Origin of the sequence: Actinophytocola oryzae (assembly GCF_004364325.1) — a bacterium.
GTDB classification, from domain to species: Bacteria; Actinomycetota; Actinomycetes; order Mycobacteriales; family Pseudonocardiaceae; genus Actinophytocola; species Actinophytocola oryzae.
The window spans coordinates 517,060-572,554 of record NZ_SOCP01000003.1 but is presented as its reverse complement, the minus strand read 5'-3'; the positions used below and the strand labels follow the sequence as shown (position 1 = coordinate 572,554).

At 70.7% G+C, this 55,495-nt stretch carries 57 protein-coding genes (2 of these 57 running past the window's edge); 36 read left to right on the top strand and 21 right to left on the bottom strand.

From position 1 onward, the window contains the following. The 9 genes from CLV71_RS10010 to CLV71_RS09970 form a co-directional block, all read right to left on the bottom strand. Window positions 1-853 carry the 5' portion of a beta-N-acetylhexosaminidase gene (locus tag CLV71_RS10010; RefSeq protein WP_133902356.1) on the bottom strand. It extends 590 nt beyond the left edge of the window, so the window shows 853 of its 1,443 coding nt (coding positions 1-853); its start codon is at window positions 851-853; its stop codon lies off the left edge, out of view. Next, the gene (locus tag CLV71_RS10005) at window positions 850-1,683 is read right to left on the bottom strand and encodes a carbohydrate ABC transporter permease (RefSeq protein WP_133902355.1); all 834 of its coding nucleotides are present in this window, start codon (window positions 1,681-1,683) and stop codon (window positions 850-852) included. Before CLV71_RS10005 ends, CLV71_RS10010 begins: the two co-directional genes overlap by 4 nt. Beyond that, window positions 1,680-2,579 (bottom strand): carbohydrate ABC transporter permease, encoded by a 900-nt coding sequence (locus tag CLV71_RS10000; protein ID WP_133902354.1) that lies wholly within the window; start codon window positions 2,577-2,579, stop codon window positions 1,680-1,682. Before CLV71_RS10000 ends, CLV71_RS10005 begins: the two co-directional genes overlap by 4 nt. A 1-nt stretch (window position 2,580) precedes the next feature. Then, window positions 2,581-3,891: an extracellular solute-binding protein gene (locus tag CLV71_RS09995; protein WP_133902353.1), complete on the bottom strand. Its 1,311-nt coding sequence runs from the start codon at window positions 3,889-3,891 to the stop codon at window positions 2,581-2,583. Window positions 3,892-4,007: 116 nt separating this feature from the next. After that, window positions 4,008-4,406, bottom strand: a complete 399-nt coding sequence (locus CLV71_RS09990) for a DUF1707 SHOCT-like domain-containing protein (RefSeq protein WP_133902352.1) — start codon at window positions 4,404-4,406, stop codon at window positions 4,008-4,010. 13 nt (window positions 4,407-4,419) lie between these two features. Beyond that, on the bottom strand, window positions 4,420-5,889 hold the full coding sequence (locus CLV71_RS09985) for a GntP family permease (RefSeq protein WP_133902351.1): 1,470 nt from the start codon (window positions 5,887-5,889) through the stop codon (window positions 4,420-4,422). Between the two features lie 10 nt (window positions 5,890-5,899). Next, window positions 5,900-6,517 (bottom strand): bifunctional 4-hydroxy-2-oxoglutarate aldolase/2-dehydro-3-deoxy-phosphogluconate aldolase, encoded by a 618-nt coding sequence (locus CLV71_RS09980; RefSeq protein ID WP_133902350.1) that lies wholly within the window; start codon window positions 6,515-6,517, stop codon window positions 5,900-5,902. A gap of 5 nt (window positions 6,518-6,522) precedes the next feature. After that, on the bottom strand, window positions 6,523-8,106 hold the full coding sequence (locus CLV71_RS09975; RefSeq protein WP_133902349.1) for an N-acyl-D-amino-acid deacylase family protein: 1,584 nt from the start codon (window positions 8,104-8,106) through the stop codon (window positions 6,523-6,525). Further along, window positions 8,106-9,404 carry an amino acid deaminase gene (locus CLV71_RS09970; protein WP_133902348.1) on the bottom strand — a complete coding sequence of 433 codons (1,299 nt, stop codon included), beginning with the start codon at window positions 9,402-9,404 and terminating at the stop codon, window positions 8,106-8,108. Before CLV71_RS09970 ends, CLV71_RS09975 begins: the two co-directional genes overlap by 1 nt. 138 nt (window positions 9,405-9,542) lie before the next feature. Between CLV71_RS09970 and CLV71_RS09965 the strand changes: the two genes are divergently transcribed. From CLV71_RS09965 to CLV71_RS50620, 12 genes are all read left to right on the top strand, one after another. Beyond that, window positions 9,543-10,472, top strand: coding sequence for a sugar kinase (locus tag CLV71_RS09965; RefSeq protein WP_243866357.1), 930 nt, complete (start codon window positions 9,543-9,545; stop codon window positions 10,470-10,472). Then, window positions 10,469-11,221, top strand: a complete 753-nt coding sequence (locus tag CLV71_RS09960; protein ID WP_133902346.1) for an IclR family transcriptional regulator — start codon at window positions 10,469-10,471, stop codon at window positions 11,219-11,221. Before CLV71_RS09965 ends, CLV71_RS09960 begins: the two co-directional genes overlap by 4 nt. Then, window positions 11,221-11,604: a RidA family protein gene (locus CLV71_RS09955; protein ID WP_133902345.1), complete on the top strand. Its 384-nt coding sequence runs from the start codon at window positions 11,221-11,223 to the stop codon at window positions 11,602-11,604. The genes CLV71_RS09960 and CLV71_RS09955 overlap by 1 nt, the downstream gene beginning before the upstream one ends. 67 nt (window positions 11,605-11,671) lie before the next feature. After that, window positions 11,672-12,163 (top strand): 2-oxo-4-hydroxy-4-carboxy-5-ureidoimidazoline decarboxylase, encoded by a 492-nt coding sequence (gene uraD, locus CLV71_RS09950; protein WP_133902344.1) that lies wholly within the window; start codon window positions 11,672-11,674, stop codon window positions 12,161-12,163. 58 nt (window positions 12,164-12,221) lie between these two features. Then, the gene (gene uraH / locus CLV71_RS09945) at window positions 12,222-12,518 is read left to right on the top strand and encodes a hydroxyisourate hydrolase (protein WP_133902343.1); all 297 of its coding nucleotides are present in this window, start codon (window positions 12,222-12,224) and stop codon (window positions 12,516-12,518) included. Window positions 12,519-12,520: 2 nt separating this feature from the next. Beyond that, entirely contained in the window at window positions 12,521-13,375 is an 855-nt protein-coding gene (gene pucL / locus CLV71_RS09940) for a factor-independent urate hydroxylase (RefSeq protein WP_133902342.1), read from the top strand. A gap of 2 nt (window positions 13,376-13,377) precedes the next feature. Continuing rightward, window positions 13,378-14,229 carry an FAD binding domain-containing protein gene (locus tag CLV71_RS09935; protein WP_133902341.1) on the top strand — a complete coding sequence of 284 codons (852 nt, stop codon included), beginning with the start codon at window positions 13,378-13,380 and terminating at the stop codon, window positions 14,227-14,229. After that, on the top strand, window positions 14,229-14,693 hold the full coding sequence (locus tag CLV71_RS09930; protein WP_133902566.1) for a (2Fe-2S)-binding protein: 465 nt from the start codon (window positions 14,229-14,231) through the stop codon (window positions 14,691-14,693). The genes CLV71_RS09935 and CLV71_RS09930 overlap by 1 nt, the downstream gene beginning before the upstream one ends. Then, window positions 14,690-16,048 carry an 8-oxoguanine deaminase gene (locus CLV71_RS09925; protein ID WP_133902340.1) on the top strand — a complete coding sequence of 453 codons (1,359 nt, stop codon included), beginning with the start codon at window positions 14,690-14,692 and terminating at the stop codon, window positions 16,046-16,048. Before CLV71_RS09930 ends, CLV71_RS09925 begins: the two co-directional genes overlap by 4 nt. Continuing rightward, window positions 16,045-18,342 carry a xanthine dehydrogenase subunit D gene (gene pucD / locus CLV71_RS09920; RefSeq protein WP_133902339.1) on the top strand — a complete coding sequence of 766 codons (2,298 nt, stop codon included), beginning with the start codon at window positions 16,045-16,047 and terminating at the stop codon, window positions 18,340-18,342. The genes CLV71_RS09925 and pucD overlap by 4 nt, the downstream gene beginning before the upstream one ends. Before the next feature lie 321 nt (window positions 18,343-18,663). Further along, a complete protein-coding gene (locus CLV71_RS09915; RefSeq protein WP_133902338.1) occupies window positions 18,664-20,727 on the top strand; it encodes a putative bifunctional diguanylate cyclase/phosphodiesterase in 2,064 nt (687 codons plus the stop codon). Window positions 20,728-20,776: 49 nt separating this feature from the next. Continuing rightward, window positions 20,777-21,358, top strand: coding sequence for an EF-Tu C-terminal domain-related protein (locus CLV71_RS50620; RefSeq protein WP_166664023.1), 582 nt, complete (start codon window positions 20,777-20,779; stop codon window positions 21,356-21,358). 120 nt (window positions 21,359-21,478) lie between these two features. Here the strand turns inward: CLV71_RS50620 and CLV71_RS09905 are convergent, their stop codons facing one another. Beyond that, entirely contained in the window at window positions 21,479-21,742 is a 264-nt protein-coding gene (locus tag CLV71_RS09905; protein WP_166664022.1) for a hypothetical protein, read from the bottom strand. Window positions 21,743-21,936: 194 nt separating this feature from the next. Here CLV71_RS09905 and CLV71_RS09900 point away from each other — a divergent pair, with 194 nt between their 5' ends. Further along, window positions 21,937-23,646, top strand: a complete 1,710-nt coding sequence (locus CLV71_RS09900) for a dihydroxy-acid dehydratase (protein ID WP_133902337.1) — start codon at window positions 21,937-21,939, stop codon at window positions 23,644-23,646. Window positions 23,647-23,730: 84 nt separating this feature from the next. On the opposite strand, the gene CLV71_RS09895 is transcribed toward CLV71_RS09900, so the two are convergent. The 5 genes from CLV71_RS09895 to CLV71_RS09875 all read right to left on the bottom strand — a co-directional run bounded on the left by CLV71_RS09895 (window position 23,731) and on the right by CLV71_RS09875 (window position 30,702). Further along, window positions 23,731-25,266 (bottom strand): alpha-amylase family glycosyl hydrolase, encoded by a 1,536-nt coding sequence (locus tag CLV71_RS09895; RefSeq protein WP_133902336.1) that lies wholly within the window; start codon window positions 25,264-25,266, stop codon window positions 23,731-23,733. Between the two features lie 20 nt (window positions 25,267-25,286). Then, window positions 25,287-27,107 (bottom strand): GH39 family glycosyl hydrolase, encoded by a 1,821-nt coding sequence (locus CLV71_RS09890; protein WP_208297490.1) that lies wholly within the window; start codon window positions 27,105-27,107, stop codon window positions 25,287-25,289. 84 nt (window positions 27,108-27,191) lie between these two features. Then, on the bottom strand, window positions 27,192-28,226 hold the full coding sequence (locus tag CLV71_RS09885; RefSeq protein WP_133902334.1) for a LacI family DNA-binding transcriptional regulator: 1,035 nt from the start codon (window positions 28,224-28,226) through the stop codon (window positions 27,192-27,194). Between the two features lie 84 nt (window positions 28,227-28,310). Beyond that, window positions 28,311-29,762, bottom strand: a complete 1,452-nt coding sequence (locus tag CLV71_RS09880; protein ID WP_166664021.1) for an amidase — start codon at window positions 29,760-29,762, stop codon at window positions 28,311-28,313. Between the two features lie 88 nt (window positions 29,763-29,850). Beyond that, on the bottom strand, window positions 29,851-30,702 hold the full coding sequence (locus CLV71_RS09875; protein ID WP_133902332.1) for an NAD(P)-dependent oxidoreductase: 852 nt from the start codon (window positions 30,700-30,702) through the stop codon (window positions 29,851-29,853). 42 nt (window positions 30,703-30,744) lie between these two features. Between CLV71_RS09875 and CLV71_RS09870 the strand changes: the two genes are divergently transcribed. From CLV71_RS09870 to CLV71_RS50115, 8 genes are all read left to right on the top strand, one after another. Further along, window positions 30,745-31,140, top strand: coding sequence for a MerR family transcriptional regulator (locus CLV71_RS09870; RefSeq protein ID WP_133902331.1), 396 nt, complete (start codon window positions 30,745-30,747; stop codon window positions 31,138-31,140). Window positions 31,141-31,364: 224 nt separating this feature from the next. Further along, a complete protein-coding gene (locus tag CLV71_RS09865; protein WP_133902330.1) occupies window positions 31,365-32,180 on the top strand; it encodes an ABC transporter permease in 816 nt (271 codons plus the stop codon). Then, complete coding sequence (locus CLV71_RS09860) at window positions 32,165-32,875, top strand: ABC transporter ATP-binding protein (RefSeq protein WP_133902329.1); 711 nt, start codon at window positions 32,165-32,167, stop codon at window positions 32,873-32,875. The genes CLV71_RS09865 and CLV71_RS09860 overlap by 16 nt, the downstream gene beginning before the upstream one ends. Then, a complete protein-coding gene (locus tag CLV71_RS09855) occupies window positions 32,862-33,854 on the top strand; it encodes an ABC transporter substrate-binding protein (protein WP_133902328.1) in 993 nt (330 codons plus the stop codon). Before CLV71_RS09860 ends, CLV71_RS09855 begins: the two co-directional genes overlap by 14 nt. 4 nt (window positions 33,855-33,858) lie before the next feature. After that, the gene (locus CLV71_RS09850) at window positions 33,859-34,974 is read left to right on the top strand and encodes an LLM class flavin-dependent oxidoreductase (protein ID WP_133902327.1); all 1,116 of its coding nucleotides are present in this window, start codon (window positions 33,859-33,861) and stop codon (window positions 34,972-34,974) included. A gap of 26 nt (window positions 34,975-35,000) precedes the next feature. Next, the gene (locus CLV71_RS09845) at window positions 35,001-35,699 is read left to right on the top strand and encodes a Clp protease N-terminal domain-containing protein (protein ID WP_133902326.1); all 699 of its coding nucleotides are present in this window, start codon (window positions 35,001-35,003) and stop codon (window positions 35,697-35,699) included. A 69-nt stretch (window positions 35,700-35,768) separates the two neighbouring features. Continuing rightward, window positions 35,769-35,891 (top strand): hypothetical protein, encoded by a 123-nt coding sequence (locus CLV71_RS50120; protein WP_279588722.1) that lies wholly within the window; start codon window positions 35,769-35,771, stop codon window positions 35,889-35,891. Continuing rightward, window positions 35,888-36,016: a hypothetical protein gene (locus CLV71_RS50115; RefSeq protein WP_279588721.1), complete on the top strand. Its 129-nt coding sequence runs from the start codon at window positions 35,888-35,890 to the stop codon at window positions 36,014-36,016. Before CLV71_RS50120 ends, CLV71_RS50115 begins: the two co-directional genes overlap by 4 nt. On the opposite strand, the gene CLV71_RS09840 is transcribed toward CLV71_RS50115, so the two are convergent. Continuing rightward, a complete protein-coding gene (locus tag CLV71_RS09840) occupies window positions 36,000-36,467 on the bottom strand; it encodes a hypothetical protein (RefSeq protein ID WP_133902325.1) in 468 nt (155 codons plus the stop codon). The genes CLV71_RS50115 and CLV71_RS09840 overlap by 17 nt on opposite strands. A gap of 93 nt (window positions 36,468-36,560) precedes the next feature. Between CLV71_RS09840 and CLV71_RS09835 the strand changes: the two genes are divergently transcribed. The 4 genes from CLV71_RS09835 to CLV71_RS09820 are packed head-to-tail and all read left to right on the top strand — an operon-like array spanning window position 36,561 to window position 39,708. Next, the gene (locus CLV71_RS09835) at window positions 36,561-37,244 is read left to right on the top strand and encodes a response regulator transcription factor (protein WP_133902324.1); all 684 of its coding nucleotides are present in this window, start codon (window positions 36,561-36,563) and stop codon (window positions 37,242-37,244) included. Between the two features lie 2 nt (window positions 37,245-37,246). Further along, on the top strand, window positions 37,247-38,512 hold the full coding sequence (locus tag CLV71_RS09830) for a sensor histidine kinase (RefSeq protein ID WP_133902323.1): 1,266 nt from the start codon (window positions 37,247-37,249) through the stop codon (window positions 38,510-38,512). A 47-nt stretch (window positions 38,513-38,559) separates the two neighbouring features. Next, entirely contained in the window at window positions 38,560-39,105 is a 546-nt protein-coding gene (locus tag CLV71_RS09825) for a PepSY domain-containing protein (protein WP_133902322.1), read from the top strand. Window positions 39,106-39,126: 21 nt separating this feature from the next. Further along, window positions 39,127-39,708, top strand: coding sequence for a GNAT family N-acetyltransferase (locus tag CLV71_RS09820; RefSeq protein ID WP_166664020.1), 582 nt, complete (start codon window positions 39,127-39,129; stop codon window positions 39,706-39,708). Here the strand turns inward: CLV71_RS09820 and CLV71_RS09815 are convergent. Then, window positions 39,650-40,198, bottom strand: coding sequence for a carboxymuconolactone decarboxylase family protein (locus CLV71_RS09815; RefSeq protein WP_133902320.1), 549 nt, complete (start codon window positions 40,196-40,198; stop codon window positions 39,650-39,652). The genes CLV71_RS09820 and CLV71_RS09815 overlap by 59 nt on opposite strands. A gap of 66 nt (window positions 40,199-40,264) precedes the next feature. Between CLV71_RS09815 and CLV71_RS09810 the strand changes: the two genes are divergently transcribed. Next, complete coding sequence (locus CLV71_RS09810) at window positions 40,265-40,732, top strand: MarR family winged helix-turn-helix transcriptional regulator (RefSeq protein ID WP_133902319.1); 468 nt, start codon at window positions 40,265-40,267, stop codon at window positions 40,730-40,732. Window positions 40,733-40,792: 60 nt separating this feature from the next. After that, the gene (locus tag CLV71_RS09805) at window positions 40,793-41,536 is read left to right on the top strand and encodes an endonuclease/exonuclease/phosphatase family protein (RefSeq protein WP_133902318.1); all 744 of its coding nucleotides are present in this window, start codon (window positions 40,793-40,795) and stop codon (window positions 41,534-41,536) included. Here the strand turns inward: CLV71_RS09805 and CLV71_RS09800 are convergent. Together CLV71_RS09800 and CLV71_RS09795 are read right to left on the bottom strand one after the other, a co-directional pair. Next, window positions 41,526-42,113 carry a hypothetical protein gene (locus tag CLV71_RS09800; protein WP_133902317.1) on the bottom strand — a complete coding sequence of 196 codons (588 nt, stop codon included), beginning with the start codon at window positions 42,111-42,113 and terminating at the stop codon, window positions 41,526-41,528. The two genes, CLV71_RS09805 and CLV71_RS09800, sit on opposite strands and share 11 nt — an antisense overlap. Before the next feature lie 332 nt (window positions 42,114-42,445). Beyond that, on the bottom strand, window positions 42,446-43,327 hold the full coding sequence (locus tag CLV71_RS09795; RefSeq protein WP_133902316.1) for a LysR family transcriptional regulator: 882 nt from the start codon (window positions 43,325-43,327) through the stop codon (window positions 42,446-42,448). 70 nt (window positions 43,328-43,397) lie between these two features. Between CLV71_RS09795 and CLV71_RS09790 the strand changes: the two genes are divergently transcribed. From CLV71_RS09790 to CLV71_RS09775, 4 genes are all read left to right on the top strand, one after another. Next, window positions 43,398-44,690 carry an FAD-binding oxidoreductase gene (locus tag CLV71_RS09790; RefSeq protein WP_133902315.1) on the top strand — a complete coding sequence of 431 codons (1,293 nt, stop codon included), beginning with the start codon at window positions 43,398-43,400 and terminating at the stop codon, window positions 44,688-44,690. 9 nt (window positions 44,691-44,699) lie between these two features. Beyond that, window positions 44,700-45,893 (top strand): DNA polymerase IV, encoded by a 1,194-nt coding sequence (dinB, locus tag CLV71_RS09785; protein ID WP_133902314.1) that lies wholly within the window; start codon window positions 44,700-44,702, stop codon window positions 45,891-45,893. A 90-nt stretch (window positions 45,894-45,983) separates the two neighbouring features. Beyond that, window positions 45,984-47,672 carry a sodium:solute symporter family protein gene (locus tag CLV71_RS09780; RefSeq protein ID WP_133902563.1) on the top strand — a complete coding sequence of 563 codons (1,689 nt, stop codon included), beginning with the start codon at window positions 45,984-45,986 and terminating at the stop codon, window positions 47,670-47,672. Between the two features lie 10 nt (window positions 47,673-47,682). Further along, window positions 47,683-47,937, top strand: a complete 255-nt coding sequence (locus CLV71_RS09775) for a hypothetical protein (protein WP_133902313.1) — start codon at window positions 47,683-47,685, stop codon at window positions 47,935-47,937. A gap of 22 nt (window positions 47,938-47,959) precedes the next feature. Here the strand turns inward: CLV71_RS09775 and CLV71_RS09770 are convergent, their stop codons facing one another. Then, entirely contained in the window at window positions 47,960-48,517 is a 558-nt protein-coding gene (locus CLV71_RS09770) for a hypothetical protein (RefSeq protein WP_243866329.1), read from the bottom strand. Window positions 48,518-48,685: 168 nt separating this feature from the next. Between CLV71_RS09770 and CLV71_RS09765 the strand changes: the two genes are divergently transcribed. Next, window positions 48,686-49,705, top strand: coding sequence for an FUSC family protein (locus CLV71_RS09765; RefSeq protein WP_133902312.1), 1,020 nt, complete (start codon window positions 48,686-48,688; stop codon window positions 49,703-49,705). Here the strand turns inward: CLV71_RS09765 and CLV71_RS09760 are convergent. Further along, complete coding sequence (locus CLV71_RS09760) at window positions 49,695-50,357, bottom strand: NAD(P)H-binding protein (RefSeq protein ID WP_133902311.1); 663 nt, start codon at window positions 50,355-50,357, stop codon at window positions 49,695-49,697. The two genes, CLV71_RS09765 and CLV71_RS09760, sit on opposite strands and share 11 nt — an antisense overlap. A gap of 56 nt (window positions 50,358-50,413) precedes the next feature. On the opposite strand from CLV71_RS09760, the gene CLV71_RS09755 reads away from it, so the two are divergent. The 4 genes from CLV71_RS09755 to CLV71_RS09740 form a co-directional block, all read left to right on the top strand. Then, window positions 50,414-51,307 carry a LysR family transcriptional regulator gene (locus CLV71_RS09755; protein ID WP_133902310.1) on the top strand — a complete coding sequence of 298 codons (894 nt, stop codon included), beginning with the start codon at window positions 50,414-50,416 and terminating at the stop codon, window positions 51,305-51,307. Window positions 51,308-51,445: 138 nt separating this feature from the next. Continuing rightward, window positions 51,446-54,061, top strand: a complete 2,616-nt coding sequence (gene lanKC / locus CLV71_RS09750; protein WP_133902309.1) for a class III lanthionine synthetase LanKC — start codon at window positions 51,446-51,448, stop codon at window positions 54,059-54,061. A gap of 26 nt (window positions 54,062-54,087) precedes the next feature. Beyond that, window positions 54,088-54,246, top strand: a complete 159-nt coding sequence (locus tag CLV71_RS09745) for a SapB/AmfS family lanthipeptide (protein ID WP_133902308.1) — start codon at window positions 54,088-54,090, stop codon at window positions 54,244-54,246. A gap of 133 nt (window positions 54,247-54,379) precedes the next feature. After that, window positions 54,380-55,495, top strand: the 5' portion of a protein-coding gene (locus tag CLV71_RS09740; RefSeq protein WP_133902307.1) for an ABC transporter ATP-binding protein. The gene runs 495 nt beyond the window's last position; 1,116 of the gene's 1,611 nt are visible here — the first part of the coding sequence; its start codon is at window positions 54,380-54,382; its stop codon lies beyond the right edge, outside the window.

Here is a 55,495-nt window from a genome sequence, read left to right as displayed (position 1 = left end):
GATCGCTTGCCCACTGGGTGGTCGGCACCTCGTCGCCGCCCACGCAGATCACCTTTGACGGGAAGATCTCCGCTACGTGGGTCAGGACCTGGCGGTAGAAGTCGACCACGCGGTCGTTCACGGCCAGGACGTTGTCGTTGACGCCCCAGCGGGTCAGGACCTCCAGCGGCTCGCCCGTGACACCCAGCCACGGGTACGCGGCGATGGCCGCCTGGCTGTGGCCCGGCACGTCGATCTCCGGCACGACCGTGATGTGCCGCTCCGCCGCGTACGCGACGATCTCGCGCAGGTCCTCGACCGTGTAGTAGCCGCCGTGCGGGCGGCCGTCGTGGCCGGGTGTGCCGTCCGGTGGTCGTCCGACCCACGAGCCCGCCCGCCACGAACCGACCTCCGTCAGGCGTGGGAACGCGGGCACCTCGATCCGCCAGCCCTGGTCGTCGGTGAGGTGCAGGTGCAGCACGTTCAACCGGTGTGCTGCCATCAGGTCCAGGAACCGGAACACGCCTGCCTTCGGCATGAAGTGCCTGGCCACGTCCAGTAGGCAGCCACGCCACCCGAACCTCGGCCAGTCCTCCACCACGCCGCACGGCAGCACGTATGGTCCACTGTGGATGTTCGTCGCCCGGGAGGCGGTCGGGCCCAGTAGTTGGCGCAGCGCCTGTGTCGCGTAGAACGCGCCGGGCTGGTCCGCTGCGTCGATTCCTACGCCGTCGGCGGTGACGGTCAGCCGGAAACCCTCGGCAGGCAGCGTGGCGTCCGTCGACACCGTTGGTACCGGTGGCTCGTTCACCACCAGTGTGCCCTGTCCCGCTGTGACGCGTACTGGACGAGGCAGCAGGCCTTCGAAGGTCATCCCTTCACCGCTCCCGCCATGCCGGAGACCAGATGTCGTTGCACTATCAGGAAGAACACGAGTACCGGCACCGTCATGAGCGTCGAGCCCGCCATGATCGCGCCCCAGTCCTGCTCCTCCGGCTTGAAGAACACCAGCAGCCCCAACGGGAGCGTGCGGTTGTCGGTGCCGGAGATGAGAAATGTCTTGGCGAACAGGAAGTCGTTCCACGCGTGGATGAACGACACCACGCTCGCCGCCACCAGACCGGGTGCCACCAGCGGGAACAGCACCTGCCAGGTGAACCGGAACCGGGACGCGCCGTCCAGCGCCGCGGCCTCCTCCAGCTCGACGGGCACCGCCGCCACGAACCCGCGCAGCAGCCAGATCGCGAACGGGAGGCTGAACGCCAGGTGCACCAGTACCAGCGAGCCGAGTCGGTTCAGCCCGAAGGCCGGTGCTACCTCGCCGAATGACCGCATCAGGAAGAACAGGGGGATCGTCAGCGCCTCCACCGGCACCATCTGCGCGACCAGCAGCATCACGACCAGCACCGTCCGGCCTCGGAACCGGAACCTCGACAGCGCGACCGCCGACAGGAACGACACCAGCAGCGACAACGCGACCACGGCCGCCGCGACCACGACGCTGTTCACGAAGTACAGCCCGAAGTTCTGCACGTCCAGCACTCGGCGGAAGCTGTCCACCGTCGGTGCCACGGTCCACAGTTTCGTCGACTGCAGCTCGCCTGCCGGTTTGAGTGCCGAGAGCACCATCCAGTACAACGGGAACGCGACCACCGCCGCGATCACGACGCACAGTACGTCGACCAGAACCTGCGTGCGCCTCATCGAGCACCTCGCTGCGCACGCACGTACAGACCCGTGACCAGCAACAGCAGCACGGTCATCACCACGCCGATCGCCGCGCCCAGACCGTACTCCTCGCCTGCGAACGCCTTCTGGTAGGCGTACACGTTCAGCACCAGGTTCTGGCCGGCCACTCCGCCACCGTTGGTCATCACGTAGATCTGGGTGAACACCTTGAAGTCCCAGATGATCGACTGGATCGTCGCGATCATCAGGATGGGCCGCAGGATCGGGAAGAGCACCGCCGTCGCGGTCCGCCGGGTCGAGGCGCCGTCGAGCGACGCCGCCTCGACGACCTCGCGCGGGATGGCCGTGATTCCCGCGTACATCGTCACCAGCACGAACGGGAACGAGCACCAGATGATCTCGCCGGCCACCAGCCCGAACGCCGAGTAACGCTCGAAGGTCCAGGAATGCCCGCGCATCCCGCCGAAACCGAGGCTCGCGAACACCTCGTTCACGAGCCCGAAGTCCTGGTCGAACAGGAACAGCCAGACGTACGAGCCCGCCATCGTCGGGGTGGCCCACGCCCCGAGTGCCGCCAGGAACAGCAACAGCCGCGGGATCGGCCGTGCCCGGTCGGCGAGTACGGCCAGCGCGGTCCCGACGAGCATCGTGCCGGCCACGCACACCGCCGCGAACACGACCGTCGTGGCCAGCACTTCCCAGAACTGCGGGTCGCCGAGCAGTTTCGTGTAGTTGTCCAGGCCGAGGAACACGAGCGGCGCCGCCCCGCTGGCCTGCGGCTGCCCGTAGTCGAACAGGGAGATGACGACCAGCTGGTAGATCGGGTACGCCATCAACGCCAGCAGCACGATCCCCGCCGGGATCAGGTAGAGCAGGGCCGCTCGGCCGTCTTTTCGTTGTACGACGGCCATCTCAGCCGCCGAACGACTCGTTCATCTCACCGGCGGCCGCGCTGGTCGCGGCATCGACGTCCAGCTGGCCGGTCGCTACCTGCTGGACGGCCGTCGGCAGCACGGCGGCCGCGTCGATCTTCGTCCACGCTGGGGTCGAGGGCACGAACCGGGTGCCGGCCTGCGCCGTTCTGATGAACGGCTCCAGGAACGGGTCGTCGTCGGCGACGCGGTCCTGGACGTCGGAGAACGTGGGCATGTTGCCCATCGCGCCGAACATCTTCTCCTGGTACCGCTTGCCGCCCAGCAGCTTGATGAACTCCAGCGACAGCGTGTACCTGTCGCTCGACCGGAACACGCCGAGCAGGTTGCCGCCCGCGAATGCCGGTGCGATCGAACCGGACTTGGTGCCGGGCAAGGGAACCACGGCGTACTTGCCCTTGACCGCACCTGCCTCGACCGCGGCCCTGTTGAAGTCGCCACCGATCGTCATGCCTGCCTTGCCACCCGCGAAGGCCGCCACCGACTGGGAACCGGTCAGCTGGGCGCAGGCCGACGGCGGGCAGATGTCGTCCTTGAGCAGCTCGGCGTACTGGGTCATCCCTGCGCGCGCCTGTTCGGAGTCTATTGTGGACTTCCAGGTGTCGCCGTCCTGCTTGGCCACGTCACCGCCGTTGGCCCAGATGTAGGGCAGCAGTGCGAACTGGTACTTGCCGCCGACCGCGATCCCGTACAGGTCCGGCTTGGCGGCACGGATCCGGCGTGCGGTCTCGGTCAGCTCCTTCAACGTCCTCGGCGGCTTCAGGCCCAGCTCGGTGAAGACGTCCGTGCGGTAGTAGAGCGCGCGAGTCCCGGTGAACCACGGGATCCCGTACGTGCGTTCGTCCACTGTGGCCGTGTCGAGTACCTCGGGGACGAGGTCCCCGCTGTCCGGCCACGCCTTGATGTCGCCCGTGAGGTCGGCGAAGCCGTTGGAGGCGGTGTAACCGGCCAGGTCGGTGTTGCCGAACTCGGCGACGTCCGGTGCGCTGGTCTTGTCGTTGAAGGCGCCGTTGAAGCGGGTCGCGCGGCCGTCGACGGGCAGGTACTCGACGTTGACCGTGACCCCGGGGTGTGCCTTCTCGAACTCCGCCTTCGCCTCGGTGACCACGGCTTCCTTGGGGGCGTTGGCGGCCTCCTGGAACAGCCACACTCTCAGATCGCCTGTGGTGGCGCCGATCGTCGCGCCCGCGGCCCCGGTCTGCTGAGGGTTGTCGTTCGACGCCTGCGGTGGCGCGCAGGCGATCGCGACCACGCCGAGCGCGGCAACGGCCAGTATCCGACGACGGTTCATGGTGCCCCCGTTGCACTATGCGCAATAGACGTTCTGCTATTCGCAACGGATGCTAGGACGCCGCGACTGCCGAGCACAAGGGTCTAAACCATTGTGTGCTTTGTGGTTGCGGCAGGTCAGTGCCTGGCGAGCGCGGTCCACACGGTGGCCACGACGAGCAGGCAGGCGAAGAGGATCGCGGGCACCCACCAGCCCGCGAGGATCGCCGCGAGCACGATGACGCTGCCGGTGATCAGCAGCAGGCCTGCGCCGCCGCCGGCACGGGCCGCCGAGGCGAACCACGTGCCGTCGGCGGCCGTCTCGCCGATCAGCGGGTGCGGTGCGGGTAGGTCGTCGAACAGTGCCCGCAGCTCACCGAGGGTCTTCGCGTGCTGTGCGAGGTCTCTGCGCCGGTCGTGCTCGGCAGAGGAGAGGTGCTCCTCGGCGTGGTGTTCGGCGAGTGCTCGGACCGCGATCTTCCGGTCGGCGCTGTCGGCCCACGCGGCGTCCTCTTCCGGTGCATCGTCCGGCAACATGGGGGCCAGTGTGTCAGATGACGGCCATCAGCACCGCCGCCACCGCGAAGCCGACGACGGACAGTATCGTCTCCAGCACCGTCCACGTCTTCAGCGTGTCCTTCACGGAGATACCGAAATACCGTGACACGATCCAGAATCCGCCGTCGTTGACGTGCGAGGCGATGATCGAACCCGCGCAGATGGCGGCCACCAGCAGCGCGAGCTGCGCCTGCGAGTAGTCGACATCCTTGATGGTCGGACCAATGATCGCCGCCGTCGCCGCGATCGCCGCGGTGGCCGAGCCCTGCGCGATGCGCAGACCGCAGCTGATCACGTACGCCGCGAAGATCACCGGGAGTCCGGCGTCGTGCAGGGTGTCCGCGATGACGTCGCCGATGCCGGTCGCACGCAGTACCGCGCCGTAGAACGCACCCGCGCCGACGACCAGCAGGATCATGCCGACCGGACGCAGTGACGCGGCACCCAGCTCCGCCACCTGCCCCTTCGTCATCCCGCGCCGGTAGCCGAGCAGCCAGAACGCCAGCAGGACGGCGATGGTGAGCGCGACCGCCGGTGTGCCGACGAAGTTCGCGATGCCGACGGCCGTGGAGCCCTTGGGCAGCCAGATACTGCCGAAGGTGCCCGCGAGGATCAGCACCAGTGGCACGGCGATGATCCCGATGACCAGCCCGAGCCCGGGTTCGGCGGGGCTGTCGTCCCTCTGTTGGGGCTCGTCGTCCGAGTCGTTCGAGTCGGCTGAGCCCGTGGAGCCCGTGGTTCCCGACGGACGCGCGGTTCGTGCCGCGGCGAGCATTTCCTCCGGTACGGGCAGATCGAGGCGTTTGCCCACGAACGAGGAGAACAGCACACCGCCGATGAACCAGGCGGGGATCGCGCACACCGCGCCCATCAGGATGACCCAGCCGAGGTCGACGCCGAGCAGTGCGGCGGCGGCGACCGGACCCGGGTGTGGCGGCAGGAACGCGTGTGTCACGGACAGGCCGGCGAGCAGGGGCAGGCAGTACAACAGGATCGAGCGGCCACCCTGCTTCGCCGCCACGTAGACCAGCGGTGCCAGCACGAAGATGCCGACGTCGAAGAACACCGGGACGCCGAAGATCAGGCCGGCCAGGCCCATCGCCAGCGGTGCCCGGTGCTCACCGAGCGCCCGCAGCAGCGACCGGGTCAGCACCTGTGCGCCGCCGGAGGCCTCGAGGATCGCGCCGAGCATCGTGCCCAGCCCGATGATCGCGGTGATGTGACCGAGGATCCCGCCGAAACCCGTCTCCAGCAGGGACTCGCCGGGTTTCTGCGCGGAGCCGACCAGCGACTGCACCGGAAGCCCCGCGGCCAGCGCGGTCACCAGGCCGATCACCAGCAACGCGATGAACGGCTCGACCTTCCACTTGATGATCATCAACAACAGGATCGCGATACCGACGACCGCGAGCAGTAACAACCCCGGCGTCGAATGCTGTAACCAGTTCGTGAACCCCGACATGACTACCTCGCTAGGCTAGTGCGGCAAGGAATTCCTTCGCGCGAGCGGTGATCTCGTCGAACCGTGACTCCGCGGCCAGTTTCGGCCCCACCACGCCACTTCCCGCGGTCACGGCGATCGCGCCGCCCGTCAGGAAGGACGCCGCGTTCTCGGCGTTCAGCCCACCCGTGGCCACCAACGGGACGCCAGGGTAGGGCCCGTGCAGGTCGGCGAAGTACGCCGGTCCCAGCCTGGCCGCGGGGAACACCTTGACCGCGGTGGCGCCGAGGTCGACCGCCGTCGCTACCTCGGTCGGCGTCATCGCGCCGAGCACGACCGGAACCCCCTGGCGTACCGCCTCTTCCGCGACGGCCGGACGCAGGCCCGGGGTCAGCAGGAAGGTCGCACCCGCGTTGATCGAGTCGCGGGCGTCCTGCGCCGACATCACCGTGCCCGCCCCGAGTACCAGACCGTCCACTCGGGACGCCTGCTCGATCAGCCTCGGTGCGTTCGGCGTGGTCAGCGCGAACTCCACGATCGGGAGGCCCGCGTCGACGAGTGTCCGCGCGAGCCCGCCCGGGTCGCGGATCTCGGGTGCGCGGATGATGCACAACGCGCGCCGCGTGGACAGTTCGGCCAGCAGGTCCATGGTTCTCAGGCTCCCTCGTTGCGGATGGAACGGCCGGCGAGCGCACCCGTGTGGCGGCCGTCCTCGATGACGGGCACGCCGTTCACCAGCACGTAGGGGATTCCGGTCGCGGATTGGCGCGGCTCGTCGAACGTGGCGGTGTCGGCAACGGTGTCCGGGTCGAAGAGCACGAGGTCGGCCGCGTAGCCCTCGCGCACCAGGCCGCGGTCGGTCAACCGCAACCTGCGTGCGGCCCGGCCGGTCAGGTGCGCCACGCACTCCTCGAGGCCCAGCACGCCAAGCTCCCGGACGTACCGGGCGAGGTAACGCGGGAAGGTGCCCCAGGCACGCGGATGCGGCCGCTCACCGACGAGGAGCCCGTCGCTGCCACCGGTGTGCGTGGGATGGCGCATGATGGCACGCACGTTGTCCTCGTGGCCGACGTGCATGAGGCAGGACGTGCCGAGGCGCTCCGCCACCAGCACGTCGAAGTACAGCCCGGCGGGTGGGCGCCCGGCTTCCCGCGCGGACTCGGCGACGCTCCTGCCCACCAGGTGGGTGTTCTCCGCGCGGCGCACGCCGTTGATCTCGATGGCCGCCCAGTCGACCGGGACGCCGTGACAGCCGTCCGAGCCGGTTTCCTCGATGTCCGCCCGGATCCGCTCCCTGGTGTCCGGATCGGACAGTCGGGTCAGCGTCGCGTCCAGGCCGCCCTCGGTCGACCAGCTCGGCAGGAGCGCGGACAGGTAGGTCGCACCGGGCAGGTACGGGTAGGTGTCGAGGGAGATGTCGCAGCCGTCGGCGATCGCGTTGTCCAGCAACGACAGCAGCTCACCAGCGCGGCCCTCGTTGACCGGGAAGTTCATCGTGGCGTGCGCGAGGTGCAGCGGACAGCCGGAGCGGCGTGACACGTCCACCATCTCGGCGTACGCCTCCAGCGCGCCCGCGCCGTAGCTGCGGTGGTGCGGGCTGTAGTACCCGCCGCCCGCGCCGACCACCTCGCACAGCGCGACCAGCTCCTCGGTCGACGCGTACATGCCCGGCGTGTAGGTCAGCCCCGACGACATGCCCACGGCGCCCTCGGCGAGCCCCTGTGCCACAAGGGATCGCATCCGGTCCAGCTCGGACTCGGTGGCCTGCCTGGACTCCCAGCCGACCGCCAGCATCCGGACCGTGCCCTGCGGGACAAGGTACGCCGCGTTCACGGCGATGCCCCGGTCGAGCCGGTCCAGGTACTCGCCGACGCTTCGCCAGTCCCAGTCGAAGCCGGGCGGGTCGTCGTTCCAGCCCGCGAGCTGCGTGCGCAGCCCGGCGAGGGTCTCGTCGTCGACCGGCGCGTACGACAGGCCGTCCTGGCCGAGCACCTCGAGGGTGACGCCCTGCGACACCTTGGCCGTGTGGTCGGGGTTCGCGAGGACCTGCAGGTCCGAGTGCGAGTGCATGTCGATGAAACCCGGCGCCAGCACGAGGCCGTCCGCGTCGACGACCCGCCCGTCCGACCCGTCGCCGACCGCGCTGATCCGTCCACCGTGGACGGACACGTCCGCGCGCCTGGCGGGCGCGCCGGTGCCGTCCACCACGGTCGCGCCCCGGAAAATGAGGCCCGTCATCAGAAGAAGGTGCGGATCAGGTCGACGACCGTCGAGCCGTCCTCGCCGACCACCGGCACGAGTGGCACCTTGTCGAACGTGGTGCACGGGTGCGACAGCCCGAGCGCGACCCAGTCGCCCACGTCGAGCGTGTCGTCGGCGTCCAGGGTGACGAACCCGTGCTGGTCGTTGAGCTGGGTCACCGTGGCACCCGTGAGCCGGGTGACGGTGCCCGCTCTGCGCCGCAGGACCGGTTGCGGCAGGTCGATGTCGTAGGGCACGTCCCGCTTGCCTGCCGTGATGAACGCCAGCCGCGGCTCCGGCCTCGACACCACCTGCGCCCACGCCCGCACCGCGGGCCGCAGTCGTGGGCCGTCGAGCCGGGGATGCGCGCCGAGCGGGGAGATCTCCTGGTAGGTGCCCTCGTCGTGCGTGATGTACGCGCCGCTGCGCAGGACCGGGAGGACCGGCAGCGACCACGGCGCGCCGAGCACCTCGACCACCTGGTCGAAGAACGCGCTGCCGCCCGCGGTCACGATGATCTCGTCGAGACCGTCGAAGTGACCCCGGCCCGCGAGGTCGAGCGCGAGGTCACGCAGCTCGGACAGGTGTGCGTGCACTGCCGCGAGCCCCTCGGCCGACGCGACACCCGACACCGCGCCCTCGTAGCTCGCGACGCCCGCGAGGCGCAGGGCCGGGCTGGCCGCGACGGCCTCGGCGATCTTCACCGCGGCCGTCCGCTCGCGGACTCCGGTCCTGCCACCGGAGACACCCTGCTCCACCAGGACGTTCACCACGGAGCCGCCACCCAGTGCCTCGGTCATCAGCTCGACGCCGCGCTCGCTGTCGACCCAGCACCAGAACAGGAACTCGGGGTCGCTGGCCAACTCGTCGGCCAGCCAACGCAAAGCCGCCGCGTCGACCAGCTCGTTGGCGAGGATGATCCGGTTGACGCCGAATGCCCGGTATATCCGCATCTGGGACGCGTTCGCCGTCGTCTGTCCCCACGCGCCGTGTGCGAACTGCCTTGCGTAGAGCTGCGGGGCCATCGTGGTCTTGCCGTGCGGGGCGTGTGCGAAACCGTGTCTGGCGCAGAGCTCCGCGATCGTGGTGAGGTTGTGCGTGAGTGCTTCGTCGTCCAGGACCGTGACCGGTGGCACGAAGCCGTCGCCGAACAGGTCCGGCCTGCGCTCCTGGACGTCTCGGATGGACTGTCCCCACAGCGACGACGGCAGGCCCTTGAAGCGCCAGTCGAGGGGTTCGTCGAGGAGCGTGTCGAGGGCGGCCTGACTGAGCTGTCCTGGCGTGATCTGCGGCATATCCCTCTCCATTGCGTATGTTGCAACGGCTATTGCGTCCTGCGCCACGGAATTGTGTAGCATCTTCCCGGTTGACCAGTCAACGGCGTGAAGGGGCGGCCGGTGGGAACTGTCGACGTGCTCTGCCTCGGGGAGACCATGGCGTTGTTCGTGCCCGCGGAGCCGGGGCCACCAGACGAGGTCGTCACGTGGACGCGGACCGTCGGCGGCGCGGAGTCCAATGTGGCCAGTCACCTCGCCGTGCTCGGCCTGCGGTCCGCGTGGGTGAGTGCCGTCGGCGACGACGCGTTCGGCAGGGCCGTGGTGTCGACCATCGCCTCGTTCGGTGTCGACGTGTCCTGCGTCGCGGTGGACCCATACAGGCCGACCGGCCTGTACGTCAAGGAAAGCGACGCGTCCGGCAGCCCGGTCCGCTACTACCGCACGGGCTCGGCCGCGTCCGGCATGAGCCCGGTGTCCCTGGACGCACTGGCGCTGGACGGCGTGCGGGTCGTCCACACCAGCGGGATCACCCCGGCGCTGTCGGACAGCTGCCTCGACCTGATGCGGACGCTGTTCACCGGACCCCGTGACGTCACGCTGTCCTTCGACCTCAACTGGCGGCCCAGGCTGTGGGCCGACCGCGATCCCTCGGTGCTCCGCGAGCTGGCGTCGGCGGCGGACGTGGTGTTCGTCGGCGCCGACGAGGCCGACCTCGTGTGGGGCATCGGGGAACCCGCCGCGATCAGGGAGTTCCTTCCCGAAACCCACACACTGGTGGTCAAGCTCGGCGCGCAGGGTGCCGTGGTCTTCGAGGGCACGGCCGAACCCGTCTACCAGCCCGCGCTGGAGGTCGACGTCGTCGAGCCGGTCGGCGCCGGGGACGCCTTCGCCGCAGGGTTCCTCTTCGGCACCCTCTCGGACTGGTCGCCGAGGCGACGGTTGCGGGCGGGGCACCTGCGGGCCGCGTCCTCGCTGCTCACCCACCACGACGTGGGGCCGTCGCTGCCGGTCTCGTTCGTGTCGGCGATGCTGGACGCGTCGGACGACGAGTGGGCGGCGGCCCACGTGACCACGGATATGACATGAGCCAGAGCCTCGACCGTGCGTTGGTGCTGCTCGACGAGCTGGCCGCCGGGCCGAGGACGCTCGACCAGCTCGCCGAGCGGCTGTCGGTGCACAAGTCGACGGTGCTGCGGCTCCTGCGCACCCTCGAGTCGCACCAGTTCGTTCAGCGCACCGACGTGCGGCACTACCGCCTCGGCACGTCGCTGTTCGACCTCGCGTTCCGCGCGCTGGAGGAGCGGGACGTGCGGCGCAGCGTCGAGCCGGCGCTGCGGGCGCTCAACGCCGAGACCGGCCACACCGTGCACCTCGCGTCCTACGAGGACGGCGAGGTGATCTACATCGACAAGGTCGAGAGCAGGCACAACGTCCGGATGGTCTCGCGGATCGGCAAACGGGCGCCCCTGCACTGCACGGCCGTGGCGAAGGTGTTGGTCGCCGCGATGCCCGCCGACCGACGTGAGGCTGTCGCCGCGTCGATCACGTACGACAAGATGACGCCGAACACGATCACGACGCCACGCGCGTACCTCGCCGAGCTCGCGCGGGTGGCCGACCAGGGCTACGCCGTCGACGACGAGGAGCACGAGGAGCACATCCACTGCGTCGCCGCTCCCGTCCGCGACGCGCGTGGCGAGGTGGTGGCGGCGATGTCGCTGTCGGTGCCCCAGATGGTGCTCGACCTCGACGGCCTGCTCCGGCTGGTGCCCACGCTGCTGGCCGGTGCCGCCGCGGCGTCAGCCGAATGTGGGTTCACTGGAAGGAGCAGCTGATGGCGAAGGTCGCGATCCACCCGGAGGGCACGAAGATCCCGACGGTGCCGCTGACGCACGGCATCCGCAAGGGCAACATCCTGCAGGTGGCCGGCCAGGTCGCCGTCGACCCGACGACCAACGAGCGGGTCGGCGCCGACGACGTCACCGAACAGACCCGCCAGGTCATGCGCAACGTCCAGGCCGTGCTGGAGGCGGGTGGCGCCACCCTCGACGACGTCGTGATGTGCCGGGTCCACCTCACGGACCTCGCCCACTTCGGCGAGATGAACGACGCCTACCGCGAGTTCTTCGAGGAGTCCTTCCCGGCCCGCACCACCGTGTACGTCGGCCTCCCGGACGGGCTCCTCGTGGAGATCGACGCACTGGCCGTCCTCGACTGACCGTCGCCGCCGCGCCACCCTGAGTGACGTGACGCGGACGCGATCGATGGTCAGTACAGTTCGCAGGATGTCCGACCAGTTATCGCTCGACCGACTGAATGCCGAGGAACCGGCCACGGCGGAGCGTGACTTGCTCGCCTGCTGCGCGTCCCGCCGCTGGGCCGACGAGCTGCTCGCCAGGCGTCCGTACCACGACCTCGCCCAGCTGCGGAGCGTCTCGGCACAGGTGCTGGCGGCGCTCGACTGGACCGACGTCGAGCAGGCGCTCGCCGCGCACCCGCGCATCGGCGAGAAGGCAGACGGTCACTCGAAGGAGGCAGGCTGGTCGCGGGACGAGCAGGCAGGCGCCACTCCCGGCGAAGACCTCGTCGCCGGGAACATCGTGTACGAGGAGCGGTTCGGGCACGTCTTCCTGATCTGTGCCACGGGGCTGTCCGGCGAGGACATGCTGACCGCCCTGCGCACCAGGCTCGGCAACGATCCCGCCGCCGAACGCGACGTCGTGCGTGAGGAGCTGCGCAAGATCGTGGACCTGCGGCTCGGGAAGGCGTTCGCATGAGCGAGCTCGCGAGCGAATCATCGACACAGCGGTGTCACGGAGCCTGTGAGGGGACGCCGTGAGTCTGTCCACGCATGTGCTGGACACGAGCGAGGGGCGGCCCGCGGCGGGCATCCGCGTGCGGTTGGAGCTGCACGACGACGGCTGGCGCCTGATCTCCGACGGCCGCACCGACGACGACGGCCGGATCAGCGGCTGGGACACCCCCGGGCCAGGGGTCTACCGGCTCGTCTTCGAGGTCGGCGGCCAGTTCTACCCCGAGGTCACCGTCACCTTCCGGGTCGCGGACGACAGTCACCACCACGTGCCGCTGCTCATCAGCCCGTACGGCTACTCGACCTACCGGGGGAGTTGACCATGGACATCAGGCTCGGCGACAACCAGTACGGCAAGGCCGAGACCCGGCTCGTACGCGTCGACAGGGCGGAGGCGGGTCACGAGATCACCGATCTCAACATCAGCACGGCGTTAGCCGGCGATCTTGCCGCCACCCACTTGACGGGTGACAACTCCGGGGTCTTACCCACCGATACGCAGAAGAACACCGCCTACGCGTTCGCCCGCGACGGCGTCGGCGAGATCGAGGACTTCGCGCTTCGGCTGGCCAGGCACTTCGTCGACACGGTCGACACCATCCACCGCGCACGCGTGGCCATCGAGCAGTACACCTGGGAGCGGCGCGGCCATCACTCTTTCGTGCGCGGTACCGGCACCCGCACCGCGACCGTCACCTACGATGGCACCAGCGCGACCGTCGTGTCCGGAGTGGACGATCTGGTCGTCATGAACACGACCGGTTCCGAGTTCCACGGATATCACAAGGACGCGTACACGACGTTGCCAGAGACCAACGACCGCATCCTCGCGACGGCCGTCGCCGCGAGGTGGCGGCACGCGCACCCGCGCAACGCCGACTGGGGCGAGGCGTACCGCGAGGCGACGAAGCACCTCGTCGACGCCTTCGCCGACACCTACTCCCTGTCCCTGCAGCAGACCCTGTACGCCATGGGGGAGCGGGTGCTGCGTCACCGGGCCGAGCTGGCCGAGGTGCGGCTGTCGCTGCCGAACAAGCACCACTTCCTCGTCGACCTGTCGCCATTCGAGCTGGACAACCCCGGCGAGGTGTTCTTCGCCGCCGACCGGCCCTACGGGCTCATCGAGGGCACGGTCGTCCGCGACGGCGCACCCGACCCGGGTCTCGCGTGGTGGTGAGCATGGACTTCCTCCAACCGTCCACACTGGACGAGGCGATCGGGCTCAAGGCCGCGCACCAGGACGCCGTGCCCATCGCGGGCGGTACGGACGTCATGGTGGAGCTGAACTTCGACGCCCGCCGCCCGCCCGCGCTGCTCGATCTCGGCCGCGTCGCCGAGCTGGGTGGCTGGGAGGTGCGCGACGGCCACGTCCGCATCGGCGCGACCGTGCCGTACACCACGATCGTCGCGGAGCTTGGCGACGTGCTGCCGGGCCTGGCGATGGCGTCACGCACGGTCGGCTCGCCGCAGATCCGCAACCGCGGCACGGTCGCGGGCAACCTCGGCTCCGCCTCACCCGCCGGTGACGCGCACCCGCCGCTGCTGGCCACCACCGCGGAGGTCGAGGTCTCGTCCGTGCGTGGCAGCAGGACCGTCCCGGTGCGCGAGTTCTACCGTGGCCCCAAGCGTTCCGTGCTGGCGGCCGACGAGCTGATCACCGCCGTGACCGTGCCGGTGAAGAAGGGGCCGCAGCAGTTCGCCAAGGTCGGCACCCGCAACGCGATGGTCATCGCCGTGTGCTCCTTCGCGGTCGCCGTCGACCTCGAGGAGCGGACCGTCGGCACCGGCATCGGCTCCGCGGGTCCGACCCCGTTGCGTGCCACGGAAGCCGAGGAGTTCGCCGCGACCGAGCTGCCGTGGGAGTCGCGAGATCCGTTGCCGGACACCGTGTCCCGCGAGTTCGGCCAACTGGTCGCGGCGGCCGCGCGGCCCATCGACGACGTACGGGGCAGTGCGGACTACCGCAGGCACGCGCTGTCCGTGATGGCCCGCCGTACCCTCGGCTGGGCATGGCGGGAGGTGCTGGGCTGATGCGGGTCAACGTCGAGGTCAACGGCGAGCAGCGCACGGCGGACGACGTGTGGCCTGGCGAGAGCCTGCTGTACGTGCTGCGTGAGCGGCTCGGCCTCCCGGGCGCCAAGAACGCCTGCGAGCAGGGCGAATGCGGCTCGTGCACGGTCTACCTCGACGGCACGCCCGTGTGCGCGTGCCTCGTCGCGGCGGGCCAGGCCGAGGGCCGCTCGGTCACGACCGTCGAGGGACTGTCCACAGGGGACGAACTGGATCCCGTGCAGGAGGCGTTCGTCCGCACCGGCGCCGTCCAGTGCGGGTTCTGCACACCGGGTCTCATCGTCGCCGCGCACGACCTCGTGCGCCGCAACCCCGACGCTGGTGACGCCGAGATCCGCGAGGCACTCGCCGGGAACCTGTGCCGCTGCACGGGTTACGAGAAGATACTGGACGCGGTGCGGATGGCGGCCAGGGAGCGCGCATGAGGATCGTCATCGAGAACGCCGCCATCGCGACCGTCGACGCGCAGTCCGAGGCGGGCACCGAGTACGCGAGCGGCCACGTCGTCGTGGCGGACGGGGTCATCACGGCCGTCGGCGACGGGCAGGCACCCGACGGCCTGGCCGACCGCCGTCTCGACGCCGCCGGCTGCCTTGTCACACCGGGGTTCGTGAACACCCACCACCACCTCTACCAGTGGGCGACCCGCGGCTACGGCCAGCAGTCCACGCTGTTCGAGTGGCTCGTCGAGCTGTACCCGGTGTGGTCGGGCATCGACGAGCCGATCACGCACGCCGCCGCGGTCGCGGGCCTCACCCGGCTCGCCCGCACGGGGTGCACCACCGCGGCCGACCACCACTACGTCTTCCCGCGCGACGGCGGCGACGTGTTCGGCGCGACGGTCGACGCCGCCCGCCGCGTCGGCGTCCGCCTGCACGCGGGCCGCGGTTCGATGGACCGGGGCGAGTCCGACGGCGGCCTGCCGCCCGACGACATCGTCGAGACCCTCGACGACGCGCTCGCGGGCACCGCCGAGGCCGTCGACCGCTACCACGACTCCTCGCCGGGGTCCTTCCTGCGGATCGCGGTCGCCCCGTGCTCGCCGTTCTCCGTCAGCGAGGACCTCATGCGTGAGACGGCGAAACTGGCACGGGACAAGGGAGTCCGGCTCCACACCCACCTCGCCGAGACCCTCGACGAGGAACGCCAGTGCCTCGACGAGTACGGCTGCACGCCTGCCGAGCTGGCCGACCGCCTCGGCTGGCTCGGCGAGGACGTGTGGCTCGCCCACGGCATCCACCTCTCCGACGACGCCGTGCAGCGGCTCGGCGAGACCGGCACCGGCGTCGCGCACTGCCCGACCTCCAACGGCCGCCTGGGTTCGGGCTTCGCGCGGGTGCAGGACCTCGTGCACGCCGGCGCGCCCGTCGGCCTCGGCGTCGACGGCGCAGCGTCCAATGAGGACGGTGGGCTCGGTGTCGAGCTGCGCCAGGCGGTCTACTTCGCGCGACAGAAGAAGGGGCCGCACTCGGCCAGCGCCCGCGACGGGCTGTGGCTCGCCACCCGGGGCGGCGCCCGCTGCCTCGGCAGGGAGGGCGAGATCGGGTCGGTCGAGGTCGGCAAGCAGGCCGACCTCGCCGTGTGGCGCCTGGACACCCTGGCGCACGCGGGCATCGCGGACCCCGTCGTCGCGCTGGTCTTCGGCGCGCTCCCGCCGCTGAAGCTCCTGCTCGTGGGCGGGAACCCGGTGGTCGAGGACGACAGGATGCTGACGGTCGACGAGACCGAGGCCGCCGCCGCACTGCGCACCGCGTCGAGGCAGCTCGCGGAGAAGCGATGACCACCACCCAGCCACAGGTCGCGAACGTCACCGGCGGCATCGGGGAGAGCCCGCTGCGCCCCGACGGCGCGCAGAAGACGCGGGGCGAGTTCGCCTACTCCTCGGACCTGTGGGCGGACGACATGCTGTGGGGCGCCACGCTCCGCAGTCCGCACCCCTACGCACGCATCAGGAAGGTCGACCTGACCGAGGCGCTCAAGCTGCCCGGCGTGTACGCGGTGCTCACCCACGAGGACGTCCCCGGCGAGAACCTCTACGGCCTCGAGCACCCCGACCAGCCCGTCCTCGCCGTGGACGTCGTGCGGTACCAGGGTGAACCGGTCGCGATCGTCGCCGCCGACCACCCGGAGACCGCGCGCCGCGCCGCCGCCCGCATCGAGGTCGACTACGAAGTGCTGACCCCGGTCACCGACGCCGAGGCCGCCCTGCGTGGTGAAGCGCCGATCCTGCACCCCGCCCACGGCAGCAACACCGTCCGCCACGCGCCGATCCGCGCGGGCGAGGAGAACCCCACCGCGGCCGTCGTGGTCACCGGCGAGTACACGGTCGGCATGCAGGACCAGGCGTTCCTCGGCCCGGAGTCCGGCCTCGCCGTGCCTGCCGAGGACGGCGGCGTCGACCTCTACATCGCGACGCAGTGGCTGCACGCCGACCAGCGCCAGGTCGCGCTGGCACTGGGCCTCGACCACGACAAGGTGCGCCTGCACCTGGCGGGCGTCGGCGGGGCGTTCGGCGCCCGCGAGGACCTGTCGATGCAGGTACACGCCTGTCTGCTCGCGCTGCGCACACGCAGGCCGGTCAAGATCGTGTACGGCCGGGAGGAGTCGTTCTTCGGGCACGTGCACCGCCACCCGGCGAAGATGCGGTACGAGCACGGCGCCACCCGCGACGGCGACCTCGTCTACGTCAGGGCGAGGCTGGTGCTCGACGGCGGCGCGTACGCGTCCACCACCGCGGCCGTCACCGGCAACGCCGCGACGCTCGGCGCCGGCCCGTACCGGGTGCCGAACGTGCACATCGACGCGTACGGCGTCTACACCAACAACCCGCCCTGCGGTGCGATGCGCGGCTTCGGCGCGGTGCAGGCGTGCTTCGCCTACGAGTCACAGATGGACAAGCTCGCCGCCGCGCTGGGCATGGACCCGGTCGACCTGCGTGTCCGCAACGCCGTCGAGCGCGGCTCGGCCATGCCGACCGGACAGGTGATCGACTCGCCGGCGCCCGTCGCCGAGCTGCTCGAACGCGTGCGTGCCAAGCCGATGCCCGCTGTCCCCGACGGGCCGAGGGACCTGCGTGAGCTGCCGGGCGGCGTCGCCAACACCACGCACGGCGAGGGTGTCGTGCGTGGCGTCGGCTACGGCGTCGGCATCAAGAACGTCGGCTTCTCCGAGGGGTTCGACGACTACTCGACCGCACGGGTGCGCCTCGAGGTGATCGCGGGCGAGCCGGTCGTGTCCGTCCACACGGCCGCTGCCGAGGTCGGCCAGGGGCTCGTCACGCTGAAGGCGCAGATCGCGAGGACCGAGCTGGGTGTGCAGCGGGTGCAGATCCAGCCGTCCAACACGTTCGTCGGCAGCGCGGGGTCCAGCTCCGCGTCCCGGCAGAGTTACGTCACGGGTGGCGCGGTCCGGGCGGCCTGCGCGGAGGTCCGTTCGGCTGTGCTCGAACGCGCGGTGAGCCGGGGGCTCCCGGCGTCGGCCATGGTGGGCGGGAAGATCGTGTCGGCGTCCAACGAAGTGCTCGCGGACCTCGCCGACGTGCTCGGCGACGAGCCGGTCGAGCGGACCGTCGAGTGGCACCACCGGCCGACCCAACCCATCGACCCGGTGACCGGACAGGGCGTCGCGCACGTCCAGTACGCGTTCGCCGCGCACCGCGCGGTGGTCGACGTGGACGTCGACCTGGGGCTCGTACGTGTGGTGGAGCTGGTGTGCGCGCAGGACGTCGGCCGGGCGATGAACCCGGACGCGGTGATCGGCCAGATCCAGGGCGGCTCGGCGCAGGGGCTCGGGCTCGCGGTGATGGAGGAGATCCAGGTCGTCGACGGGGTTGTGCGCAACCCGTCGTTCACCGACTACCTGATCCCCACGGTCCTCGACATGCCGCCGATGACCATCGACGTGCTGGAGCGCGCCGATCCTCACGCGCCGTACGGGTTGCGCGGTGTCGGCGAGCCACCGACCCTGTCCTCGACCCCCGCGGTGGTGGCCGCGATCCGCGCCGCGACGGGCATCGCGCTGACCCGGGTGCCGGTCCGGCCCGAGCACATCGTCGAAGCCGATCTCCGCACGTAAGAACAAGTTCTCCACAGAAACCTGTCGTGGCGTGGTGGAATCAGTGGTGGTTCGGCGGGCGTGCGGCTGGTAGTTAGTAATGTACTGACCGCCTTCCGGTGGTCCCGAAGCGCGGTTGCGTTCCGTGCGCGGGGTACCCGAACGGATTGGTCGTTACCGACGGTAGTTCACCTGAATGGCCTACATCGTTACACGTAAAGTGTTCACAACATCGGTGACTGGTCCCCGTTTGGGTGCAGAGGGGTTGCGCATTCACTGGTAATGTCACAACCCGCTGACCGGAGAAGGACAAACCAATGACCTGGCCATCGGAAGGCTCCGGTGGATCGACCTGAACTCGCGCGCGAGTGGGCGGGGGCGCTCGAGCAGGTCATCTACATCGCGCGGCCACGCGAGGACGTCGAGGGCGGCCTGAACGACGCACTCGGCAGAATCGTCGACGCCGTACGCGGAGAGCCGTTCGATGACGCCGCGGTCATGGCTGTCGCGGATCAGTTGGTGGACTTGGGTTTGAGCAGTCCCGACTGTGTGGATTCGTCGATCAAGGTACTGGGTGCGCAGATGCCGAAGCTGTCCGGGGTCGCAGACCTCGTCGGGCTGCCCGGCCGTCTGGTCATGGTGTTCAGCGCGCTGGCCAAGGGTTTCGCCGAGTCGATGCGCCAGCGTCAGTCCGAGGAGCAGGAGACGCTGACCCGCGCCCTGATCCGGGCCCGTGAGAACGCCGAGACGGCGCTGCGGGACAGTGAGGCGAAGTTCGAGGAGGTCTTCTCGATCTCCAGCGTCGGCATGGTGATCACCGACCTCGACTTCGGGATCATCCGCGCCAACCGTGCGCTCGCGGACATCCTGGAGCACCAGGGCGGCAAGCTCGCCGCCACCCGGCTCGACGAGCTCTTCCGCCCGGACGACGTGGACTACCTGAGCCTGCGGTACCAGGTGCTGCACGAGGAGGGGTCGCTGCCGTTCCGCGAGCGGCGCAGCCTCCGCAAGAGCGACGGCGACGACGCGCTCGTGTACCTGTCCGCGTCGGTGCTGCGGGACAGCGACGGCACGCCGCGCTTCTACGCGACGAGCGTCGAGGACGTCTCGGAGCGGCACTACCTCGAGAGCAGGCTGCAGTTCCAGTCCGTCCACGACGCGCTCACCGGACTGCCGAACCGGCAGCGGTTCGAGGGCAGGCTGGAGGAGGCGCTGTCCGGCAAGAACGCCGCCGAGGAGATCACGGTCCTGCACATCGACCTCGACGGCTTCCACGCGGTGAACGACGGCCTCGGCCGTCACGTCGGCGACCGTCTGCTGCAGACGGTCGCGGGACGCCTGCTCGACATGTTCGCCGACGAGAAGGCGACCGTCGCGCGGTTCGACGGCGACGAGTTCGGCGTGCTGGTCGAGCACCGGTCGACCACGCCGACGTGCGCGACGATGGCCATGCGCATCAACGAGGAGCTGGCCGAGCCGGTGTTCGTCGGCGACCACGGCGTCGCCGCGACCGCCACGATCGCCGTGCTGCACGACCCGAAGCCGGACTCGACGCCCGCGGAGCTGTTACGTGCCACGGACATCACGCTGCGGCGGTTGAAGTCGGGCGGGCGAAGACAGTGGGACATGGTCGACGAGCAGCAGAACGCCGTCGACCGCGAGCGCTTCAACCTCGCCAGCACCATGCCGGGCGCGTGGGAGAGCGGCGAGATCGGGCTGGAGTACCAGCCCCTGGTGTCCGTGTCGGACCGCAAGGTCCGCGCGGTGCAGGCACTGTTGCGATGGGACCACCCCGACGGGACGCTGGACCACGAACGCTGCCTGCAGGCCCTGCGGGAGACCGGTCTGTCGCTGCCGATCGGTCGCTGGATGCTCGGCCGCGCGTGCGAGGACGTGAAGGCCTTGCCCGGTCGGCCGGTGCTCTACGTGGAGCTGACCAAGGAGCTGGCAGGCGACCCGGACCTGGTGTCCACTGTGCAGGCGGTGCTGTCGGACGCGGGTATGTCACCCGGTGAGCTGCGGCTCGGGATGCCGGTGCAGGCGCTGTGCATGAACGACGGCCTCGCCGAGGACAACCTGGACGTGTTGGTGGACCTGGGTTTGTCGGTCGTGCTCTACGAGTTCGGCACGACGAGCGGTGATCTCGCGTGCCTCGAGGACCTGCCGATCCACGCCGTGAAGATGTCGACGCGGGTGGTGACCCGCATCGCGAACCGGGCGAACGACGACGCGTTGTTCACCCGCGCGATCAGGGACATGGTGCCGCTCGTCCGGGGCACCGGCACCCCGGTGGTCGTCGGCGACATCGAGACCGAGGATCAGTTCGAGTGGTGGCGCACGGTCGGCGCCGACACCGTGCTCGGTGGCTTCACCGGCGCACCCGGCCCGGCGAGCGCGCTGGGCTGAAACCGCGTGAGGGGCGATCGTCTGGCAGGTCCTGTGCGCGCCGGGCTCGGTGGCGCCGCACAGCCGGTTCGTCGAGGTCGACCTGCTCTCGACGGCGGAGGGCGTCAGGTCGACGGGCTTCGCGAGCCGGTACCAGCCGCAGTGCTACTTCCGCACGACGGACGTGGTCGGCACGGTGGTCCTTCGCGACACGGAGTTCGCCCACCCCGGCGACTCGGTCGAGATGGTGATCGACCCGGGCAAGCCGATCGCCATGACCGCCGGCAGGGCTTCACCATCCGCGAGGGCAACCGCCCGGTGGGTGCGGGCACGGTCCAGGACCTGCTCGACTGACACGGGCGGCTGGGCCCCTCCCCCAGAAGGGTCCAGCCGGCTCACACTTTCGTGGATGCCGCCTTCGGGCGTGTCGCGATGGTCGGTGGAGGTGCGCCGAGGTCGGCGGCGAAGGTCTGCTGCCCCCTCCTCCGCCGCCTCGACGAACAGGCGCGCGGTCGTGGCGCGGGCCCGCCCGGTCCGTGTGCGCGGTGTCCGGTGGCCGACCCGATCGGTCGGCGGCTCCCGGGGTTCGGCGCGGTCCTCGGCGTTTGCCGGTAGTGAGCGACGGGTTACCCAGCGGCGAGAATTGCCGTAACTCTCGGTGGCAATTGTCGGTTGATTAACGTCGCTAAAGAGGTCTGCGATGCGTGTCCGTCCGATTACCGCGGGAGTTATTGCCGTTTTCCCAGATGATCAGGCAATCGGCCCAGTCAGATCAGGCCGCGGCGGGTGCCGGGGCCAGCGCGGCGAGACCCGCGTCGGTGAGTGCGGCGGGCACCAGCTTGCCGACGGCCCCCTGGTGCGCCGGCTCGATGAAGCCCTCGTGGGCGAGTGTGTGAGCAAGGTACTGGTCACAGCACGGCACGCCGTCTATGAACAGGTCCGGCTCGCTGGAGCAGCGCATCTGCGCGCGGCCCGCGACGACTGCTCTCAGCATGGACAGGGCTCTGTGGTTCAGACCTTCTGCTAGCGCGGACATGATGTTCCCCGGTTTGGTTGTGTGCCTGTGTGGAGTATGTCTATCACTCACTGCTGACAATTCGTTGGATGTTCGAAGGACCCCTGTTGGTTTCATCGAACTGCCTAACTGATTGTTACCAACAAGAGGAGTCGCAAGTCCAGCCAGATACGCGAACCTCCCGAAAGGGTGACGTCCGGCGGTACCGTTCGATCATGTCTGAGTCGCAGCGCCGCAGCCAGCAGTGGTACGCCGGAGACGGCCGGAACGCCTACATCCACCGCGCGTGGATGCGCAGGGGTCTGCCGCGCGACGCATTTGACGGTCGCCCGCACATCGCGATCGCCAACACCGCCTCGGACCTCACGCCCTGCAACGCCCACCTGACCGAGGTCTCCCGCTCGGTCGCCGACGGAGTGTGGGCGGCCGGTGGCGTTCCGTTGCACCTGCCGGTCGTGTCGCTGGGCGAGACGCTGCTGCGGCCGACCGCCATGCTGTTCCGCAACCTCGCGGCCATGGCGACCGAGGAGATGCTCCGCGCCAACCCGATCGACGGCGTGGTGCTGCTCGGCGGCTGCGACAAGACGATCCCGGCCCTGCTGATGGCCGCCTGCTCGGTCGACCTGCCCGCGCTCGTCGTGCCGGGCGGCCCGATGCTCACCGGCCACTTCAGGGGCACCCCGCTCGGCTGCGGCACGGACGTGTGGCGCCTGTCGGAGGAGGTCCGTGCCGGCACGCTCTCGCGCGAGGACTTCATGCGCTCGGAGTCGTCCATGATCCGCAGCAGGGGCCACTGCAACACGATGGGCACGGCCTCCACGATGGCGTGCGTGACCGAGGCGCTCGGCATGACGATCCCGGGCCTCGCGGGCACCCCCGCGCCGGACAGCGGCCTGCTGGAGCTGGCACACCAGTCGGGCCGCCTCTCGGTGTCGATGGTGACCGAGGACCGCCGTCCGAGCACGGTCCTGCGGCGGGCGTCGTTCCTGAACGCGATCGTCGCCCTCGCCGCGATCGGCGGCTCGACCAACGCCGTCGTCCACCTGCTGGCCATCGCGGGGCGTCTCGGCGTGGACCTGACCCTCGACGACTTCGACCGCACCGGCTCCGGCGTCCCGCTGCTCGTCGACCTCCAGCCCGCCGGGAAGCACCTGATGGACGACCTCCACCGGGCAGGCGGCCTGCTCGCGGTGCTGCGCGAGGTCGAGGACCTGCTGTCCCCCGACCCGATCACGGTCACGGGCAGGCCGCTGACGTCGTACCTGTCCGACGCCCGCATCCACGACGAGACGGTCATCCACCCCCGCGCGACACCGCTGCAGGAGTCGGCAGGCATCGCCGTGCTGCACGGCAACCTGGCCCCGTCCGGCGCGGTCATCAAGCCGGCGGCGGCCACGCCGGGCCTGCTGACCCACCGGGGCCGCGCGGTCGTCTTCGACTCGATCGAGCACTTCAACGCGACCGTCGACACGGTCGACGTCGACGAGGACTCCGTGCTCGTGCTGCGTGGCTGCGGCCCGAAGGGCTACCCGGGCATGCCGGAGGTCGGCAACTTCCCGCTGCCGGCGAAGCTACTGGCCAGGGGCGTGCGTGACATGGTCCGCATCAGCGACGCGCGGATGTCCGGCACCGCGTACGGCACGGTCGTACTGCACGCGGCCCCGGAGGCGGCCGCGGGCGGCCCGCTGGCGAAGGTGCGCACCGGCGACCCGATCCTCCTGGACGTGCCGAACAGGCGCCTGGAGGTGGAGGTGCCGGACCTCGACGCCCGACCGGTCGCGCAGGCCGCGGCCGACGCCTTCGCCACCCCGGCACGCGGTTGGCAGCGCATGTACGTCGACCACGTCCTGCAGGCCGACGAGGGCGCGGACCTGGACTTCCTGCGCGGCGCCACGACCACGCCCCCGACCCGTGAGTCCCACTAGAACCGCGCCCAGCCGACGCACTGAAGGCGTCCTTCGTAACGCCCAGCGTTAGGAAGGCGTCCTTCAGTGCACTGGGTGGCGCGGTCAGTCGGCGAAGATCGCGTAGCTCGAGCCGGTCATGTGCAGGACGCCGTCGTGCACCGACACGCCCGCGCCCAGGATCTGGGTGCCGGTGATCGGAATGTCCGTCACGGCGGGCTCGAACGCGGGGTTCACCGCCACGGTGAACTTCCCGCCCCGGCGGTAGACGAACGGGTAGCCGGGGTTCACCACCTGAACGCTTCCCGACGAACCCAGCTCCGGGTTCGACCTGCGTAACGCGATCAGCTCGCGCACGAGGTTGAGCGTCGACGACGCGTCCGCCCGCTGGTCCGCGACGTTCGGCCGGGTCGGCGACGGGTGTGGCGGCAGGTAGGTCACCTCGGGGTCGTTGCGGTCCCACTGCATGGGCGTCCGGGAGCCCGCGCGGTTGTAACCCGCCCACGACAGGCCCAGCACGCTGCCCTCGAAGTCCGGCAGCCCCGGCTGGTACTGCATGCCGATCTCGTCGCCGTAGTAGATCGCGGGCAGGGTCTGCCACGTCAGGATGAACACCAGCGCGGCACGGGCCTGCTCTGCGGTGCGGGAACCGGCCACCAGGCGCGGGAAGTCGTGGTTGGCCGTGGGCAGGATGATGTGCCCGTCCTCCCTGATGACGCTGGTCGCGGTCGCCCACTCCGCGAGGAAGTCCGACACCGTGCCCGCGCCGGAACCGTCGAAGTAGCACGGTCTCGGACGGTACGAGTGGTCGTACACCGCGCCGTTGTGGAACAGCGAGCGGAAGGCCTGGCTGCTGCCGAAGTGCAGGAAGAAGTCCGCGTGGAACCCCGCGGGCACCGAGACCTGCGGCTGCGCCCACTCGCTGAACAGGGCGGCGTTCGGGTGCGAGTGGTCGAGCCACCCGCGCAGCTCCCGCCACAGCGCGGCGGTCTCCTTCTTGCCGGGGTCGTCCTTCACCAGCGACGACGCCATGTCCACGCGGAAACCCGCGACCCCGGTGCGCAGCCAGTAGTCCATGATGTCCCGCAGCGCCTGGCGGTTCTCCCGCGGACCCGGCGCGTCGACGGGCTGACGCCACGGCTCCGCGGGGTTCGTCCTGCCGTAGCCGAAGTTCAGCGCGGGCTGCACGGGGAAGAAGTTCGGCAGGTAGAACCCGGGGCGGGTACCCGGTGACGGCTGGAAACCCGGTCCCTGGCGGTCCGCCCAGATGTAACGGTGGTCGTTCACGTCGTCGGCCGAACGGACGAACCACTCGTGCTGATCGGACGTGTGGCCTGCCACCAGGTCGAGCAGTACGCGGATTCCCCTGCGGGACGCGGAGTCCACGAGCTTGGCCAGGTCGTCGCGACTGCCGTAGCGCGGGTCGATCGCGTAGTAGTCGCTCACGTCGTAGCCCGCGTCGCGCATGGGTGAGGCGAAGCACGGGTTGAGCCACACCGTGTTCACGCCCAACCACGCGAGATAGTCCAGTTTGGACTCGATGCCGTTCAGGTCGCCGATGCCGTCGCCGTTGCTGTCCGCGAAGCTCTGCGGGTAGATCTGGTAGAGCACGGCATCGGCGAGCCAGGATGGCACGGCCATGGACAACTCCCTCGCGTCGGTCAGCTCCGGGTCAGCCGTAGCGACCGGATCCCGGGCATGGGCAGCTCGACGGCGGTCCGCGCGACCCCGTCGTCGCCGACCACCACCTCAGCAAGGTACTCGATCGGCAGCGTGTCGGTGGCCCGCAACGTGATCCACTGCTCGTCGTCCGGCCAGTCGCCGCCACCGAGCGCCGCCCACGAGCGCGCGATGTTGGCGTGGTGCTCGTCCACTCGCGCGGACGCCACCGTGTACGTGCCGGGCGCCAGACCGGTGACCTCGACCGTGACGTCACGGTCGAGCCCCGGTGCGCCATCCACCTTGGACTGGTCGAGGGTTCCGTTCCACACCAACACGTCCACGGTGTCCTCGATGCGGGTGGCCAGTGCCTCGACGAGCGAGCCGCCGCCGTCTCCCGTACACGTCGCGGGCACCCGGCCGCCTGCGAGCCGGGACAGCAGGTACAGGGCCCAGAACCGCGGTTTTCGCAGGTTCCCCACCGTCAGCAGGCCGAAACCGCCGTGCAGCAACCTGGGCGGCCAGCCGAGCTCCTCGAACTGGTCGGAGCACACCCAGTACGCGAGGCAGTCCGTCGACGCGAGCGCGCTCTTCATGCCCCGCAACACGAACGGCGCGGAGAACACCGCGTCGCTGACCGGGTTGAAGTGCGTCGGCGTGACACCCCACTCGGTCCACAGGATCTCGGGTTCTGGCCGTCCGGTGAGCGCGGCGAAGGAACTGGTCAGCGGGCGCAGGTCCAGCGGCGCGTTCCCGTAGGTGTGCGTGGACACGAAGTCGACCGGCACGTCGTGCGCGCGGCAGTGTGCGAGCAGGTCACCGACCCACCCGGCCGCGGCCGACGCGGGGCCGCCCACCCGGATGCGCGGGTCGACCGCCTTGATCTCCCTGGCCGCGATCTCGTACAGCCGGTGGTAGTCCTCCTGCGTGCCGCTCCAGAACACCGCGAGGTTGGCCTCGTTCCACACCTCGAACTCCCACGTCGCGACCTCGTCGGCGCCGTAGCGGTTCCTCAGGTGAACGGTCAGCTCCCGCACGAGGTCGCCCCACCGGTCCCACTCGCGGGGCACCGACACCCGCGCGTGGTACTCGAAGACCGTGTAGTCGGGGTCCTCGGCCAGCTCGGCCGGGATGAACGACAGCTCGACGACCGGCTTCAGACCGGTGGCGAGGAACCGGTCGTACACCTCGTCGAGGCCCGCGAAGTCGAAGGAGCCGTCGGGCCGGACGGAAACCGTTTCCGGCAGGAACGTGCCATGCGCGCGGACGGTCCGCACGCCGATCTCGTCCCGCATGATCGCGAGGGCCTCGGCGTACTCGGCGGCCACGTCGGAGCCGCCGGGGCCGGGCCCGTCCCAGACGAGCAGGGAGAGGTGCTCGGCGCCGATCATCCGCCGCCAGACGTCCGGCAGGGCAGAGGGTTCCGCGTCGGCACCCACCGTCACGGTGACCGCGCGGCTGCCGTCCGGGTCCTGGCCCGCGTGCACCGGGGCCGACAGCTCGCCCGCGCCGCCGTCGGTCCAGGTGGCGACCTTGTAGTGGTAGGTCGCGCCCGGCTCGACGAGGGTGTCGGCGTAGGGCGGGTGGGGGACCGCGAGCACGTCGCCGCCGAGGTGGTCGAGCGGCTCGAACAGGCCGTCCGCCTCGGTCGCGCGGTGGACCAGGTAGCCGAGCGCGCCGTCGACGGGCTGCCAGTCGAGGTGCACGTGCGCGGTGCCCGGTGTCGCGGTCAGGCCGTCGGGCGGTGGCAGCGCGGTGGCCCCGGTCAGCGGGCGGTCGCTGGGCAGGCCGATCCGTCGTTCCCAGTCCTGACGCGCGGACACGGCGACCCCCCTCGGCGGCGTACGTCCTGTAAGCGCATACATTAGGCGGGCGGGTGATCCCCCGCAAGGAACACGGACCGGGGTTCAGGCCGGTGGGCGGCAGCCGCAGCTGGCGCGGCGGGTCTGCGTGACCGGCAGCAACACCGAACGCGGCGCGCGGGTCGGCTCCGTGAGACGCTCGATCAACAGGTCCACCGCGGTCTCGCCGAGGCGGCGCATCGGCTGGGTGACGGTCGTGAGGCTCGGGCGGACCACCCGGCCGAGGACGATGCCGTCGAAGCCGACCACCGCGACGTCCGCCGGGACACGCACCCCCCGGCGTTCCAGCACCTCGTACGCGCCGACCGCCATCTGGTCGTTGGCGAACACGAGTGCCTCCGGCAGCGGGCCGCGGTCGAGGAGGCGGTGCGTGGCGGCCCGGCCGCCCGCCTGCGTGAAGTCGCCGCGCTCGGCCGGTTCCTCGGGCACGGGGAGGCCCGCCTCGCGGAGCGCCTCCTGGAAGCCGAGGAAGCGGGCGTCCGCGTCAGGAGAGTCGTCCGCGCCGCCGACGAAGGCCAGCCGCCGCAGGCCGTGGTCGGCGATCAGGTGGGTGGTCAGCTCCCGCTCGCCGTCGGCGTTCGCGACCTCGATGTGGTCGAGGTGGTCGACCTCGCGCGGCCCGGCGATCATCACGACCGGCAGCCGCCGCACCATCAGCTCCAGGTCCGCGGTGGCGATCGTCCTCGCCAGCACGGCGAAGCCGTCGACCCGGCCCGCGACCGACGCGACGAGGCTCTCCGGCCCGTCGGCGAGCGACGCGGCGATCAGGAGCGCGTACCCGTGCCGCCGGGCCGCCCGCTCCATGCCCCTGGTGATCTCGTCGGCGTAGAGGGTCTGCTCCTCGATTTCGTCGAGCTCCGGGTCGGCGTGGTCCGGGAAGCACAGCCCGAGCACTCCGGTGGTGTTGGTGGCGAGGCCGCGTGCGTTGCCGCTCGGCACGTAGCCGAGCTCCCTCGCGACCGTGAGCACGCGGTCCCTGGTCTGCTCGCGTACCGAGCCCGGGTTGCGGTACACCCGGGACACCGTCGCGATGGAGACGTTCGCCCGCTCGGCGACGTCGTAGACCGTGGGGGCTCCCACCGGCGATCCCTTTCGTGTAAGCGCATCCAGCCGGCACGCTACCGCCGGGCGTGCGTCACCGGCAAACACACGACCGAGCGCGGGCTAGGACCGTCGTGAGCCGACGACCTTCCGGGCGCGGCGGGCCTTCTGGCGCGTCTCGTCGAGCACCGGCCAGTGGTCCGCCCACGGCTGGACCCGCTCGAACGCGAACGCCACCTCCAGCAGGAGCAGGTCCGCACGCCACCCCGTCACCAGCTGCAGCCCGACCGGGAGCCCACCGGCGGTCCACCCGGCGGGCAGGCTGATCGCCGGGTTGCCGGTGAGGTTGAACGGGTAGACGTCCACCCCGGCACGCATCGGGTCGTCCTCCGCGGGCGACAGCCCGACGGGCCGGTCGTGCGGCCAGCCGGCGACGGGACAGGTCGGTGTCATCACCACGTCGTAGTTCTGGAACAACGTCCGGACGCTGTGGAAGAGGGCGGTCCGCGCCCGCCCGGCGGCGCCGAGCTCGGTCATCGTGCGGCTGTACCCGCGACGCACCATGCGTCGCAGCGGCTCGGGAACGGAGTCCGCGAGCGGTTCCGAGTAACTCGTGGCCTGCGCGCACTCCCACAGCACCCGCTGCACCTCGCTCTGGTCGCCGAGGCCGGGCAGGCGCACGGGAGGCGTGCAGCCAAGGGCACGGCTGAGCCTGCACGCGGAGTTCCACGTGATCCCGGCGACCTCGGTGTCCACCCGCATCGCCTCAGCGGGCTGCTCCAGCCAGGCCAGCCGAAGCCCCGACGGGGTGGCGCTCGTCCGCGTGAAGGTCGCCGAGTCCGACCAGGAAAGCGGGTCCCGGGGATCGGCGCCCTGGGTCACGTCGAGGAAGAGGGCGGCGTCGGCGACCGTGCGAGTCAGCGGTCCTATGTGGACGAAGGAGGCCGCGTACGGGTCGTGCAGCGGGTACACCGGAATCCTGCCGAACGACGGCTTCAGCCCCACGACACCGCACAGCGCGGCAGGGAGGCGGACGGAGCCAGCGCCGTCCGTGCCCAACGCGACCGGGCCCATGCCTGCCGCGACGGCGGCCGCGGCGCCGCTGCTCGACCCGCCTGCCCCGAGGTCGAGCCGCCAGGGCGTGCGTGTCGAGACGCCGTCGCTGGACGTCGAGGAGTAGCTGTAGCCACGCTCCGGTGTGCGTGTCTTCCCGAACAGGATCGCGCCCGCGGCCCTGAGCCGCGCCACGGTGAGGTCGTCGCGCGTGTCCGGGGTCGTCGGACGGCGAGCCCGGCCGAAGCCGGTCCGCATCCCGATCACCCGGCTCAGGTCCTTGACGGAGACCGGGACCCCGCTCAGCGGGCCTGCCGTGCCCTCCCGGTACGCCTCGTCGGCGGCTGCCGCGGCCGCCATCGCACCCTCGACGTCCACCTCCACGAACGCGTGCAGCCGGGGGTCGGCGGCCTCGACGCGGGCGAGCACCGACTCCATGACCGAGACCGCGGACACCGACCCGCCACGCAACGCGGCCGTCAGCTCGGTGGCCGACAGCGACCACAGCGGTGCATGGGGCACCAGGTCCACCTCCACGACAGTCCATCCCAGACTCGCGGGGGTGCCGCCCATGACGCAACGGCACTCGCCGTGCGGTCACCCGGACGTGTCACGAAACGTGCCGGGCGGCCTCCAGTTCGACGGTCAGGCGGGAGACACCGTCGGTGCCGTGGCCCGCGTCGACGGCCGCGCGGACCAACGCGTGGGCCGCCCGCATGACGCCCGCGTCGATGCCGCGCGCCTCGGCCGTCTCGATGATGTGGGCCATGCCCGCCGCCGCGGAGTGGAGGTTGGAGAAGGTGCCCGCGTGGTCGCCCTTCGCCAGCCGGGCGCTGTGGTCGTCGATGACGACCGGCAGCAGGTCGGCGATGCCGTTGGCCAGCGGCGCCAGTTCGGTCGCGGTGATGTTCTCGCTGCGGGCCATGGCGAACGCGTGGGCGACGCCGGTCACCGACGTCCAGAAGATGTCCAGCAGCGCCACGTCGAACGCCGCCGCCCGGCCGGGGTCCGCGCCGAGGTAGGTGTGGGTGCCGCCCAGCGGGGCCAGCGCGGTCGTCGGGTGTCCACTGTGGAGGATGGTGGCGGCGGTCGTGCCGATCGTCGTCGCCGGGGTCATGATCGCGCCGTCGGCGTAGGGGATCTCGTGGTCGCTCGTCCACGCGGCCATCGAGCGGGCCGCGTCGGGGGAGCCGCTCGTCACGTTCACCACCACGCGGCCGCGCAGGGTGCCGGCGAGCGGTGTCAGCACCGACCGCGCCGCGTCGTAGTCCAGCAGGCACACGACCACGGTCCCGCTCGCCGACACCGCCGCCGTCGCGTCGGGCAGCCGGGTGGCGCCCGCCGGCGTCGGTCGGGTCGCGGTGCGGTTCCAGGTGGTCGTCGGATGGCCTGCCGCCACGTAGGCCGACGCGATCGCGTGGCCCATCGGGCCGAGGCCGAGCACTGTCACGGGTTCGTTCATGACCCGGACGCTAAAGCCTCACACTGGTGTTAATGTCAAGTCGTGCGTATCGGGGAGCTTGCCGACAGGGCCGGGGTCAGCGAGCGGTCGCTGCGGTACTACGAGGAGCAGGGCCTGCTCACGCCGGGCCGCACCCCGAACGGCTACCGCGTCTACGCGGAGTCCGATGTGGACGTCGTGCGGCACGTGCGGATGCTGCTCGCGGCGGGGCTCAACACCGCGTTCATCAAGGAAGTCCTGCCCTGCATGGTCGACACCGGCGCCGGGCTCGCGCCGGGCTGTCCGCAGCTGTTGCCGCACCTGCTCGGGGAACGCGAGCGCATCACGGCCGCGATCGACGGGCTCGCCACCGCGCGTGCCCTCCTCGACGGGGTCATCGCCGCCACGCCGCCGGACGACACCGAGTACGACGAATGGGTGGCCCAGCGCGCCGGCTGATCCCATCTTGTGGAAGCTTCTCTCACAGCGTTGACCAGGTGTCGACGGGATGTTGCGATGAGACACGTGACTCCCGCCCTGACCAAGCGACGCCACGTCGACTTCGTGCGGGTCTGCGCCCAGGCGTGTTCCCGGTAACCGAGTAGCAGCCGCCTCACCGAAGCCCCACTCCTGCGCGTCCACTCGTGGCCGCGCCAGTTCGGCATGCCTCGAGAGGAACCCCCATGTCCACTGTGGACCTGCTGGACCGGGTCGCCGCACCCGCGCCGCCGGTGCGGCCAAAACGGCGCGCAAGGCTGCCCGACCTGCGGCGCTGGCTCAGCCCGCTCGCGCTCGTCGCCCTGTGGCAGGTCGCGTCCGCGACCGGGTTGCTGCCACCGGACAAGCTCAGCTCGCCGTGGACCGTCCTGCGGGCGGGCATCGACACCGCCCGCTCCGGCGAGCTGGGCGAGGCGTTCGCCGTGTCGGTCACGCGGGTCGGCACCGGGTTCCTGTGCGGCGCCGCGGTCGCGGTCGTGCTGGGGGTGGTCGCGGGGCTGTCCGACTGGGGCAACGTGCTGATCGACCCACCCGTGCAGATGCTGCGCACGCTGCCCTTCCTCGGGCTCATCCCGCTGTTCATCCTCTGGTTCGGCATCGGGGAGGAGCCGAAGATCGTCCTGGTCGCGCTCGGCGTCGCGTTTCCCCTGTACCTCAACGTGCACTCGGGCATCCGCAACGTCGACGACCAGCTCGTCGAGGCCACGACCGCACTCGGCTTCACGCGCTGGGAACGGCTTCGCCACGTGGTCCTGCCCTCGGCCGTGCCGCAGACCCTCGTGGGGCTTCGGCAGTCGCTCGGCATCGCGTGGCTCGCGCTGATCGTCGGCGAGACCGTCAACGCCGACGCGGGCCTCGGCTACCTGATCAACAACGCGCGTGAGTTCCTGCGCACGGACGTGATCGTCGTGGGGCTCGTCGTCTACGCGGTACTCGGGCTCGTCACCGACGCACTCGTGCGGCTGCTGGAGAGGAGGGCGCTGCGATGGCGGACGGGCTGACCGTCGAGGTCCACGGCCTCACCAAACGCTTCGGTGCCAGGGTGGTGCTCGCGAACCTCGATCTCGGCATCGCGCCGGGCGAGTTCGTCGCCCTGCTCGGGCGAAGTGGCTCCGGCAAGTCCACCCTGCTGCGGGTGCTCGCGGGTCTCGACTCCGAAGTGGACGGACGGGTGTCGGTGCGCGGCACGGTGTCCGTCGCGTTCCAGCAGCCGAGGCTGCTGCCCTGGCGGCGGGTGTGGCGCAACGTCGTGCTCGGCCTGCGTGGCCGCGGCACCGACCGCGAGCTGGCCGAACGGGCGCTCGCCGAGGTGCGCCTGGCCGACCACGCCGACGCGTGGCCCCGCACGCTCTCCGGCGGCGAGGCGCAGCGGCTCTCCCTTGCCAGAGCACTGGTTCGCGAGCCGGACCTGCTGCTGCTCGACGAGCCGTTCGGCGCACTCGACGCGCTGACCCGGCTCGCCATGCACTCGCTCGTCGCCGATCTCTGGGCGCGCCACCGGCCGGGTGTCCTGCTCGTCACCCACGACGTCGACGAGGCGCTGCTGCTCGCCGACCGGGTCCTGGTCCTCGACGGCGGCACGATCGTCACCGAACACGTGCTCACCCATGCCCGACCACGCAGGCTCGACGACCACCTCGACGTGCGTGCCCGCGTTCTCACCGACCTGGGAGTGACCGAACATGCTTCTGCGTAAGGCGATTCCCGTCCTCGCGCTGCTGCTCGCCGCCTGCGGCACAGCGAACGAGCCGACGACGTCCTCTGTGCCGAAGCCGGTGAGCGCGGCCGAGCTGGCCAGGGTGACCCTCAAGGTGGGTGACCAGAAGGGCGGCTCGAAGGCATTGCTGACCGCGGCGGGCCAGCTCGGCGACCTGCCGTACAAGATCGAGTGGGCGACCTTCACCTCCGGTCCGCCGCTGCTCGAGGCCGTCTCGGCGGGCGGCGTGGACATCGGCAGGGTCGGCAACACGCCACCGATCTTCGCCGCGGCGGCCAACGCGAAGATCGCCGCGGTCTCCAGCTCGCAGGGCAGTGTCGCGGGCGACGCCATCCTCGTGCCACCCGGCTCGCCGCTGAGGTCGGTGAAGGACCTGCGCGGCAAGTCGGTCGGGGTCGCGAAGGGCAGCTCGGCGCACGGCCAGATCCTGCTGACGCTGCGCAGGGCCGGACTGTCCACACGGGACGTGAAGCTGACGTTCCTGCAACCGGCCGACGCCTTCGGCGCGTTCAACCAGCGCGAGATCGACGCGTGGGCGGTCTGGGACCCCTACACCTCGCAGGCCGTGCTCGAGTCCGACGCGCGGGTCCTCGACGACGGTCAGGGCACCGCCAACGGCTACACGTTCCTCGTCGCGGGCACCACCTCGCTGTCCGACGCGGGCGTCAACTCGGCCATCCACGACTACGTGCTGCGCCACGCGAAGGCGGAGCGCTGGTCGGTCACCCACCAGGAGGAGTGGGCGCAGGCGTGGGCGAAGGAGACCGGACTGTCGGTCGAGGTCACCCGTGCGGCCACGGCGTCGGGCCCGGACGCGCCGGTGCCGCTCGACGACGAGGTGATCGGCTCGGAACAGGAGCTCGCCGACGCGTTCAGCGAGGACGGCGTGCTGCCCGGCCACGTCGACTTCGCGAAGTTCGTGGACCGCCGCTATGTCAACGATCTCAACAAGGGATGACCCGATGACCGTGAAGCTGCACTGGTTCCTGCCCACCACCGGCGACGGCCGCACGATCGTGGAACGCTTCCACGCCGACAAGTCCATCGGCCCGGCGGCGGCACGCAAGCCCGACATCGACTACCTGGCCCAGATCGCGCGCGCGGCCGAGCAGCTGGGCTTCGAGGGTGTGCTCACCCCGACCGGCACGTGGTGCGAGGACGCGTGGCTGACCACGGCCGCGCTCATCCGTGAGACGCGGACGCTGAAGTACCTCGTGGCGTTCCGGCCCGGCGTGATCTCACCGACGCTCGCCGCGCAGATGTCGGCCACCTACCAGCGCATCTCGGGCGGTCGCCTGCTGCTCAACGTCGTGACCGGCGGGGACGCCGTCGAGCAGCGGCGGTTCGGTGACTGGCACGACCACGACACCCGCTACGCGCGGACCGACGAGTTCCTGTCGATCGTGCGCGGGGTGTGGACGGGCAAGCCGTTCGACTTCGCGGGCGAGCACCTGTCGGTCGAGGGCGCGACACTGCTGGCTCCGCCCGACCCGCTGCCGCAGGTCTACTTCGGCGGGTCCTCGCCTGCCGCGCTGCCCGTCGCGGCCCGGCACGCCGACGTCTACCTCACGTGGGGCGAACCACCGGCGCAGGTCGCCGACAAGATCGGCCGGGTGCGTGGCCTGGCCGGTGACCGGGACGTCCGGTTCGGCATCCGCCTGCACACGATCTCCCGCGACACCGGGGAGCAGGCGTGGCACGAGGCGCAGAAGCTGCTCGACGCCCTGGATCCCGTGCAGTTCCGGCGTGCGCAGGAGCAGCTCGCGGCGAGCGAGTCGGAGGGACAGCGGCGGATGGTCGCACTGCACAACGGCTCCCACGACGGCGGCGCGCACTCCCTTGAGATCTACCCGAACCTGTGGGCGGGGATCGGCCTCGTGCGTGGCGGTGCGGGCACCGCGCTCGTCGGCAGCCACGAGGAGGTGGCCGAGCGGATCGCCGAATACCACGCGCTCGGCATCGAGGAGTTCATCTTCTCGGGGTACCCGCACCTGGAGGAGGCGTACTGGTTCGGCGAGGGTGTGCGGCCCGCGCTGGCCCGCCGGGGACTCCTCTCACCAACCCTGGTTGTCGTGTAACCCGTAGAGGGGGTATACATGGGGTCATGCCAAAGATAAACGTGTACCTGCCGGATGACCTGGCCGAGAGTGTGAAGGAGATCGGGCTGCCGGTCTCCGCGATCTGCCAGCGTGCACTGGAGCAGTCGGTCAAGCGGGTGTCGGCGATCAGGTCCGTCCGGGATCTCTCGGGCGGTGAGCCGCTGGTCGGGCTGACGTCGTTCACCCAGCGCGCCCGTGACGTGCTGAAGCTCGCCATCTCGGCGGCGCAGGAGCGCGGCGCGGCCGACATCGGCACCCGCGACGTGCTGCTGGGCATCCTGACCGAGGGCGGCAACCTCGCACTCCACGTGCTGACCTCGATGGACGTCGACCCGTCCTCGGTGCTCCGCCAGGTGCGGGAGCTGCCCACGGACCGGGCGGAGACGAGCACGTCCAGGTTCAGCGCGACCGCGGCCAACGCGCTGGAGCTGACGGTCGTGGAGGCACTCACCCTCGGGCACAACTACGTGGGCTGCGAGCACCTGCTGCTCGGTCTGGTCGCCGAGCCGGACGGCGCCGCGGGTGAGCTGTTGCGTGGGCTGGGGGTGGAGGCCCGGCAGGTGCGGCAGGTCGTCTCCGCGGCACTCGCGGGTTACGTGCACCTGCAGGCGAACACCGGCGGGGTCGCGGCCGCGATGGGTCAGGCACTCCAGCCGCTGCTGGAGCGTCTGGACCGGCTGGAGGCGAAGGTGGGCCTGACCTGACCCGACAATCCATTTTCGCCCGCGCGGCAAGGACAAGGACAAGACTGTTCGTCGGAGAGGTTCGAGCGGATGGCCTCCCGGCACGGCGAGACCATGGGTCTGCTCGTCGACGACCTGCTCGTGCCGCCGAACGACCGACCGGTCATCGTCGACTGGTCCGGCAACGCGCAACGGACGTCTGGCCACCGTTGATCTGGCCGGAGCAGGCCGAGGAACTCGGGCTCCCGGTCGTCGACATCGACGGCACCCGCGACGCCGATGCCGTGGCCGTGGCCGACGACCTCGCCGACCGGTTCCGGCTCACCTGTCGTACTTGATCTCGGCGTTCGGCACGCCGTTCACACAGCGCAGCCGGACCTCGACCTCCCGCCCGCCGCCGGTGAACGTCACGTGCGGGTGGTCCTCCAACTGGTCCTCCCTGCCGACCTGGTAACCCTGCGCGGGCGTCGCGGAGTCGACCGCGACGAGGCCCTCCGGGGTGCAGTGGGACATGACCGTGCCCCCCGAGGTCGGCGTCGCCACCGGCTGGGCGGCGGGCGGTGTCGGAGTCGTGGTCGTCGTCGGTGCGGTCGATGACGACGTGGTCGGCGGCGTGGACGAAGGGGCCTGCGTCTGGCTCGCCAGCAGCTGGTCCACTTCGGACTGGCTGAGCGGCTCCTGCCCCGCGCCGAAGATGTCGGTCCCGATGGCCGACACGGCCGCGAGCCCGACCGCGGTCGCGGCGACCGCGGCCACGGCCCACAACACGAACCCAGTCGTCACCCGCACGTCACGCAGTATGCCCGCCGCGACGTTAAGACACCCCTAACGTCGTCCTATGTGCGGACAGAAAGGGCAGGTGAACCGCTACGGTCTGAAGCCATGGCCCAGGTGCTCGTCGTCGAGGACGACGCGACGATCCGCTCGTCGATCATCCGAGGGCTCACCGACCGCGGCCACGCGGTGGTGTCCGCCCCGACCGCCATGGCCGGTCTGGAGCAGGCGGTCAGCGCGCGGCCGGACGTCGTCGTCCTCGACCTCGGGCTGCCCGACCTCGACGGCACGGCCATGCTGGCGATGCTGCGCGGCGTGTCCGACGTGCCCGTCGTCGTCGCCACCGCCAGGGACGACGAGAGCGAGATCGTCGCCGTGCTGGACGCGGGTGCCGACGACTACGTGGTCAAGCCGTTCGGCGTCGCGCAGCTCGACGCACGCATCCGCGCCGTCCTGCGCCGCAGGGGCGGTGAGCAGGCCGACCCGACGGCCACCGTCGGCGGCCTCACCGTCGACCCTCGGTCCCGCCAGGCCGTCCTCGACGGGCGCACCCTCGAACTGACGCCCCGCGAGTTCGACCTCCTGCACTACCTCGCCGCGCGGGCCGGTGAGGTGGTCGGCAAGCGCGAGCTGCTGACCGAGGTGTGGCAGCTGCCCTACGGCGGCGCCGACAAGACGGTCGACGTGCACCTGTCGTGGCTGCGCCGCAAGCTCGGCGAGACCGCGCAGGCACCCCGCTACCTCCACGCGGTCCGCGGCGTCGGCGTGCGGCTCGCGCCGCCGGAGGTCTGACCGTGCGCAGGCGTGTCCTCCTGCTCGTCGCCGCGGCCACCACGCTCGTGCTGGTCGCGTTCCTCGTGCCGCTCGCCCTGCTGGTCGAGAACGTCGCCGCCGACCGGGCCGTGCAGCGCGCGACGGTCGAGGCGCAGGAGCTGACCTCGCTCGTCGTCACCACTGAGCGGTCCTCGCTCGCCGCCAGCGTCCGGGAGGTGGACGCCAACTCGCCCTACGACGTGTCGGTGTTCGTCGACGGCGACGTGCTCGGCGCGCGGGCATCGCGGTCGTCGCTGGTGACGCTGGCCGAGCACGGGATCAGCCAGTCGGGTGAGGTCTCCGGCGGACGGGAGATCGTGTTCTCGGTGGACCGGCCCGGCGCATCACCCGCGGTGATCCGCACGTTCGTGTCCGACACCGAACTGGCGAGTGGCGTGCCACGGGCGTGGCTCCTGCTCGGCGGCCTCGGCGTCGCACTGCTGCTGGTGAGCCTGCTGGTCGCGGACCGGCTCGCGCGCACGTTCGTCCGGTCCACCGTGGACCTCGCGGCGGTGTCGCACCGGCTCGGGCGCGGCGAGTTGGAGGCACGCGCGAACACGACCGCTCCAGCGGAGCTCGGCGTGGTCGCCACCGCGCTGAACGGCCTCGCGGGGCGGATCGCGGAGGCGCTGCGGGAGGAACGTGAGACGATCGCCGACCTGTCACACCGGGTGCGCACGCCGCTGACCTCGCTGCGGATGGAGGCCGACGCCCTCGCCGACCCCGCCGCCGCGGCACGAGTCGGGGCCGGTGTCGACGCGGTCAACCGCGCGGTCTCGGAGGTCATCGCGCAGGCGCGGCGTCGAGGCGCGGCGCCGGAGTCCGCCGACGCGGCCGGTGTCGTCGCGGACCGCGTCGCGTTCTGGGCGGTGCTCGCCGAGGACACCGAGCGGGAGCTGACCGTGGCGGTCGCGCCGGGTCCGCTGCCGGTCGGTCTCGCGCGCGCCGACCTCGAGGCGTGCGTGGATGCCTTGCTGGGCAACATCTTCGCGCACACCCCCAACGGCACGGCGTTCCGCGTGGCGCTGAGCCCGAGGGACGGCGGCGCGGTGCTGACCGTGGAGGACGCCGGGCCCGGGCTGCCCGACGGCGGTGTCGTGCGGCGCGGGGTGAGCGGGGCCGGGTCCACCGGGCTTGGGCTGGACATCGTGCGCAGGGCCGGGGAACGCACGGGTGGGTCGGTGCGGCTCGAACGGTCCCCGCTCGGCGGGCTGCGGGTGGTCGTCGACCTCTTAGGGCCGCGTTAACCGCGGGGCAGCGCGGGTATAGGCCCGGCGCGGGCATCGTCGTCGGCATGACACGGAAACTGCTTGTAGGAGCCATTGCCGCCGGCGCGTTGACGCTCACCGCGGGTACCGCCTTCGCGTTGTCCTCCGGTGCGACGCCGACCGACACGGCAGCGCGGGTGACCACGACGAGCGACGACTCGACGTTCTCCACCTCGCCGGACTCGGCCACGTCGGAACCCACCTTCACCCCGCCCTCGGACACCACGTCCACCGACTCGACCCCGGCGCCGGTGCTGCTGTCGTCCGACGACGCGAGCCGCATCGCCCTCGGGCGCTTCGGCGGCACGGTCCGCCAGGTCGAGGCCGAGAACGAGCACGGCCGTCCCGAGTGGAAGGTCGAGGTCATCTCGCCGGACGGCGTCACCCACGACGTCCGCGTCGACGCCCGGACGGGTGCGATCACCCGGGTCGACCAGGACGACCGGGGTGGCGACGACCGGGTCGGTGACGACCGTGGTGGCGACGACGACCGGGGTGGCGACCGGCACGGTGGTCACGATCGTGGTGGCGATGACCACGGCGGCGGCCGTCACGGCGGCGACGACCACTGATTCGGGGATAGCCTGCGGGATGTGAGCCGTGCCATCGCCGTCAGGGCCGTGGATGCGTTCGGGTTGGCCACTTACGCGCGCAGGCTCGAACGCCTCTACCGCCTGTGCTTCTCTACGCCGCCGTGGCTGGAGTCGGAGGAGCGACTGCTGGGGTTCCACGACCGGTTCGAGCGGCACCTCGCCAACCCCGGCGTCAGCGGTGTCGTCGTGTCGGACGGCGACGCCGTGGTCGGGGTGGTCTACGGCTGGCCGTCGGGTGCGGAGCTGGCGTCCGGCTCACCGTTCGACGACGCGCTGGCCGCGGCCGCCACGCCGGACATCGTGCGCAGGCTGGTCGCGCCCGCGGTCACCGTCGCGGAGCTGATGGTCGACCCGGGTCACCAGCGCCGCGGTATCGGCCGCGCCCTGCTGACCAGGTACGTCGACGAGTTCCCCGCCGCCTGGCTCGCCACCCACCCCGACGCGCCGGCCGCGACGATGTACCGGCAGGAGGGGTGGCGGCAGGAGTTCGAGTTCGCCGTCGACCTCTACCCACTGGTGGTGTTCACCTGGCAGGCGTCCACGCGAACGGGGTCAGCGGCTCGTCGAGCGGCGCGCGGGTGAGGCGGTTCGCGAACGTCGACATCGTGTACGTGCCGATGCCGAGCACCACCTCGAGTGCCTGACGGCGGGTGAACCCGGCGGCCTCGAACGCCTCGAGCGCGGTGTCCAGGACGTCGCCCGCGGTGTCGATCACCGCGTGGGTGAAGTCGCGGAGCGCCTGGAGGCGTTCGTCGGGGAGGGGCTTGTCCTCGCGCAACGCCGCCACGAGCGCCGGGTCGGCGTCGAGGCCGCGCAGCTTCGCGGTGTGCATGGCGACGCAGAGGTGGCAGCCGTTGCGGGTCGCCATCGTCATGACCACGGTCTCGCGGGCGAGCGGGTCGAGGCTCGTGGCCTCGAACATGGCGGTGAGCTTGAGGAACCCGTCGAGCAGCAGGGGTGCCTCCGCGAGCCGGGCGACCGCGGCGGGCAGGTAGCCGAAGCGCTTCTCGGTGGCGACGAGGGTGCGGCGGGCCGCCTCGGGCGCGGTCTCGGTGGTGTGGTCGACGTACATGGATGCCTCCCGGCAATTTGGACAACGTGGTTGACTAAATAGTAAACATGGTTGTCTAGTTTGACAATGGCCACCGTGACGTCGGGTTATGAGCTGCCGCTGCTGCTGTTCGGGGGCTTCCGTGCGCTGATCGACCGGCTGCACGAGGAACTGGCGCGGCAGGGGCATCCGGGGGCGCGGCCCGCGCACGGGTTCGCGTTGCAGGCGATCGGCACGGAGGGTGTTACCTCCGCGGAGCTGGGGCGTCGCCTGGGCGTGTCGAAGCAGGCGGCGGGCAAGACCGTGGACCGGTTGGCGCGCCTGGGATACGTGGACCGGGCGGCGTCGTCGTACGACGGACGGGCGAAGGTCGTGCGCCTGACGCCGCTGGGGGTGGACATGCTCGACCGGTCGGCCGCGATCTTCGAGGTGCTGCACGCGGAGTGGGTGGCCCGGCTGGGGGAGGAGCGGGTCCGCGACCTGGAGAGTTCCTTGCGTGCAGTGGTTCCCCGCGGGTTGCGGGTCGATGTGGCCGCCTGGCTCGGGACAGATTGACCGAGTCTGGAGGCTGTTTGTTACTTGCCACACATGTAAGTGCTCTGGTCATATTGCCGCATGCGGACTGTCATCGGAGTACTGCTGCTCGTGTCCGGTTTCCTGGTCGCCGCGATTCCCGCGTCGGCGGCGACGACTGTGAAGATCCTCCAGCTGAACATCTGCCACAGCGGGGTGGCGGGCTGCTACACGGGCGCCGAACCCGTGATGGCCAAGGCCGTTTCGGTGATCGGCTCGACGAAGCCGCAGGTCCTGTCGGTGAACGAGGCCTGCTCCGGTGACGTGACGCGGCTACAGGCGGCGATGGGGGCGTCCCGGGCGGTCTTCGTGGCGGCCCAGACACGTGCCGGCGCTGCCGTGACCTGCACGAACGGCCAGCAGTACGGCAACATTCTCGTGGTGGTGTCCGCGCTGGCGGGCACCTCGCCGACGACGGGCCGCTACTCGGCCCAGGACACCAGCAACGAGATGCGGGTGTGGGCGTGCCTGCCCGCGGGCGGCGTGAGCGCGTGCACGACGCATCTTTCGGCACGCACGGGTTCGGTTGCGCTCGCACAGTGCAAGGAATTGCTGAACCGGGCGGCCGCCATGACGGGTCCCACGGTGGTCTCGGGTGACATGAACCTGCGCTACCAGGGAAGCCCGAACGTGCAGGACTGCAACCCGTCCGGCTTCTACCGCAAGGGCGACGGCGACCTGCAGCACGTGTTCGCGTCGACGAGCCTGACGTTCGTCAGCGGCACGAAGATCGACATGTCCGGCACGACGGACCACCCCGGCTGGCTGGTGACCGTCACGAAGTGAGCTCCCGCTCGGTCACGACGTCGATGTCGTCCCCCGAGATCGACAGCACGGCGGGCACGAGCTCGGTGGTCGGGTACTCCGACTCACGCACCATCCGGTGGATCACGGGTTCGAGAGCGGACCCTGCGGCGGCCACGTACACCTCGTCGGGACAGGGCAGCCCGACGACGAGTCGTTGGGTGCCGAGGGCTTCGGAGATCCGCCGGTAGAAGTCGGGCAGGCAGACGGCGGCGGAGACGAGTGTTCCGGACAGGGACAGCAGTTCTCCGTCGTCGGTCTCGCGTCCCTCCACGGTCAGCCGGCCGGCGAGGTTCTCGAGGGCCTCTGCCATCAGTGCGTCGAAGGAGTGCTCCCCGATCTGTTCGTGCGTCACGTGGAACATCCCGATGGTGTCTCGGGGCGTCGGTGCGACGACCGCCAACGCAAGGTGCAGTCGGCCTGCTGCGATCGGCCAGTGCGGCACGGCCTCGAGCAACCCGACCCGAGGCGAGGAACCGCTCCACAGCACGGGTAACAGCTCTCCGCGTGGCTGACTGTCGACCTCGTCGAGTGGCTCGGCCCCACCACGTCCGCTCACGCCGTGGTCTCCGCTCGGCCCACCACTCCACGCTCTGCCAACAGGTTCGGCGCGGCCCCGGCCCGATCAGGGTCCAGTCGGTCTACATGCACCGGATGACCATACCCGTGACCACACTGTCAGGGGCGCCCATGATCATCTTCGTCTCACCAGTCGGAAGAACTGGCGCACCTCCTCGACGAACAACCCCGGCTGTCGGCGTTGGCGAACCACTCGCTCACCTCACGGCTGGGGAGTCGGTCAGCCGGCTCCTCGTCGGGCCATCTGGTGCGCAGCAACCGTTCCCCGCAGGTCGGTCAGCTCGGCCTCCGGGATGTCGACGTGGAACGGGATCACGTCGGGACACCGCCCGCTAGCTCGACCAACGCCCGTGCCGCGGTGCTCCGCTGACCCTCTGTCCGCCAGGCCATGGCTAATCGGCCACGGAGTGACGGGCGGACGATCCGCACCTTGTGCACCGTCTCCGTGTGCTCGTCCGCGGTCGACTCCGGCACGATCGCGACACCAAGTCCCCGCGCGGCAAGTCGGGCGAGCATGCTCGGGTTCGTGGCCTCCAGGCCGATCCTCGGGCGCACGCCAGCCGCCGTGCAGGCCTCGTCCAGCACGTCACGCATGCCGCTGCCCACCGGCATGCTGATCAACGTGTGCTCCTCCAGCGCACCGAGCCCGACGGACTCCCTGTCGCTCAACGGCTCGCCGTACCCGACCGCGGCGACGACCGCCTCGTCCGCGATCACCGACAGCGTGAGCCCCTCGGGGTCCTTCCTCGTCAGTGCGATGAGCGCGACGTCGAGCGTGCCGTCGCGCAGCTGGTCGACGAGGGCGTGCGAGTCGTCCTCGACCAGCGTGATGTCGATCCCGGGGTAGTCGCGGTGGAACCGTTCGAGCAGCAGGGGCATGTCCGGCACGCCGCACGACGTGACCATGCCGAGCCGTACGTGCCCACGCATCAGCCCGGCCAGCTCGTCGGCGACCTCCCGCAGGTCGTCGATGGCACGTAGGGCCGCACGCGCGAAGGGCAGCACGGCCGCACCCGCGTCGGTGAGGCTGACACCGCGGCCCGACCGGTCGAGCAGCTCCTGGCCCAGCTCGCGTTCGAGCAGGCGGATCTGCGCGCTCACCCCCGGCTGCGCGACGTGCACGCGTTCGGCCGCCCTGGTGAAACCGCCCGCCTCGACGATCGTGACCAGGTAGCGGAGCTGTCGGATCTCCATAACGATCGATTATACATCAGATGTGATCCAGATCTTTGACTTATGACACGTTCGGGACCACAGTGGCGTCATGGACACGTTCTTCGCAGGTGACAAGGGGTATGACGACGAGATCGCCGGCTTCCAGACGCTCGTGCGGCACCAACCCGAGATGGTCGTGGCGGCATCGAGTGCCGACGACCTGGCCGAGGCGGTGCGCCAGGCCCGCGACCGCGGCCTGCGTGTCGCGGTGCAGGCGACCGGGCACGGCATCCGCGTGCCTGCCGACGGCCTGCTGGTGACCACGCGGCGCATGTCGGGCGTCCGGGTCGACCCGGACGCGCGAACCGCGTGGGTCGAGGCTGGGGCACGCGGCTCGGCGGTGATCGAGGCGGCGGCAGCCCACGGCCTCGCCCCGGTGGTCGGCTCGTCGCCGGGGGTCGGCGCCGTCGGGTTCACGCTCGCGGGCGGGTTCGGGCTGCTGGGCCGCACGTTCGGGTACGCCACCGACCACGTGCGCGCGATCGACGTGGTCACGTCCGACGGCAGGCTCCGCCGCGTCACCGCGACGAGCGAGCCGGACCTGTTCTGGGCGCTGCGTGGCGGCGGCGAGCCGCTCGGTCTCGTGGCGGGCATGGAGATCGCGCTGCTGCCCCTGCCCGTCGTGCACGGCGGCGGCCTGCACTTCGACGCCGAACACGCGGCGGACGTGCTGACCGCGTTCCGCGACCTCACGGCCGCGGCGCGGGACACGCTGACGGCGTCGGTCGGCATGATCGGGCTGCCGCCGATCGACGCGGTGCCGGAACCCTTGCGTGGCAGGCATGTCCTGCACGTCCGGCTGGCGAGCACCGAACCGCTCGACCCGGCGCTGCTCGCCCCGCTGCGTGCGATCGGCCCGCTGGTCGACCGGGTGGGCGAGGTGCCGGCCACCGAGGTCGGCTCGATCTACGGCGAGCCGGACTTCCCGCACCCCTACGTGGGGGACAACGTGTTGCTCGGCGAGCTGCCGCCCACGCTGCTGGACGCGGTGCGCACGCTCGCCGGCCCGACCGCGCCGGTGCCGTGCATCGTCGACATCCGCCAGCTGGGCGGTGCGATGGCGCGGACGCCGGAGGTCCCCGACGCGGTGCCCTTCCGCGGTGCCGCCTACGTCCTGCGGGTGCTGTCCTCGGCGGAGGACGTCGAGGCCGCACGGTCCGCGCACCACGAGGTGTTCGCCGCCGCGGCGCCGTTCGCCGTCGGCCGCGCGGCCGCCTTCAGCTACGGCCCGCCGGACGACGACCCGTCCCTGCCCGCCCTGCGTGATCGTGCGACCGCGGCAAGGTTGTCCGAGGTCAGGAAGGTTGTCGACCCGGAAGGGCTACTCTTCGTCGGTGGCTGATGCGAACATATGTTCGTGAGTGAGGCGACGATCCTCCATGCCGACCTCGACGCGTTCTACGCGTCGGTCGAGCAGCGGGACAACCCGGACCTGCGCGGCCGCCCGGTGATCGTGGGCGGCGGCGTGGTCCTCGCCGCGAGCTACGAGGCCAAGCGGCTCGGCGTGCGCACGGCGATGGGCGGCGCACGCGCGCTGCGGCTCTGCCCCCAGGCGATAGTGGTGCCACCGAGGATGTCGGCGTACTCGGCGGCCAGCAAGGCGGTGTTCGAGGTCTTCCGCGACACCACGCCACTCGTGGAGGGGATCTCCATCGACGAGGCCTTCCTCGAGGTCGGCGGCCTGCGCAAGATCGCGGGTCCACCCGAGCTGATCGCCGAGCGACTGCGCCGGGCCGTCATGGAGCGGGTGGGGCTCCCGATCACCGTGGGCGTGGCACGCACCAAGTTCCTGGCCAAGGTGGCGAGCGGGGTCGCGAAACCCGACGGCCTCCTCGTCGTGCCCCCGACCGGCGAGCTGGAGTTCCTGCACCCGTTGCCGGTGGAGCGGTTGTGGGGCGTCGGCAAGGTGACGTCCGCGAAGCTGCGCGACCGGGGCATCACGACGGTCGGCCAGGTGGCGAAGCTCAGCGAGTCGACGCTGACGGCGATGCTGGGGAAGGGTTCCGGGCGCCACCTGCACGCGCTGGCGCACAACCAGGACCCCCGCCCGGTCCGGGTCGGCAGGCGTCGTCGCTCGATCGGCGCGCAGCGGGCCATCGGATGGTCGACGCACACGCCGGAGGACCTGGAGGCCGTGCTGGCGCAGCTGATCGACCGGACGGCGCGGCGGCTGCGCGCGGCGAAGCGGTCGGCGCGGACGGTGGTGCTGCGCCTGCGGTTCGCCGACTTCGCCCGCGCCACGAGGTCGCACACGCTGGTCCACGCGACCGCCGACACCGAGGTGCTGCTGGTCACGGCACGCGGGCTGCTCAGGGCGGTGCTGCCGATGTTGCTGGACCGCGGGTGCACGCTGGTCGGGGTGTCACTCGCGAACCTGGACGACGAGGACGCCGCACAGCTCATGCTTCCCTTCGACGACGTGGAGCCGGGCGCGCTGGACTCGGCCGTGGACCACGTGCGCGACCGGTTCGGGTCGCTCGCCGTCACCCGGGCCGTGCTGCTCGGCCGCGATCCGGGGCTCTCCGTGCCGCTGCTGCCCGACTGACGTACTGCCGATCTTGTTCGTCGCGCGGGGCGATCACATGTGGTGTTTGCTTGTCGCAGTGGCTTTGGGAGGTGACTGAAGTTGCAGACAATGGCGGCGGACCTGCGGCTCGATGCCAACGCGGTCGACTACGTCCTACTGGCTTTCTACTTCGTCCTGGTTCTCGGTATCGGGTACATGGCTCGGCGGCACGTGTCGAGCAGCATCGACTTCTTCCTGTCGGGGCGGTCCCTGCCCGCCTGGGTCACGGGTCTGGCGTTCATCTCGGCGAACCTCGGGGCGATCGAGGTCATGGGGATGTCGGCCAACGGGGCCGAGTACGGCATGCCGACGGCGCACTACTTCTGGATCGGCGCCGTGCCCGCGATGCTGTTCCTTGGCGTCGTGATGATGCCCTTCTACTACGGCTCAAAGGTTCGCAGCGTGCCGGAGTTCATGCTCCGGCGGTTCGGCAAACCGGCGCACCTCGTCAACGGCATCAGCTTCGCGGTGGCACAGGTGCTCATCGCGGGCGCCAACCTCTTCCTGCTCGCCTCGGTCGTCAACCTGCTGCTGGGCTGGCCCCTCTGGGTCTCCGTCGTCGTGGCCGCCGCCATCGTGCTCAGCTACACCGCCCTCGGCGGGTTGTCCGCCGCCATCTACAACGAGGTGCTGCAGTTCGTCGTCATCGTCGGCGCGTTGCTGCCACTGACGATCGTGGGTCTGTACAAGGTCGGCGGCTGGCAGGGGCTGGTCGACAAGGTGACCGCGGGGCCGGGTGGCGCGGAGCAGCTGGACAGCTGGCCGGGCAACCAGCTCACCGGCTTCTCCGACAACCTGCTCTCCGTGCTCGGCATCGTCTTCGGGCTCGGGTTCGTGCTCTCCTTCGGTTACTGGACCACGAACTTCGTCGAGGTGCAGCGGGCACTGGCGGCCAAGAGCATGTCGGCCGCACAGCGAACGCCCATCATCGGCGCGTTCCCCAAGATGGTCATCCCCTTCATCGTCATCATCCCCGGCATGATCGCCGGGGTCGCGGTCACCGAGCTGCAGGGCGACAACAAGGCCGCGTTGATGGCGGGCGACGCCGCGCCGAGCGGGGCCACGTTCAACCAGGCGCTGCTGTTGCTCATGCGTGACCTGTTGCCCAACGGCATGCTCGGTGTCGCCATCGCGGGGCTGCTCGCCTCGTTCATGGCAGGCATGGCGGCCAACCTCAGCTCGTTCAACACCGTGTTCACCTACGACATCTGGCAGGCGTACATCCGCAAGGACCGGCCGGACGGGTACTACCTGCGGATCGGACGTGTCGTCACCGCCATCGCCACCGTGCTCGCCATCGGCACGGCGTTCATCGCCTCCACCTACGCCAACCTGATGGACTACCTGCAACAGCTCTTCTCGTTCTTCAACGCACCACTGTTCGCCACCTTCATCCTCGGCATGTTCTGGCGGCGGATGACGGCGGCGGCGGGCTGGATCGGGCTCGTGTCCGGCACGGTCTCCGCGATCGTCGTGTTCGTGCTGTCCGAGAGCGGGGTGTGGACGTTGCCGGGGCAGGGCGCGGCGTTCGTCGGCGCCGGGGCCGCGTTCGTGATCGACATCGTGGTCAGTGTCGCGGTCACCGCGGTCACCCAGCCGAAGCCGGTCTCCGAGCTGGCGGGGCTCGTGTACTCGCTGACGCCCAAGGAGGACCGTCAGCGCGAGGTCACCGGCGACGACGCCGGCTGGTACCGCAACCCGGGGCTGCTCGCCGGGATCGTCCTGGTCATCACGATCGCCTTGAACATCATCTTCTGAGGGAGGGATCATGAGCGAGGAGACAACCACGTCCGCCTTCGACGTCCGGCTGATCATCGCCCTGCTGCTCGGGGTCTACGGGATCGTCCTGACGGTGCTCGGGGCCTTCTTCGTCACCGACGACGAGGTGCGCAGGTCGGGCGGGGTGAACATCAATCTGTGGACCGGCATCGTGATGCTGGTCGTGTGCGGGCTCTTCGTGCTGTGGGCGCGGTTGCGGCCCCTGCGCGTGCCTCAGTCCACCGCGGAGACCGCGGTGGACTGAGGGGGATGAGCTGTGGGGCTGGTCAGCGCGTGACGCGACGGTACTGCGACACGCGGCGGGGGACCGGGAGCGCGAACCTGCGGATCAGGAACGTCAGCAGCGCGCCGATGGCCAGCCACGCGATGGCGGCGAGACCGTCGTTGAGGAACGTGCGGATCTTCTCGTTGGCGGGCACGAACAGGTCGCGCAGGCCGAGCGAGACGGCGGACGACCAGTCGTTGATGAGCCCGGCGAAGCCGTTGCTCTGGTTGGCCGAGCCGAGGACCAGGATGATGTGTAACGCCAGGACCACGGCGAACACGGCGCACAGCACGTTGATGACGGTGCACACGATGCCGACGGTGCGCCGCCGCCGCTGGTCGGGGTCACCCGTGACCCGCTCCTGCTCGACCACCGGCTGGCCTGCGACGTGCTGCTCGTAGCGCTGCTCGTCGATCGGCTGCTCGTACCGCGGCGCGGCGGCTTCCTCGTACCGCTCCTCGTACCCTTGTGCGGCGACAGGTGGCTGGACCCGGGGCGGCGGCTCTGCGGCGGGGTTGAGGTCCAGACGTGTTCTGTCAGGATCGATCGGGCGATTCATGGCATGACCTCTCTCCGGCTGGGGCAACCACGGGAGGCGTACCCGCCCGTGGGACAGGCAAACCCGACCCGAGCGGAGCGCGGGTGCGTCGTCTAGCGTGATCGCGTGCGGTTTGGGTCGGTGCGGTATCGGGTCGCTTTGCGTCGGCGCGTGCATGCCTTGCGGCTCATGGCATTGCCGATCGCGCAGTGCTGTGTGGCGGCGGCCGTCGCGTGGTTGGTGGCGACACAGGTGTTCTCGCACAGCAGACCGTTCTTCGCGCCCATGGCCGTCGTGATCTGCATCGGGGTCGGGTTCGGGCAGAAGCGGTTGCGGCGGGTCGTGGAGCTCGTGGTGGGCGTCAGCCTCGGGATCGGGGTCGGCGACCTCCTGATCTCGTGGATCGGCGGCGGGTGGTGGCAGCTCGCCCTCGTGCTCGGTCTGGCCATGACCGTCGCGGTGTTGTTGGGTGGCGGAACCTTCGTGACCCTGCAGGCCGGGAACTCCGCCATCCTCGTGGCCACCCTCCTGCCGCCGGGCGGGACCGCGGGGCTCGACCGGATGGTCGACGCACTCGTCGGTGGACTGCTGGGGATCGCCGCTGTCGCACTGATGCCTGGTGACCCGAGGGACGTGCTCGACAAGCGGGGCCGGGAGCTGCTGGGGGAGCTGTCGGCCGCGCTCGTCGCCGCCGCGGACGCCATCGACGCCAAGGACCGCGAGGTCGCCGTCGTGGCGCTTCGGCGGGCGCGCACCCAGCCCGTCGGGGAGGACTTCCGTGCCGCACTGCAGGCCGCGCGGGAGATCGCGGCCATCTCGCCGCTGCACCGGCGGGAGCGGCACGCCGTCGGCAGGTACGCCAGCGCCGCCGAACTGATCGACCTCGCGTTGCGCAACAGCAGGGTGCTCCTGCGGCGCACGCGGTCGGCCCTGACCGACGACGAGACGTTCCCGCCCGCGCTGCCCGCCGCCTTGCGGGCACTCGCGGCCGCCTCTCACGACCTCGCCGAGATGCTTGCCGGGGACGGGAGTGCCGCGCCGGTGCGGGAGAGCATCCGTGCCGCGGCCACCGGTGTCGACGACCTCGCCGACGCCGGGTTCTCGGCCAGGGTGGTCACCGCCCAGCTTCGGTCGGTCGCCGTCGACCTCCTGCAGGCCACCGGACTCAGCCACGAACGGGCACGCGGGTTACTGCCCACTATGGACTGATCGCGTTGAATTCCCTGCTGTACAGGATTCGCTCCGGTGAACCGTGGCGGGCCAGGCCCAGCATCGCGCGGCCGATCTGTTCCGTCGTGGACACGTGCTTGGGGAACAGCAGGCGCAGCAAGGGATGCAGGAAGCCCAGCACCCGGTACAGCACGCGGTAGAGCGTCGTCCTCGACGTCGCGCCGTGCAGCGGTTGGATGAAGCCGGGCCGCAGCACGTAGGCCCGCAGCGACGTCGCCAGCAACGCGTTCTCGGTCTCGCCACGCACCCGTGCCCACATGGTGCGCCCCTTCTCGGTGCTGTCGGCGCCCACTCCGGACACGTACACGAACGTCGCCGACGGGTTCTGGGCCGCCACCGCCGACGCCGCGGCCATGGTGATGTCGTAGGTCACCCGGCGGTAGTCGGCCTCGGACTTGCCCGTCGACGTCACGCCGAGGCAGAAGAAGCACGCGTCCACCCCGGACAGCTCGGCCGCGAAGGGCGACAGGTCGAGGAGGTCGGTGGTCAGCAGTTCCTGGAACTTCGGGTCGCGCACCCCGCTCGCCGTGCGTCCCACCGAGACGACCGAGGACACGTCCGCGTCCAGCAGGCACTCCCTGACCACGCCCTGGCCGACCATGCCGGTCGCGCCGAAGACCACCACCCTCATGCCACAACCGTAGCAACCCGCTGAAACGTCCGGGCCGCACCCTTAAGCTGAGCTACATGCTCGACGTGCGACGGATGCAGGTGCTGCGAGCCGTGGTGACCAGCGGCTCGGTGACGGCCGCGGCCACGAACCTCGGCTACACGCCCTCCGCGGTCAGCCAGCAGATCGCGGCACTCGAACGGCAGGCGGGCGTGCCGCTCCTGGAGCGGGTCGGGCGCGGGGTGCGGCCCACCGCGGCGGGACGGCTGCTCACCGAGCACGCCGCCATCATCGGCCAGCACGTCGCCGAGGCCGAGACCGCGCTCGCCGACCTGCGTGCCGGCCGCACGGGACGCCTCGCCGTCCGGTACTTCGCCACCGCTGGTGCCGCGCTGGTGCCGCCCGCGCTGGCCAGGCTGCGTGCCGAGCACCCGCGCGTGCAGGTCGACCTCAGGTTGAACAACCCGGCCGACCAGCTGGCCGAGATCGTGCACGGCGACGCGGACCTCGCGATCATGGTGCCCGCGCACGAGGAGCCGCCGGACGGCATCCGGCTGGTGCACCTGCTCGACGACCCATACCACGCCGTGCTGCCCAAGGGGCACCGCCTCGCGGGGCAGCGGGTGCTGGACCTCGCCGAGATGGCGGAGGAGCCGTGGGTGAACAACGAGCTGGCCGCCGGACCGTGTATGGAGCGGATGCTCGCCGCCTGCGCCTGCGCCGGGTTCAACCCGAACTTCGTCGTGCAGAGCGACGACTACGCCACCGCGCAGGGGTTCGTCGCGGCCGGTCTCGGGGTGACCCTCATCCCCAGTCTGGGGCTGGGCCAGCGGCATCCCGGCGTCGTGGTGCGGCGCGTGCGCAACCCGGAGCCGGTGCGGTCGATCTACGCGGCCGTCCGCGAGTCGTCGGTCGGCCAGCCCGCGCTCGCCGGTTTGCTCGACGCGCTCCGTGACGCCGCCAAACGATAGGGCGTCACCTAGTCGAGTTAATCGCGTAAAAATGTGACTATCGCGTGGTTTGCCGGTGACGGTTTGCACTAATGCCGCCTAGTGCCCGTGCCGCACGATTGCTGTCGGATTCGGTTCCGACGAGCGGAGCAACCGGGGATGGACCAGGACTATCAGCCGTACTGCATGGCAGACCCTTCTTTCTACGACGCCATGCACTCGGAGGACACGGCGGGCGAGTCGTTCGCCACCGCCGCGCGGCCCCTGCCGAAAGGCTGGACGCTGCACCCGCAGGACGACTGGCTGGTCGTGAACCCGCCCGTGCGACAGGCGATCCCGGCTCAGGGCTGGAAGATCCACGCCTCCGCGACGATGGACAACGCCGACCGCGTGCTCGACGCGGTCTGGGACTACTGCGTCCCACGTGGGATCTCCTTCAAGTTCCTGAGGTCCAGCTCCGCCCTGCTCGCCCGTGTCGCGAAGTACGCACCACGCGGGTTCGCGGGAAAACTCGTCACCGTCTACCCGGAGAACGACGAAGCCTGCGAGAAGATACTCACCGAACTGGGTGACCAACTGGTGGGTGAACCGAGCCCGTACATTCTGAGCGACCTCCGCTGGGGGAAGGGCCCGCTGTTCGTCAGGTACGGCGCCTTCTCCACCCGGTACATGGTCGACGACACCGGCGTGGTGGTCGAGGCGATGGCCGACCCGGAGGGCAACCTCGTGCCGGACAGGCGCGACCCCGTCTTCCGCGTGCCGCCGTGGGTGACGCTGCCCGCCTTCCTCGAGCCGCACCTCGAGGCCCGCAACTCGGTCAGCCTCACCGACCTGCCCTACACGATCGAGCAGGTCCTGCACTTCTCCAACGGCGGCGGCATCTACTCGGGCACCGACAACCGCACCGGCGAGCGCGTCGTGCTCAAGGAGGCCCGTCCCCACGCGGGTCTCGACTCCTGGCGCCACGACGCGGTCCGCAGGCTCGAACGCGAGCACGAGACGCTGGTGCGACTCGCGGGCATCCCGGGCATCCCGAAGGTCCACGACCTGTTCTGGGTGGGCGAGCACCGGTTCTTCGCCATGGAACACGTCGAGGGCGACGTGCTCGGCAAGGCGATCACGCTGAGATACCCGCTGATCGACCCCACCGCGACACCCGAGAAGTACGCGTCGTTCACGAGCTGGGCGATGGACATCCACCGCCAGATCAGCGAGACCATCGCGGGTGTCCACGAACGCGGCATCGTCTACGGCGACCTGCACCTGTTCAACATCGTGGTCCGCGAGGACGACACGATCGCGCTGCTCGACTACGAGGTGGCCTCCCCGGTCGAGGAGGCCACCCGGCCCGGCCTCAACAACCCCGGCTTCGCCCCGCCGCGTGACGTCAACGGCTTCGACATCGACGACTACGCGCTGGCCTGCCTGAAGTTCGCGATCTTCCTGCCGATGACCAACCTCCTCGGCCTGCACCGGCTCAAGGCGCGGCACTTCACCGAGATCATCACCGAGCACTTCCCCGTGTCACGGGAGTACCTGCTGCCCGCGCAGGACATGATCGTGCCGCCGGACACCCCCCACCTGCCGAGCCCCCGGCTCGAACCCGATCCGGCGCGGTGGCCGTCCCTTCGCGACGACCTCGTCCGCGCGATCCGCGCGAGCGCCACCCCCGAGCGGGACGACCGGCTCTTCCCCGGTGACCCGCAGCAGTTCGGGGTCGGCGGGCTCGGCCTCGCGTACGGCGCCGCAGGCGTGCTCTACGCCATGGACGTCACCGGCGGCGGCCGCGTGGAGGAGTACGAGCGCTGGCTCGTCAGCCACGCGACCAACCCGCCGACCGGTACCCGGCTCGGGCTGTACGACGGCCTGCACGGCGCCGCGTTCACGTTGGCGCACCTCGGTTACCGGCAGGAGGCGCTCGACGTCGTCGACATCTTCCTCAAGGAGAACTGGGAGACGGTCGGCCACGACCTCAAGGCGGGTGTGTCCGGCTTCGGGCTGAACCTGCTGCACCTCGCGGACTCGACGGGTGAGCCTGCGCTCCGCGGCGCGGCGCACCGTGCCGCGGAGCTGGTGGCGGCGGCACAGGTCCCCGAGGAGTCGTCGGCGGAGTACCCGGTCAGCGGCTCGGGTCAGCCGTGGGTCGGCCTGTTCCGCGGCCGGTCGGGCGCGGCGTTGTTCCTCGTCAGGACGTACGACGAGACGGGCGACGTGGCGTTCCTCGACGCGGCCGCCGAGGCGCTGCGGTTCGACCTGCGCCGGTGCATCACGCGGGACAACGGCACGATCGAGGTCAACGAGGGCTGGCGGACGATGCCCTACCTCGACGGCGGCAGCGCGGGCATCGGCATGGTGCTCGACGAGTACCTCCGCCGCAGGCACGACGAGCAGTTCGCGGAGGCGGCCGCCGCGGTGGCCCGCACCGCGCGCTCGGAGATGTACATCCTCACGGGCCTGCTCACGGGTCGCGCTGGCATGCTGCTCTACCTCGCCGGGCGCTCCGCCGACCCGGCCAACGACCCCGACGTGGCCAGGCAGGTCCGCAACCTCGCGTGGCACGCGCTGCCCTACGGCGACGGCATGGCCTTCCCCGGGAACGCGTTGCTGCGGCTGTCCATGGACCTCGCGACCGGCACCGCCGGTGTGCTGCTCGCGCTCGGCGCGGCACTGCACGACCAGCCGGTGCACGCCCCACTGCTCGCGCCGACCCGCGACGCGGTCGCGCGGCCGGGCGAGCCACCACAGACCCCCACGCCGGCTGGCGTGGGTCAGTAGGAAATCCCCCGAAAAAGGAGCCAACAATGGCACTTCTCGACCTGCAGGGCATGGAGCAGGCCCCGGCGAACGGTGGCGGCGGTGGCGGCGGTGGCAGCAGCGCCTCCGGCCACTCGTGCCCGTCGAACCTGTCGCTCACCCTGTGCGACGGCAGCTCCGGCCTGAGCCTGCTGATCTGCCACTGATCCGCCACTGAGCGGAGCAGGCTGAGCATCGCCACAGGCGGAGCGAGCATCGCTTCGGCGTAGAAGATCGGGAGCGGTCCCGGACAACTGGCGTTTGTCCGGGACCGCTGCCCTTGTTCGGGAAGGATACGCCGTGACTGCCTTCGCGCAGACAGCCCGCAGGTCGGCAGGCTGGCTGCCGGTGATCGGCGTCAGCGCGTTGCTCGGCACCCTCGGCGCCCTCGCGTTGCCGGTGGTGCTCGGACGTGCGGTCGACTCGATCGTGGGCGGCGGGTCACCGGTGTGGTTCTGGCTGGCCACCGGGCTGGTCGTGCTGGGGATCGCCGTGGACCTCGTCGACGCGTACGCCGGGACGGCGTGCGTGGCGGGGACGACGGCGTGGCTGCGGGACCGGGTGGTGCGGCACGTGCTGTCCGTCGGGCCCCGCAACGGGTTCGAGACCGGGGACCTGGTGAGCCGGGTGTCCGGCAACGCCGCGGAGGCCGCCAACGCGGGGCCGGTCGTGGTGACGGTGTGGATGGCGTTGCTGCCGCCGGTCGGCAGCCTGGTGATGCTGGTGTATCTGGACTTCTGGCTCGCGGTGGCGTTCCTCGCCGGGGTCGCGCTCGTCGCCGTGGTGCTGCGGCTGTTCACGCTGCGGACCGCCGCGGTCGTGTCCGCGTACCTCACGGTGCAGGGCAGGCTCGCCGCGCGGTTCTCCGAGTCGTTGACGGGCGTACGCACGATCGCCTCGGCAGGCACGGTCGCCCAGGAGGAGCGGCGGGTGTTGTCGTCGCTGCCCGCGTTGCACGACGAGGGCATGCGGACGTGGCGGGTGCTGTCGTCGTCGGCGGCACAGGGGGCGGTGGTGGGGCCGCTGGTGCTGGTGGCCGTTCTGGCGACCGGAGGCTGGGGGCTCGCGGCCGGGCGGTTGACACCTGGTGAGCTGTTCGCGGCGGGGCAGTACGCGATGCTCGGCGCGGGGCTCGGCGGGTTGACGGGCGTGTTCGGCCGGTTGGCGCGGGCACGGGCGGGTGCGGAGCGGGTCGGCGAGGTGCTGGCCGGTACACCGGTGTCCTACGGGACGGCCGTGCTGCCCGCGGACGCCGGTTCTCTCGAGTTTCGCGGCGTGTCGGTCGACGCCCTGCTGACCGGCGTGTCGTTCGTCGTGCCGGGCGGGGCCGTCGCGGCGGTGGTGGGGCGTTCCGGGGCGGGGAAGTCGGTGCTCGCCTCGGTGGCGGCACGGTTGCGTGACCCGTCCGCCGGCGAG

Excerpts from the sequence above, each read along its gene's own strand:
- CLV71_RS10005 (WP_133902355.1), bottom strand. The coding sequence starts at position 1,683 with ATGAGGCGCACGCAGGTTCTGGTCGACGTACTGTGCGTCGTGATCGCG.
- CLV71_RS10000 (WP_133902354.1), bottom strand. The coding sequence starts at position 2,579 with ATGGCCGTCGTACAACGAAAAGACGGCCGAGCGGCCCTGCTCTACCTG.
- CLV71_RS09995 (WP_133902353.1), bottom strand. The coding sequence starts at position 3,891 with ATGAACCGTCGTCGGATACTGGCCGTTGCCGCGCTCGGCGTGGTCGCG.
- CLV71_RS09990 (WP_133902352.1), bottom strand. The coding sequence starts at position 4,406 with ATGTTGCCGGACGATGCACCGGAAGAGGACGCCGCGTGGGCCGACAGC.
- CLV71_RS09985 (WP_133902351.1), bottom strand. The coding sequence starts at position 5,889 with ATGTCGGGGTTCACGAACTGGTTACAGCATTCGACGCCGGGGTTGTTA.
- CLV71_RS09980 (WP_133902350.1), bottom strand. The coding sequence starts at position 6,517 with ATGGACCTGCTGGCCGAACTGTCCACGCGGCGCGCGTTGTGCATCATC.
- CLV71_RS09975 (WP_133902349.1), bottom strand. The coding sequence starts at position 8,106 with ATGACGGGCCTCATTTTCCGGGGCGCGACCGTGGTGGACGGCACCGGC.
- CLV71_RS09970 (WP_133902348.1), bottom strand. The coding sequence starts at position 9,404 with ATGCCGCAGATCACGCCAGGACAGCTCAGTCAGGCCGCCCTCGACACG.
- CLV71_RS09965 (WP_243866357.1), top strand. The coding sequence starts at position 9,543 with ATGGCGTTGTTCGTGCCCGCGGAGCCGGGGCCACCAGACGAGGTCGTC.
- CLV71_RS09960 (WP_133902346.1), top strand. The coding sequence starts at position 10,469 with ATGAGCCAGAGCCTCGACCGTGCGTTGGTGCTGCTCGACGAGCTGGCC.
- CLV71_RS09955 (WP_133902345.1), top strand. The coding sequence starts at position 11,221 with ATGGCGAAGGTCGCGATCCACCCGGAGGGCACGAAGATCCCGACGGTG.
- uraD (WP_133902344.1), top strand. The coding sequence starts at position 11,672 with ATGTCCGACCAGTTATCGCTCGACCGACTGAATGCCGAGGAACCGGCC.
- pucL (WP_133902342.1), top strand. The coding sequence starts at position 12,521 with ATGGACATCAGGCTCGGCGACAACCAGTACGGCAAGGCCGAGACCCGG.
- CLV71_RS09935 (WP_133902341.1), top strand. The coding sequence starts at position 13,378 with ATGGACTTCCTCCAACCGTCCACACTGGACGAGGCGATCGGGCTCAAG.
- CLV71_RS09930 (WP_133902566.1), top strand. The coding sequence starts at position 14,229 with ATGCGGGTCAACGTCGAGGTCAACGGCGAGCAGCGCACGGCGGACGAC.
- CLV71_RS09925 (WP_133902340.1), top strand. The coding sequence starts at position 14,690 with ATGAGGATCGTCATCGAGAACGCCGCCATCGCGACCGTCGACGCGCAG.
- pucD (WP_133902339.1), top strand. The coding sequence starts at position 16,045 with ATGACCACCACCCAGCCACAGGTCGCGAACGTCACCGGCGGCATCGGG.
- CLV71_RS09905 (WP_166664022.1), bottom strand. The coding sequence starts at position 21,742 with ATGTCCGCGCTAGCAGAAGGTCTGAACCACAGAGCCCTGTCCATGCTG.
- CLV71_RS09900 (WP_133902337.1), top strand. The coding sequence starts at position 21,937 with ATGTCTGAGTCGCAGCGCCGCAGCCAGCAGTGGTACGCCGGAGACGGC.
- CLV71_RS09895 (WP_133902336.1), bottom strand. The coding sequence starts at position 25,266 with ATGGCCGTGCCATCCTGGCTCGCCGATGCCGTGCTCTACCAGATCTAC.
- CLV71_RS09875 (WP_133902332.1), bottom strand. The coding sequence starts at position 30,702 with ATGAACGAACCCGTGACAGTGCTCGGCCTCGGCCCGATGGGCCACGCG.
- CLV71_RS09865 (WP_133902330.1), top strand. The coding sequence starts at position 31,365 with ATGTCCACTGTGGACCTGCTGGACCGGGTCGCCGCACCCGCGCCGCCG.
- CLV71_RS09860 (WP_133902329.1), top strand. The coding sequence starts at position 32,165 with ATGGCGGACGGGCTGACCGTCGAGGTCCACGGCCTCACCAAACGCTTC.
- CLV71_RS09855 (WP_133902328.1), top strand. The coding sequence starts at position 32,862 with ATGCTTCTGCGTAAGGCGATTCCCGTCCTCGCGCTGCTGCTCGCCGCC.
- CLV71_RS09850 (WP_133902327.1), top strand. The coding sequence starts at position 33,859 with ATGACCGTGAAGCTGCACTGGTTCCTGCCCACCACCGGCGACGGCCGC.
- CLV71_RS09845 (WP_133902326.1), top strand. The coding sequence starts at position 35,001 with ATGCCAAAGATAAACGTGTACCTGCCGGATGACCTGGCCGAGAGTGTG.
- CLV71_RS50120 (WP_279588722.1), top strand. The coding sequence starts at position 35,769 with ATGGCCTCCCGGCACGGCGAGACCATGGGTCTGCTCGTCGACGACCTG.
- CLV71_RS09835 (WP_133902324.1), top strand. The coding sequence starts at position 36,561 with ATGGCCCAGGTGCTCGTCGTCGAGGACGACGCGACGATCCGCTCGTCG.
- CLV71_RS09825 (WP_133902322.1), top strand. The coding sequence starts at position 38,560 with ATGACACGGAAACTGCTTGTAGGAGCCATTGCCGCCGGCGCGTTGACG.
- CLV71_RS09815 (WP_133902320.1), bottom strand. The coding sequence starts at position 40,198 with ATGTACGTCGACCACACCACCGAGACCGCGCCCGAGGCGGCCCGCCGC.
- CLV71_RS09810 (WP_133902319.1), top strand. The coding sequence starts at position 40,265 with ATGGCCACCGTGACGTCGGGTTATGAGCTGCCGCTGCTGCTGTTCGGG.
- CLV71_RS09805 (WP_133902318.1), top strand. The coding sequence starts at position 40,793 with ATGCGGACTGTCATCGGAGTACTGCTGCTCGTGTCCGGTTTCCTGGTC.
- CLV71_RS09795 (WP_133902316.1), bottom strand. The coding sequence starts at position 43,327 with ATGGAGATCCGACAGCTCCGCTACCTGGTCACGATCGTCGAGGCGGGC.
- CLV71_RS09790 (WP_133902315.1), top strand. The coding sequence starts at position 43,398 with ATGGACACGTTCTTCGCAGGTGACAAGGGGTATGACGACGAGATCGCC.
- dinB (WP_133902314.1), top strand. The coding sequence starts at position 44,700 with ATGTTCGTGAGTGAGGCGACGATCCTCCATGCCGACCTCGACGCGTTC.
- CLV71_RS09780 (WP_133902563.1), top strand. The coding sequence starts at position 45,984 with ATGGCGGCGGACCTGCGGCTCGATGCCAACGCGGTCGACTACGTCCTA.
- CLV71_RS09775 (WP_133902313.1), top strand. The coding sequence starts at position 47,683 with ATGAGCGAGGAGACAACCACGTCCGCCTTCGACGTCCGGCTGATCATC.
- CLV71_RS09770 (WP_243866329.1), bottom strand. The coding sequence starts at position 48,517 with ATGAATCGCCCGATCGATCCTGACAGAACACGTCTGGACCTCAACCCC.
- CLV71_RS09765 (WP_133902312.1), top strand. The coding sequence starts at position 48,686 with ATGGCATTGCCGATCGCGCAGTGCTGTGTGGCGGCGGCCGTCGCGTGG.
- CLV71_RS09760 (WP_133902311.1), bottom strand. The coding sequence starts at position 50,357 with ATGAGGGTGGTGGTCTTCGGCGCGACCGGCATGGTCGGCCAGGGCGTG.
- CLV71_RS09755 (WP_133902310.1), top strand. The coding sequence starts at position 50,414 with ATGCTCGACGTGCGACGGATGCAGGTGCTGCGAGCCGTGGTGACCAGC.
- lanKC (WP_133902309.1), top strand. The coding sequence starts at position 51,446 with ATGGACCAGGACTATCAGCCGTACTGCATGGCAGACCCTTCTTTCTAC.
- CLV71_RS09745 (WP_133902308.1), top strand. The coding sequence starts at position 54,088 with ATGGCACTTCTCGACCTGCAGGGCATGGAGCAGGCCCCGGCGAACGGT.